This is a genomic window from Pseudomonas sp. NY15356 (assembly GCF_048068175.1).
Lineage (GTDB): Bacteria > Pseudomonadota > Gammaproteobacteria > Pseudomonadales > Pseudomonadaceae > Aquipseudomonas > Aquipseudomonas putida_K.
Window position 1 is genome coordinate 1 of sequence record NZ_JBLUPW010000015.1, and the last position, 56,450, is coordinate 56,450.

At 63.0% G+C, this 56,450-nt stretch carries 54 protein-coding genes and 1 other RNA gene (1 of these 55 running past the window's edge); 39 read left to right on the forward strand and 16 right to left on the reverse strand.

All coding sequences use genetic code 11. From position 1 onward, the window contains the following. Positions 1-1,752: RHS repeat-associated core domain-containing protein (locus tag ACNFCI_RS13640; RefSeq protein WP_416768018.1), on the forward strand; the 1,752-nt coding region annotated here is incomplete at its 5' end. Positions 1,753-1,803: 51 nt separating this feature from the next. Here the strand turns inward: ACNFCI_RS13640 and yaaA are convergent. Next, the gene (yaaA, locus tag ACNFCI_RS13645) at positions 1,804-2,583 is read right to left on the reverse strand and encodes a peroxide stress protein YaaA (RefSeq protein ID WP_368829353.1); all 780 of its coding nucleotides are present in this window, start codon (positions 2,581-2,583) and stop codon (positions 1,804-1,806) included. Between the two features lie 136 nt (positions 2,584-2,719). Here yaaA and ACNFCI_RS13650 point away from each other — a divergent pair, with 136 nt between their 5' ends. From ACNFCI_RS13650 to ACNFCI_RS13675, 6 genes are all read left to right on the forward strand, one after another. Further along, positions 2,720-3,847 (forward strand): polysaccharide deacetylase family protein, encoded by a 1,128-nt coding sequence (locus ACNFCI_RS13650; protein WP_368829352.1) that lies wholly within the window; start codon positions 2,720-2,722, stop codon positions 3,845-3,847. 321 nt (positions 3,848-4,168) lie between these two features. Beyond that, entirely contained in the window at positions 4,169-5,563 is a 1,395-nt protein-coding gene (locus ACNFCI_RS13655; protein WP_084857192.1) for a PhoH family protein, read from the forward strand. A 145-nt stretch (positions 5,564-5,708) separates the two neighbouring features. After that, a complete protein-coding gene (gene moaC, locus ACNFCI_RS13660) occupies positions 5,709-6,179 on the forward strand; it encodes a cyclic pyranopterin monophosphate synthase MoaC (RefSeq protein ID WP_084857194.1) in 471 nt (156 codons plus the stop codon). Beyond that, positions 6,179-6,424, forward strand: a complete 246-nt coding sequence (locus tag ACNFCI_RS13665; RefSeq protein ID WP_084857196.1) for a MoaD/ThiS family protein — start codon at positions 6,179-6,181, stop codon at positions 6,422-6,424. The genes moaC and ACNFCI_RS13665 overlap by 1 nt, the downstream gene beginning before the upstream one ends. A 2-nt stretch (positions 6,425-6,426) precedes the next feature. After that, entirely contained in the window at positions 6,427-6,873 is a 447-nt protein-coding gene (moaE, locus tag ACNFCI_RS13670) for a molybdopterin synthase catalytic subunit MoaE (protein ID WP_084857199.1), read from the forward strand. A gap of 184 nt (positions 6,874-7,057) precedes the next feature. Further along, a complete protein-coding gene (locus tag ACNFCI_RS13675; RefSeq protein WP_368829351.1) occupies positions 7,058-7,834 on the forward strand; it encodes an ABC transporter substrate-binding protein in 777 nt (258 codons plus the stop codon). A gap of 115 nt (positions 7,835-7,949) precedes the next feature. On the opposite strand, the gene ACNFCI_RS13680 is transcribed toward ACNFCI_RS13675, so the two are convergent. From ACNFCI_RS13680 to ACNFCI_RS13700, 5 genes are all read right to left on the reverse strand, one after another. Further along, the gene (locus ACNFCI_RS13680) at positions 7,950-8,576 is read right to left on the reverse strand and encodes a helix-turn-helix transcriptional regulator (protein ID WP_084857203.1); all 627 of its coding nucleotides are present in this window, start codon (positions 8,574-8,576) and stop codon (positions 7,950-7,952) included. A 73-nt stretch (positions 8,577-8,649) separates the two neighbouring features. Then, positions 8,650-9,780 carry an NAD(P)/FAD-dependent oxidoreductase gene (locus ACNFCI_RS13685; RefSeq protein ID WP_416768019.1) on the reverse strand — a complete coding sequence of 377 codons (1,131 nt, stop codon included), beginning with the start codon at positions 9,778-9,780 and terminating at the stop codon, positions 8,650-8,652. A 10-nt stretch (positions 9,781-9,790) separates the two neighbouring features. After that, entirely contained in the window at positions 9,791-10,741 is a 951-nt protein-coding gene (locus ACNFCI_RS13690; RefSeq protein WP_253249340.1) for an ornithine cyclodeaminase family protein, read from the reverse strand. A gap of 235 nt (positions 10,742-10,976) precedes the next feature. Continuing rightward, positions 10,977-12,413, reverse strand: a complete 1,437-nt coding sequence (gene rhlB, locus ACNFCI_RS13695; RefSeq protein ID WP_084857210.1) for an ATP-dependent RNA helicase RhlB — start codon at positions 12,411-12,413, stop codon at positions 10,977-10,979. Between the two features lie 101 nt (positions 12,414-12,514). Further along, on the reverse strand, positions 12,515-13,171 hold the full coding sequence (locus ACNFCI_RS13700) for an alpha/beta hydrolase (protein WP_084857211.1): 657 nt from the start codon (positions 13,169-13,171) through the stop codon (positions 12,515-12,517). A 336-nt stretch (positions 13,172-13,507) separates the two neighbouring features. Between ACNFCI_RS13700 and ACNFCI_RS13705 the strand changes: the two genes are divergently transcribed. The 4 genes from ACNFCI_RS13705 to ACNFCI_RS13720 all read left to right on the forward strand — a co-directional run bounded on the left by ACNFCI_RS13705 (position 13,508) and on the right by ACNFCI_RS13720 (position 17,664). Then, positions 13,508-14,536, forward strand: a complete 1,029-nt coding sequence (locus ACNFCI_RS13705) for an amino acid ABC transporter substrate-binding protein (RefSeq protein WP_084857213.1) — start codon at positions 13,508-13,510, stop codon at positions 14,534-14,536. A gap of 66 nt (positions 14,537-14,602) precedes the next feature. Further along, positions 14,603-15,781: an amino acid ABC transporter permease gene (locus ACNFCI_RS13710; RefSeq protein ID WP_416768020.1), complete on the forward strand. Its 1,179-nt coding sequence runs from the start codon at positions 14,603-14,605 to the stop codon at positions 15,779-15,781. Between the two features lie 10 nt (positions 15,782-15,791). Further along, positions 15,792-16,889: an amino acid ABC transporter permease gene (locus tag ACNFCI_RS13715; RefSeq protein WP_084857217.1), complete on the forward strand. Its 1,098-nt coding sequence runs from the start codon at positions 15,792-15,794 to the stop codon at positions 16,887-16,889. 10 nt (positions 16,890-16,899) lie between these two features. Then, on the forward strand, positions 16,900-17,664 hold the full coding sequence (locus ACNFCI_RS13720) for an amino acid ABC transporter ATP-binding protein (RefSeq protein WP_084857219.1): 765 nt from the start codon (positions 16,900-16,902) through the stop codon (positions 17,662-17,664). A gap of 115 nt (positions 17,665-17,779) precedes the next feature. Here ACNFCI_RS13720 and algW read toward each other — a convergent pair whose 3' ends face one another. Next, entirely contained in the window at positions 17,780-18,940 is a 1,161-nt protein-coding gene (gene algW, locus ACNFCI_RS13725; RefSeq protein WP_084857221.1) for a Do family serine endopeptidase AlgW, read from the reverse strand. Positions 18,941-19,197: 257 nt separating this feature from the next. On the opposite strand from algW, the gene ACNFCI_RS13730 reads away from it, so the two are divergent. The 4 genes from ACNFCI_RS13730 (at position 19,198) to ACNFCI_RS13745 (ending at position 23,576) form a co-directional block, all read left to right on the forward strand. After that, a complete protein-coding gene (locus ACNFCI_RS13730) occupies positions 19,198-19,956 on the forward strand; it encodes a Nif3-like dinuclear metal center hexameric protein (protein WP_084857223.1) in 759 nt (252 codons plus the stop codon). Positions 19,957-20,208: 252 nt separating this feature from the next. Next, a complete protein-coding gene (gene cysD / locus ACNFCI_RS13735) occupies positions 20,209-21,126 on the forward strand; it encodes a sulfate adenylyltransferase subunit CysD (RefSeq protein ID WP_084857225.1) in 918 nt (305 codons plus the stop codon). 16 nt (positions 21,127-21,142) lie between these two features. Further along, positions 21,143-23,044 carry a sulfate adenylyltransferase subunit CysN gene (gene cysN / locus ACNFCI_RS13740; RefSeq protein WP_368829347.1) on the forward strand — a complete coding sequence of 634 codons (1,902 nt, stop codon included), beginning with the start codon at positions 21,143-21,145 and terminating at the stop codon, positions 23,042-23,044. Between the two features lie 154 nt (positions 23,045-23,198). Then, the gene (locus tag ACNFCI_RS13745) at positions 23,199-23,576 is read left to right on the forward strand and encodes a tail fiber domain-containing protein (RefSeq protein WP_084857229.1); all 378 of its coding nucleotides are present in this window, start codon (positions 23,199-23,201) and stop codon (positions 23,574-23,576) included. 1,069 nt (positions 23,577-24,645) lie between these two features. On the opposite strand, the gene ACNFCI_RS13750 is transcribed toward ACNFCI_RS13745, so the two are convergent. Next, on the reverse strand, positions 24,646-25,125 hold the full coding sequence (locus ACNFCI_RS13750) for an Lrp/AsnC family transcriptional regulator (protein ID WP_084857231.1): 480 nt from the start codon (positions 25,123-25,125) through the stop codon (positions 24,646-24,648). A gap of 127 nt (positions 25,126-25,252) precedes the next feature. Between ACNFCI_RS13750 and ACNFCI_RS13755 the strand changes: the two genes are divergently transcribed. Both ACNFCI_RS13755 and mdeB read left to right on the forward strand, forming a co-directional pair. Then, positions 25,253-26,464 carry a methionine gamma-lyase gene (locus tag ACNFCI_RS13755; protein WP_368829345.1) on the forward strand — a complete coding sequence of 404 codons (1,212 nt, stop codon included), beginning with the start codon at positions 25,253-25,255 and terminating at the stop codon, positions 26,462-26,464. A gap of 142 nt (positions 26,465-26,606) precedes the next feature. Then, complete coding sequence (gene mdeB, locus ACNFCI_RS13760) at positions 26,607-29,303, forward strand: alpha-ketoglutarate dehydrogenase (RefSeq protein WP_416768021.1); 2,697 nt, start codon at positions 26,607-26,609, stop codon at positions 29,301-29,303. Positions 29,304-29,367: 64 nt separating this feature from the next. On the opposite strand, the gene ACNFCI_RS13765 is transcribed toward mdeB, so the two are convergent. Then, positions 29,368-29,805, reverse strand: a complete 438-nt coding sequence (locus ACNFCI_RS13765; RefSeq protein ID WP_084857237.1) for a YhcB family protein — start codon at positions 29,803-29,805, stop codon at positions 29,368-29,370. 135 nt (positions 29,806-29,940) lie between these two features. Here ACNFCI_RS13765 and ACNFCI_RS13770 point away from each other — a divergent pair, with 135 nt between their 5' ends. The 3 genes from ACNFCI_RS13770 (at position 29,941) to zapE (ending at position 33,130) form a co-directional block, all read left to right on the forward strand. After that, positions 29,941-30,576 carry an alpha/beta hydrolase gene (locus ACNFCI_RS13770; RefSeq protein ID WP_084857239.1) on the forward strand — a complete coding sequence of 212 codons (636 nt, stop codon included), beginning with the start codon at positions 29,941-29,943 and terminating at the stop codon, positions 30,574-30,576. Positions 30,577-30,601: 25 nt separating this feature from the next. Beyond that, positions 30,602-31,951, forward strand: a complete 1,350-nt coding sequence (locus ACNFCI_RS13775) for a tryptophan--tRNA ligase (RefSeq protein WP_084857242.1) — start codon at positions 30,602-30,604, stop codon at positions 31,949-31,951. 84 nt (positions 31,952-32,035) lie between these two features. Continuing rightward, a complete protein-coding gene (gene zapE / locus ACNFCI_RS13780; protein WP_084857244.1) occupies positions 32,036-33,130 on the forward strand; it encodes a cell division protein ZapE in 1,095 nt (364 codons plus the stop codon). Positions 33,131-33,249: 119 nt separating this feature from the next. Here zapE and ACNFCI_RS13785 read toward each other — a convergent pair whose 3' ends face one another. Continuing rightward, positions 33,250-34,146, reverse strand: coding sequence for a GlxA family transcriptional regulator (locus tag ACNFCI_RS13785; RefSeq protein ID WP_172403018.1), 897 nt, complete (start codon positions 34,144-34,146; stop codon positions 33,250-33,252). Between the two features lie 298 nt (positions 34,147-34,444). Then, the gene (locus ACNFCI_RS13790; RefSeq protein WP_084857246.1) at positions 34,445-35,485 is read right to left on the reverse strand and encodes an NADP(H)-dependent aldo-keto reductase; all 1,041 of its coding nucleotides are present in this window, start codon (positions 35,483-35,485) and stop codon (positions 34,445-34,447) included. Between the two features lie 257 nt (positions 35,486-35,742). On the opposite strand from ACNFCI_RS13790, the gene rplM reads away from it, so the two are divergent. The 7 genes from rplM to ACNFCI_RS13825 all read left to right on the forward strand — a co-directional run bounded on the left by rplM (position 35,743) and on the right by ACNFCI_RS13825 (position 40,608). Then, positions 35,743-36,171, forward strand: coding sequence for a 50S ribosomal protein L13 (gene rplM, locus ACNFCI_RS13795; protein WP_043207468.1), 429 nt, complete (start codon positions 35,743-35,745; stop codon positions 36,169-36,171). A 14-nt stretch (positions 36,172-36,185) separates the two neighbouring features. Continuing rightward, a complete protein-coding gene (gene rpsI / locus ACNFCI_RS13800) occupies positions 36,186-36,578 on the forward strand; it encodes a 30S ribosomal protein S9 (RefSeq protein ID WP_054893989.1) in 393 nt (130 codons plus the stop codon). A 267-nt stretch (positions 36,579-36,845) separates the two neighbouring features. Beyond that, positions 36,846-37,439, forward strand: coding sequence for a ubiquinol-cytochrome c reductase iron-sulfur subunit (gene petA, locus ACNFCI_RS13805; RefSeq protein ID WP_084857248.1), 594 nt, complete (start codon positions 36,846-36,848; stop codon positions 37,437-37,439). Further along, positions 37,439-38,650 (forward strand): cytochrome b, encoded by a 1,212-nt coding sequence (locus ACNFCI_RS13810; protein WP_084857251.1) that lies wholly within the window; start codon positions 37,439-37,441, stop codon positions 38,648-38,650. Before petA ends, ACNFCI_RS13810 begins: the two co-directional genes overlap by 1 nt. Then, positions 38,650-39,432: a cytochrome c1 gene (locus tag ACNFCI_RS13815; RefSeq protein WP_084857253.1), complete on the forward strand. Its 783-nt coding sequence runs from the start codon at positions 38,650-38,652 to the stop codon at positions 39,430-39,432. Before ACNFCI_RS13810 ends, ACNFCI_RS13815 begins: the two co-directional genes overlap by 1 nt. A 122-nt stretch (positions 39,433-39,554) precedes the next feature. Then, positions 39,555-40,178, forward strand: a complete 624-nt coding sequence (locus ACNFCI_RS13820) for a glutathione S-transferase N-terminal domain-containing protein (RefSeq protein WP_084857255.1) — start codon at positions 39,555-39,557, stop codon at positions 40,176-40,178. Positions 40,179-40,188: 10 nt separating this feature from the next. Beyond that, positions 40,189-40,608, forward strand: coding sequence for a ClpXP protease specificity-enhancing factor (locus ACNFCI_RS13825; RefSeq protein ID WP_084857257.1), 420 nt, complete (start codon positions 40,189-40,191; stop codon positions 40,606-40,608). Between the two features lie 52 nt (positions 40,609-40,660). Here ACNFCI_RS13825 and ACNFCI_RS13830 read toward each other — a convergent pair whose 3' ends face one another. The 5 genes from ACNFCI_RS13830 to ACNFCI_RS13850 all read right to left on the reverse strand — a co-directional run bounded on the left by ACNFCI_RS13830 (position 40,661) and on the right by ACNFCI_RS13850 (position 44,406). Further along, positions 40,661-40,879, reverse strand: a complete 219-nt coding sequence (locus tag ACNFCI_RS13830) for a YgdI/YgdR family lipoprotein (RefSeq protein ID WP_084857259.1) — start codon at positions 40,877-40,879, stop codon at positions 40,661-40,663. A gap of 81 nt (positions 40,880-40,960) precedes the next feature. Next, complete coding sequence (locus ACNFCI_RS13835) at positions 40,961-41,539, reverse strand: BON domain-containing protein (RefSeq protein WP_084857260.1); 579 nt, start codon at positions 41,537-41,539, stop codon at positions 40,961-40,963. Then, positions 41,536-42,129, reverse strand: a complete 594-nt coding sequence (locus tag ACNFCI_RS13840; protein WP_043207486.1) for a phosphoheptose isomerase — start codon at positions 42,127-42,129, stop codon at positions 41,536-41,538. The genes ACNFCI_RS13835 and ACNFCI_RS13840 overlap by 4 nt, the downstream gene beginning before the upstream one ends. 88 nt (positions 42,130-42,217) lie before the next feature. After that, complete coding sequence (locus ACNFCI_RS13845; protein WP_084857262.1) at positions 42,218-42,589, reverse strand: YraN family protein; 372 nt, start codon at positions 42,587-42,589, stop codon at positions 42,218-42,220. Next, positions 42,589-44,406, reverse strand: a complete 1,818-nt coding sequence (locus ACNFCI_RS13850; RefSeq protein ID WP_368829344.1) for a penicillin-binding protein activator — start codon at positions 44,404-44,406, stop codon at positions 42,589-42,591. The genes ACNFCI_RS13845 and ACNFCI_RS13850 overlap by 1 nt, the downstream gene beginning before the upstream one ends. Before the next feature lie 187 nt (positions 44,407-44,593). Between ACNFCI_RS13850 and rsmI the strand changes: the two genes are divergently transcribed. The 12 genes from rsmI to murG form a co-directional block, all read left to right on the forward strand. Further along, positions 44,594-45,469 carry a 16S rRNA (cytidine(1402)-2'-O)-methyltransferase gene (gene rsmI / locus ACNFCI_RS13855; RefSeq protein WP_368829343.1) on the forward strand — a complete coding sequence of 292 codons (876 nt, stop codon included), beginning with the start codon at positions 44,594-44,596 and terminating at the stop codon, positions 45,467-45,469. 67 nt (positions 45,470-45,536) lie between these two features. Continuing rightward, positions 45,537-45,896: RNase P RNA component class A (gene rnpB, locus ACNFCI_RS13860), an RNA gene on the forward strand. Positions 45,897-46,206: 310 nt separating this feature from the next. Continuing rightward, positions 46,207-46,662: a division/cell wall cluster transcriptional repressor MraZ gene (gene mraZ, locus ACNFCI_RS13865; RefSeq protein ID WP_011535546.1), complete on the forward strand. Its 456-nt coding sequence runs from the start codon at positions 46,207-46,209 to the stop codon at positions 46,660-46,662. Beyond that, positions 46,659-47,606, forward strand: a complete 948-nt coding sequence (gene rsmH, locus ACNFCI_RS13870) for a 16S rRNA (cytosine(1402)-N(4))-methyltransferase RsmH (RefSeq protein WP_084857267.1) — start codon at positions 46,659-46,661, stop codon at positions 47,604-47,606. The genes mraZ and rsmH overlap by 4 nt, the downstream gene beginning before the upstream one ends. Further along, the gene (gene ftsL / locus ACNFCI_RS13875) at positions 47,603-47,896 is read left to right on the forward strand and encodes a cell division protein FtsL (RefSeq protein WP_070092339.1); all 294 of its coding nucleotides are present in this window, start codon (positions 47,603-47,605) and stop codon (positions 47,894-47,896) included. The genes rsmH and ftsL overlap by 4 nt, the downstream gene beginning before the upstream one ends. Continuing rightward, positions 47,896-49,650: a peptidoglycan D,D-transpeptidase FtsI family protein gene (locus tag ACNFCI_RS13880; protein WP_368829390.1), complete on the forward strand. Its 1,755-nt coding sequence runs from the start codon at positions 47,896-47,898 to the stop codon at positions 49,648-49,650. Before ftsL ends, ACNFCI_RS13880 begins: the two co-directional genes overlap by 1 nt. Beyond that, a complete protein-coding gene (locus ACNFCI_RS13885; RefSeq protein ID WP_084857271.1) occupies positions 49,650-51,137 on the forward strand; it encodes a UDP-N-acetylmuramoyl-L-alanyl-D-glutamate--2,6-diaminopimelate ligase in 1,488 nt (495 codons plus the stop codon). The genes ACNFCI_RS13880 and ACNFCI_RS13885 overlap by 1 nt, the downstream gene beginning before the upstream one ends. Continuing rightward, on the forward strand, positions 51,130-52,497 hold the full coding sequence (locus ACNFCI_RS13890) for a UDP-N-acetylmuramoyl-tripeptide--D-alanyl-D-alanine ligase (protein ID WP_084857273.1): 1,368 nt from the start codon (positions 51,130-51,132) through the stop codon (positions 52,495-52,497). The genes ACNFCI_RS13885 and ACNFCI_RS13890 overlap by 8 nt, the downstream gene beginning before the upstream one ends. Continuing rightward, positions 52,497-53,579 (forward strand): phospho-N-acetylmuramoyl-pentapeptide-transferase, encoded by a 1,083-nt coding sequence (mraY, locus tag ACNFCI_RS13895; RefSeq protein ID WP_084857275.1) that lies wholly within the window; start codon positions 52,497-52,499, stop codon positions 53,577-53,579. Before ACNFCI_RS13890 ends, mraY begins: the two co-directional genes overlap by 1 nt. Positions 53,580-53,585: 6 nt before the next feature. Continuing rightward, on the forward strand, positions 53,586-54,932 hold the full coding sequence (murD, locus tag ACNFCI_RS13900) for a UDP-N-acetylmuramoyl-L-alanine--D-glutamate ligase (protein WP_084857277.1): 1,347 nt from the start codon (positions 53,586-53,588) through the stop codon (positions 54,930-54,932). Further along, positions 54,929-56,143 carry a putative lipid II flippase FtsW gene (ftsW, locus tag ACNFCI_RS13905; RefSeq protein ID WP_084857279.1) on the forward strand — a complete coding sequence of 405 codons (1,215 nt, stop codon included), beginning with the start codon at positions 54,929-54,931 and terminating at the stop codon, positions 56,141-56,143. The genes murD and ftsW overlap by 4 nt, the downstream gene beginning before the upstream one ends. Continuing rightward, positions 56,133-56,450, forward strand: partial view of an undecaprenyldiphospho-muramoylpentapeptide beta-N-acetylglucosaminyltransferase gene (murG, locus tag ACNFCI_RS13910; RefSeq protein ID WP_084857281.1) — the 5' end (the start) only. 762 nt of this gene lie beyond the right edge of the window; only the first 318 of its 1,080 coding nucleotides appear in the window; it begins with the start codon at positions 56,133-56,135; its stop codon lies off the right edge, out of view. The genes ftsW and murG overlap by 11 nt, the downstream gene beginning before the upstream one ends.

Consider the following 56,450-nt stretch of genomic DNA (forward strand, 5'->3'; position numbering starts at 1 on the left):
CCGGTGGCCCGCTACTACGGCGCCGAGGCCTCGTCGGGCAGCGCCTGGGCGCCTTACAGCGAGCACTACACCTACGACGACGGCAACAACCTGACGACGATCCGCCACGTCAGTGTCGCGGGCAACCGCACCCGGGAGCTACAGATTTCCGAGGGCAGCAACCGGGCGATGGTGAAAGGCCACAGCCTGACACCGGAGACGGGCTTCCTGGCGGGAGGTCTGCAGAAGCAACTGGCCGACGGCAGGGCGCTGCAGTGGCTGGCCGACAACCAGCTCGGCAAGGTCACGCCTGTCAGCCGCGTTGATGGCGATGACGACAGCGAGCGCTATCACTACGCCGACGGCGGCACCCGCACTCGTAAGGTCCATACAGCGCAGGCCAGTGCAGGTATGCAGACCACGATCACGACCTATGCAGGCGGGTGCGAGGTTCGCCAGCGATGGCTGGCAGGGCAGGATGCGCCGCAGAAGCACATCGTCATCACCGAAGCGGGCGGCGTACGGGTCGTGGAGAATCGGCTCACAGGCACGGTCCATCTGCGCTATCGCTTCACCGATCATTTGACCAGCGTGGGAGGGGAGACAGACGAGTCGGGCACACTCATTTCCCGAGAGGAATACGCGCCCTATGGCGGTACGGTGGGACGTGACGAGGCCGCCGAGGAAGTGAGTAATCTGACCCAACGGACGATGCGCTATTCAGGCAAGGAGCAGGATGCGACGGGGTTGTATTACTACGGCTGGCGCTATTACCAGCCAAAATTGGGGCGCTGGCTGAGTGCGGATCCCGGGGGGCTGGTGGACAGTATCAATTTGTTCAGGATGTGTAGGAACAACCCACTGTCATTCATTGATGAGCAAGGCCTCGAGCCGGTCATTCCGCCCGTCAGCGTGTTCGTGAACGATATATTTACCGGTCTCACGAGCCTGGACAGCGGCTTTTTCCTGTACCGCGAGGGCGATGCCATACCGGGGGATGGTTTGGCCATCGCCATCTGGAATGGCAATATTTATGCAAGCACAGCAAATCGGCATTTGAGTATACGTCCCGCAGAAAATGGGTTTCCTCATTTTGTCGGCGTTCTGTACCCTGATCAGAAAGTGACCAACGAGACCGGTCATTATAAGACGCCCGGGGGCCATGAAGGTGCCATTCCGCACAACTTCAAATATGAGCAAAAAGACCTCTCCCCGTCCATACCGCCCATGCCGCCCATGCCGCCCATGCCGCCCATGCCGCCCATGCCGCCCATGCTGCGTATGACGATGTTGTCGTCGCCGGAAGATTATGTGAAAGAAGTCCGTAGGTTTCACGAGATAAAGGACCCTACCGAGCGGGCTCAGAGCGTGCTGGAATTCCTGGGCAAACATGGCCTGCGCGGAAAGGTCGAGGCGCAGGGGCGGGCCTATGAAGAATATATATTCTCACGTTTGCTGAGAGATGCTGGAGAAGACCTTGAGCTCAGCATCGACGAACACCTAACCAATTTGAAGGCTGCATACAGTAAGGCAGGCAGCGAGAGGAATAAGGAAATCGATAAACTTGAAGCGCTTCGGACTCATTATGGTGAGGTTGTAGGAAAGAAAGGTATCTCGCAAGTGCGAGATTTAACTTTGAAAATGCGAGAGGCACAACGAGACGCCAGACCCAAACGTATTGCAGCGGAGGGCAACAGGGCGGAGGTTGCGACTTCGGTCCCTGGCAGACGAAACGGTTTCAAATCGCTTCTTCGCAGTTGTATCGGAAGGTAGGCAATACCCTGACGGAACCAGGGGCGGGTGTTCAATCCGCCCCTGCATATTTCAGTCGGAGGGATGATCCCGCAGGAACACCAAATGATCCGGCTTCGACTGCTCGGCACTGTAGTAATACCCCTGCACATCGAACCGCTTGAGCTGCTCGGGGGTGTCGATCCGTTCCTGGATCACGAAGCGGCTCATCATCCCGCGGGCCTTCTTGGCATAGAAGCTGATGATCTTGTACTGGCCGTTTTTCAGGTCCTTGAAGTCGACATCGACCACCCGCGCCTTCAATGCGCTGCGCTTGACTGCGCTGAAGTACTCGTTGCTCGCCAGGTTCAGCAGCACGTCATCGCCTTGGTCGGCCAAGGCCTGGTTCAACCATTCGCTGATACGCGTGCCCCAGAAGGCGTAGAGGTCCTTGCCGCGGGCGTTGGCCAGCTTGGTGCCCATCTCCAGGCGGTAAGGCTGCATCAGGTCCAGTGGTCGCAACAGGCCGTACAGGCCCGAGAGCATGCGCAGATGGTCCTGGGCGTAGGTGAAATCGTCTTCGCCGAGGCTTTCGGCATCGAGCCCCGTGTACACGTCACCTTTGAAGGCCAGCAGGGCCTGCTTGGCATTGGCGGGCGTGAAATCCGGCGTCCAGCTGCCGAAGCGGGCGGCGTTGAGGCCGGCGAGCTTGTCGGACAGATGCATCAGTTCAGCGATCTGGGCGGGCGTGAATTCGCGCAGCTGGGTAATCAGCTCCTGGGAGTCGTCCAGGTACTGGGGCAGGGTGAAGCGCTGGGTCACCGGCGGGGTGTCGTAGTCGAGGGTCTTGGCGGGGGAAATCACCGTCAGCATCGGGTCGGCTCCTGGAATCGTCGGCGCCGATTCTACGGGTTGGCGAGAGCGAGGCCAAACTATAGCGCCGATAGTCGCGGACCATCGACGGGCGCCACGTTATAGTGCGCGTGATGATGCTGCGGAGAGTCCGATCGTGCGTATTGCCTTCGTCCTGTTGACGGCCCTGCTGAGCCTGGCTGCCCAGGCCGCCCCGTTACCTATGGCCAGCCTGGACCGCAGCTCGTGGCCGGAGCAGCTGGACAGCCCGGCGCTGTTCGATGTCGCCTCCCGTGCCGAGATCCTGTCATTCGCCCAAGTGCTGCAGGAAAGCGAGTTGCTTGACGAGCCGGGCCTGGCGGCGCGTTTGCAGCTGCGTCAGGTCAACCTGGCGTCGGTGCGTGCGGTGCGTGCGCGCATGTGGCAGAGGCTGTGGGAAAACTACCAACAGGCCCAGCGAAGCTGTGAACAGGATGCTTCGTTTTGCTACCCCCTGGACTCGATGGCCGAGTTGCGCACCCTGGCTGCCAATTTCGCCGCCGACGTGGGGGAGTTCTATGTGCCATGGATCGAGCCCAGCCGGCAGTTCCATAGTCGTTACCTGGACGAACAGCTGCGCAAGGCGGCTGTGTCGCCCCAGACCAGCAGCGAGATAGACCGCGTTTCCAGTCGCGAGCGCAATGGCGACGAGCTCAACGACCGGATGTTCCTGCTGACCTTCGTCGGTGGCCCTGGCCCGGCAGGCGGCAGTACCGACGTGTTGGCCGACTACCTGCGCCGGCAGAAGCTTGGCGGCCTGTTCTTCGTCATCGGCAACCGCCTGCAACAGCGACGCGACGCTGGTGCGGCCGGCTCGCTCGGCACACTCTATGACGGCCAATGCGTGGGTATCCAGGGCTGGGAATACCGCTCCCATGCCCAGTGGCAGGATTGGCAGGACTCGCTGCGCCGAGCCCAGGCGCGGGTCCAGGCAGACCTGCCGGAGCAGTACGTGCCGCTGTTCCGACCGCCCTATGGGCAGCGCAGGGCCGATGGCGAGGCGTTCATGAGGCGTCAGAAACTGCAAGTATCGTTATGGGACATCGATGCCCAGGATGACAGCGCCTTGAGCGCCCAGGCCTCGGCCCAGCGGGTGCTGACCTTGATGTTGTTGTGGCGCAAGGGCGTGATCCAGCTGCACGACAGCCAACCCAAGGCGCAGCCGGCAGTGGAGTGGTTGTTGCGCAATACGGCGCAGAGCGGCATCGGCTGGGAGGATTGCCTGGAATACGGGCGGCGCGAGTAAGAGGGCCACTGTAGGCACGGTGTATATCGCGCACTGACGCCGTGCTTGATCTTTGACTCTAGACCCGTCCCGGCCTCAAGCCAAGCCCCGAACATCAATCGGAAAAATAAACTTCAACTGAACGTAAAAAGACTTTTTCTGGTCATCATTTATGCGGTATGTAGGAACCAGACAGCCGAATCCTGCAGCACAGGTGGCGTCATCCAGGCCCTCCTTGCCAGGTGCGCTCCCCGCCCGTAACGACGCGGATACGGGGAGAACGGCGGTCACTCTGCGGCGCAGCATTACGCGCCGTGTGGCTTTCACATAAGGTGACCGAGTATGGATGACCAAGGACGCAACCCTTCCTCCACCCAGCCAATCCTGTATGTGCTCGATACCAATGTCCTGATTCACGATCCAAACGCATTGCTCAACTTCGAGGAGCACCATGTCGCCATTCCGATGACGGTGCTGGAGGAACTCGACAAACTCAAGACCGGCAAGCACACCATCGCCGCCGAATGCCGCCAGGCCATCCGCCTGATCGACCAGACCCTCGGTGATGCCTCGCCCAGCGATGTCGAACAGGGCGTGCCGATCCAGCGTGGCAAGGGCGGGCCGAAAGGCTTCCTGTCGATCCTGATGAGCCCGCGCAACGAACCGAACCGGCTGCTGCCGGAAAACCTCAACGACAACATCATCATCAACCAGCTCCTGGAACTGCGCAGCCGGCGTGCCGACCTTGACGTCGTGCTGGTAACCAAGGACATCAACATGCGCCTGAAGGCGCGTGCCTGTGGCATCGCTGCCGAGGACTACAGCACCGACCAACTGGTCGATGACGTGTCCTTGCTGTCCAAGGGCTACCACTCGGTGACGGGTTCGTTCTGGGACCGGGTCAGCAAGGTCGAGACCCGCCAGGAGCGCGGCCGTACCTGGCATCGGGTGCAGCTGACCGACAACCTGCCGGCGGTGCACGTCAACGAGTTCATCATCGATGAACAGGGCTTCGTCGGCTGGATCAAGGGCATTCGTGAAGACGAGCTGCTGTTGCTTGACCTGCACCAAGAGCCTTTGCTGCACCAGGAAGCCTGGGGCCTGAAACCGCGCGACATCCACCAGAGCCTGGCATTGTTCGCACTGCTCGACCCGGATATCCACCTGGTCAACCTCACCGGCGCCGCAGGCTCCGGCAAGACCATCCTGGCACTCGCTGCAGCCATCGAACAGACCATGGTCAGCAAGCGCTACCGACGCATCATCGCCACGCGCAGCGTGCAGGGGCTGGACCAGGAAATCGGCTTCCTGCCGGGCACCGAGGCCGAGAAGATGGAACCCTGGCTGGGCGCCATCACCGACAACCTCGAAGCCCTGCACATGGATGACGAGAGCACCCACGGCAGCGTGGAATACATCCTCGAGCGGGTACCGCTGCAGTTCAAGTCACTGAACTACATTCGCGGCCGCAGCTTCCAGCAGAGCCTGATCCTGATCGACGAGTGCCAGAACCTTACCCCGCACCAGATGAAAACCATCATCACCCGTGCCGGGGCCGGGTCGAAGGTGGTCTGCCTGGGCAACCTGGCGCAGATCGACACCCCTTATCTGTCGGCCACCAGCTCTGGCCTTACGTACCTCACCGAACGCTTCAAGGACTTCCCCCACGGCGTTCACATCACCCTGCAGGGCGTGCCACGCTCGGTGCTGGCCGAGTACGCCGAGTCGCATCTGTAACCCCACCGCCGGGCGGTTCGCCGCCCGGCCTTTGCCTGTTCATTGTGTGCTCCTATAGGTGCCAAGCGTACTGGCCCGACACATTCCCCTGCTCAAACCTGACCTACAGGTTTACACTCTTTGTTCCCTTCACAGGAGCAGAGCAGTGCTGACTCATCTCGATTCCCAGGGGCGCGCCAACATGGTCGACGTCACTGAAAAAGCCGTGACGGCGCGCGAGGCCGTGGCCGAGGCGCGGGTGCGCATGTTGCCGCAGACCTTGCAGATGATCGTCGATGGCGAACACCCCAAGGGCGACGTGTTCGCCGTGGCGCGCATCGCCGGTATCCAGGCGGCGAAGAAGACCAGCGACCTGATCCCGCTGTGCCATCCCTTGATGCTCACCAGTGTCAAGGTCGAGCTCACCGCCGAAGGCGCTGATGCGGTGCGCATCGTTGCCCGTTGCAAGCTGGCCGGGCAGACCGGTGTGGAAATGGAAGCGCTGACCGCCGCCAGCGTTGCGGCGCTGACGATCTATGACATGTGCAAGGCCGTGGACAAAGGCATGGTGATCGAGCAGGTACGCCTGCTGGAGAAGCTCGGCGGCAAGAGCGGCCATTACCAGGTGGAGGCGTGATGAAGGTCCAGGTGGTGTATTTCGCCCGTTATCGTGAATTGCTGGGGGTCGATGGCGAGCCGCTCGAAGGGGCCTTCGCGACCCTTGACGACGTGCGCCAGGCCTTGGTGGCCAAGGGCGGGCAATACGAGTTGCTGGCCGAGCAGAACCTGATGTGTGCACGCAACCAGGATCTGTGCAAGCTGGCCGAGCCGGTGGAGGAGGGTGACGAAGTGGCGTTCTTCCCGCCGGTCACGGGAGGTTGAGCATGGGCGTTCGAGTACAGGAGCAGGCCTTCGATCCGGGCCTTGAGGTCAATGCGATGCACGCGGCCAACGTCGGTGTGGGCGCGGTGGTGGGGTTTGTCGGCTATGTGCGGGATTTCAACGACGGCCGGGAAGTGGCGGGGATGTTCCTCGAGCATTACCCAGGCATGACCGAGAAAGCGTTGGCCAAGATCGTCGTCGAGGCCGAGCAGCGCTGGCCGCTGCTCAAGGTCGAGGTGCTGCACCGCATCGGTGCGCTGGAGCCGGGTGAACCGATCGTCTTTGTCGGCGTGGCCAGCGCCCACCGTCAGGCGGCGTTTGATGCCTGCAATTTCATCATGGACTACCTCAAGACCCGGGCGCCGTTCTGGAAGAAAGAGAGCACCCAGGATGGGCCGCGTTGGGTCGAAGGTCGACAAAGCGATCAGGACGCCGCCGGCCGCTGGTAAACCTGCCGAGGCCTGGGCGGGCCGGATGCGTTCGCCCTCGCCGCACGTTGTGGTGGTAGTTGAGTTTCTATACAAAAAAGTCCAGTATGGAATCATAAGTACAAAATGATTCCAGGCAGCCTTGCGCCTGTCACCTTTCCTCTGTCTTGCACCACACCTCCAATAACGAGCGAGAGAGATCCCCATGAGAAAGCTCACCCTGATCACTGGTCTGGCCTTGGGCCTGTTGGCCGGCAGCAACCTGTACGCTGCCGAGAACGTCCTGCGTATCGGTATCGAGGCCGCCTACCCGCCATTTGCTTCGAAAAACGACAAGGGCGAAATCGTGGGCTTCGACTACGAGATCGGCAATGCCCTGTGCACGCAGATGAAGGTCAAGTGTGTCTGGCACGAAGTCGAGTTCGATGGGCTGATCCCCTCGTTGAAGGTCAGGAAGATCGATGCGGCCTTGTCGTCGATGACCATCACCAAAGAGCGCAAGCAATCGGTGGACTTCACCCACAAGTACTACTTCACGTCATCGCGTCTGGTGATGAAGAAGGGGGCGGTCGTCGATGACCAATACCAGAGCCTCAAGGGCAAGACCATTGGCGTGCAGCGTGCCACCACCACCGATCGCTACGCCACCGAAGTGCTCGAGCCGATGGGGGTGAAGGTCAACCGCTACAGCAACAACGAGGAGATCTACATGGACCTGGCGTCCGGGCGTGTGGATGCCATTTTTGCCGATACCATTCCCCTGGAGGACTTCCTGTCGATGCCTCGTGGCGCCGACTTTGCCTTCGTAGGGCCGGAGCTGAAGGACCCCAAGTACGTCGGTGAAGGTGCTGGGATCGCGGTGCGCAAAGGCAACACCGAATTGGTGAGCCAGCTCAATAGCGCCATCGATGCCATTCGTGCCAACGGCGAATACCAGAAGATCCAAGCCAAGTATTTCAAATCGGATATCTACGGCGACTGAAACAGTGCGTAGGGGGTAATGCCAGTCAGTTAAGCCTTATCGGCTGCATTCGGGGCCTTAACTGACAGGCATTCGCGTAGGGGCTTCGGCAATCGTCAAGGGACGCCTGAACCGCTCAGGCCTTGAGTTCCTTCAGGTGCTTGTACACCGTCGCCCGTCCCATTCCCAGCACGTTGGCCACGTAGTTGGCCGCGCTCTTGCCCTTGAAGGCGCCCTCGGCATGCAGGGCCAGGACCAGCTCGCGCTTGTGATCGCGGGTCAGCAGGTTGAGGCTCAACTGACGTTGGCGCAGCCAGCCGTTGAGGAAGGTGTTGATGCGTTCCTGCCAGTCGTCGCGAAACAGCGCGTCGGGCTGGGGAATCAATCGGCTGGGCGAAAGGAACAGGTCCAACGCCGCCTTGGCGTTCTCGAACAACGAGATATTCAGGTTGATGCACAGCATTGCCAGGGGCGTGCCTGTGGCATCGCGCAATACGGTGCTCAACGAGCGGATCTTCTGCCCGTCCCAGTTGAGTTTTTCGTAGGGGCCGATGTTGGTTTCATCGGTGCCGTGTTCGAGCATGTCTTCCAGGGCCGCATCGTCGCCAATCTCGCGCTTGGACAGGTTGTTGGCGATGTAATCGATCTTCTGTGTGCGCAGGTCGTGCAGCACCACTTCGGCATGGGGGAAGAACAGAGTGGCGATGGCATCGGCGATGGCACGGTAGTTGTCCAGGGCCGGGTCAGGGCGAGGGGATGGCATTGAGGCAGGCTCCAGGTTGTGTCAGCGCCCTGCGGCCAGGGCGCTGCGAGTGTGCCGCAATCGCGGCGGCGCGTCATCCCGACAGGCGCGCCGGGGACAGCATGGCGGTCGTCAGGCCAAAGCCATGCAGGTGTTCCGGTAGCGCCTCGCCACGCACCAGAGCGGCGCTGGCCTGGCCCATGGCGGGTGAGGTCTGGATGCCGTAGCCGCCCTGGCCCGCGACCCAGAACAGCCCAGGTACCTGCGGGTCGAAACCGGCGACCAAATCGCCGTCGGCAACGAAACTGCGCAGCCCGGCCCAGGTGCGGGTAGGGCGGCGGATGCGCAGGGTGGTGGCTTCCTCGATCTGGTAGATGCCCAGGGCGATGTCGAGCTCTTCGGGCTGTACATCGTGCGGTTCCACCGGGTCGGCATTGGCGGGAGAGCCAAGGAGCATGCCGGCATCCGGCTTCATGTAGAAGGACTCATCGAGGCTGACCAGCATCGGCCAGTGGTGGCAGTCGACGCCCTCGGGGGCGGCGAAGATGAAGGCAGCGCGGCGCTTGGGTTGCAGGCCGAGGGGGCGAGCGCCGGCCAACATCCCGATGTGATCCGCCCAGGCGCCCGCGGCGTTGATCAGCACGGGCGCGCTGAAATTGCCGTGGTTGGTATGCACCTGCCACAGCCCTTGGGCGTCACGCTCTACACGTCGTACCTCGCAATCGCTGCGCACCTCGCCCTGCTGCCGGCGAATGCCCCGCAGGTAGCCTTGGTGCAGGGCATCGGTGTCGATGTCGCTGGCGCTCGGGTCGTAGAGGGCGCCATGGATCCTGTCCCGACGCAGCACTGGCAGACGGGCGCAGGCCTGGTCGGCATCGAGCAGCTCGAACTCGGGCACGCAGGCCTTGGCGCTGAGGTACTGGCGTTGCAGTTCGGTGGGGTCGCCGTTGAAGTCCACGGTCATCTCACCGCGCGGGGTGAGCAGTGGGTGCTCGGCGAAGCCACTGGGCGGATGATCGAAGAAGGCGCGGCTGGCGAGGGTCAGGGCACGTACCTGCGGCGTGCCATAGGCGGCAGTGTAGAGCGCTGCCGAACGGCCGGTGGAGTGATAGCCGGGCTGGGATTCGCGCTCGAGCACAAGCACGCGGCCATGGGCCGCGAGCCAGTAGCCGGTGGAGGCACCGGCGATACCCGCGCCCACGATGATGTAGTCGGCAGTCTGCATGCTGTTCTCCTCAGGCTTCGCGCAGCAGCTGGTACAGGGCATTGGCCAGGGCAATGTCCTCCAGGCCCAGTCCGATGGAGCGGAAGAAGGCATGGCGTTGGTAGGCGGGCACGGCGGCCTTGCCACTGAGCAGTTGCGGCAGGTCGCCGACGATCGCGTCTGCCTGCCACCCCAACTGCTCGGCGGCGATGCGCATTTCGCCCGCGCTGGCGGGGGTGGTTACCCGGTAATCGCAGTAGATATCCATCTCGGCCAGGCAGGCTGGCGGGATTTCATGGGCGCGCACGGCATTGGTGCTGATCGAGGTGATCAGCGCAGGTTTGCTCAGCGTGCGTGGGTCGATGACTGGCACGGCCGAGGAGGTGCAGAGCATGATCACGTCGGCATCGTCCAGGGCCTGCTCCAGGTTTTCCATCAGTTGCAGGCGGCTGTCGAGGCCGGCCAGTTGTTCGCGTTGCCCCGCGCTCTGCTGGCGCAGGCTGGGGGAATACAGGCGAATGTCCTGCCAGTCGCGCAGGCCGCGTACGTAGTGCAGGTGAGCGCGGGCGATCGGGCCGCTGCCGATTACCGTCAGGCGACGGGCATGGCCTGGGGCCAGCGCGTCGATGGCCACGGCAGTGGTGGCGGCAGTGCGTGCGGTGGTCAGTTCACCGGCGTCGCAGAGCATCAGAGGTTGACCGTTGTCCATGGACATCAGCAGGGTCCAGGCGGTGACCAGGGGGCCTTGGTCACGGACGATGTAGGGCGAGGTTTTTACTCCATAGACCCCCTCGGTGGCCAACACGCCGCCATAGTTGATGAAGTCGCCCCGGCCAGCCGGAAACTCCACCAGTTGTTGGGGTGGCTGTACCGCCTGGCCGCTGGCCAGGTCTCGGAACAGGTTACGCAGGATGTGCGGGACATCCACCTGGGCGAGCAACTGGCGGGCGTGTTGTTGATCGACGACGAGGGGCGCGGTCATGCGAAGCTCCAGATAAACTATTTTTTCCATTATGGACTTTTTGTTTATTTGGACAATATCGCGGGCGCAAAAAGGTTGGGATGCAGCGCAGCACCAGAAAGGGAGGGGCAAAAGAGGAGGGGCGAGGCGTTGCCCAGAGAACAGGCACTGCGGCTCGGCGCAGTGCCTGTGGGAGCGGTCTTGCCGGGGGGGCGGACCGTTCGGGAAGGGGCACAAGGTGCCCCAAGGTATGGCATCAGTGATGCTTGCGCGGTACCGCCTTCAGCAGCTCGTCCGGCGGCATTTCGCACTTGATCTTGCGCCCCAGCAGCTCCTCGATGGCCGGCAGCTGGTAGGCGTCGTCCTCGCCCGCGAAACTGATCGACACGCCATTGGTGCCGGCCCGGCCCGTGCGGCCGATGCGGTGCACGTAGTCGTCCGGGTCTTCCGGCAGGGTGAAGTTGATCACGTGGCTGATGCCATCGATGTGAATGCCGCGGCCGGCCACGTCGGTGGCCACCAGCACGGCGATGCGGCCTTCACGGAAGCTTTCCAGGGTGCGGATGCGCTTGTGCTGCGGCACGTCGCCTGACAGCTGGGCGGCGTTGATGCCGTCGCGCACCAGGCGCTCCTCGACCCGCCGCACTTCGTCCTTGCGGTTGGCGAAGACCATCACCCGTTCCCACTTGTTCTGGGTCACCAGGTTGTACAGCAGCTTGTACTTGTCACTCGAGGCCACGGCATAGACGTGTTGCTCGACCGTTTCGCTGGCCACGTTCTCCGGCTCGATCTCGACGATGGCCGGATTGGTGGTCCACTGCTTGGCCAGGTTCATTACATCATCGGTGAAGGTGGCCGAAAACAGCAGCGTCTGGCGTTCGCTCTTGGGTGGGGTCTGGCGGATGATCTGGCGCACCTGCGGGATGAAGCCCATGTCGAGCATGCGGTCGGCTTCGTCCAGCACCAGTACCTCGACCATGTCCAGGTGCACCTCGCCGCGCTGGTGGAAGTCCAGCAGGCGGCCCGGGGTGGCCACCAGGATGTCGCAATGGCGCGCTTCCAGTGCCTTGAGCTGCTTGTCGAAGTCCATGCCGCCCACGAACGTCATCACGTTCAGGCCGCTGTACTTGGTCAAGGCCATGGCGTCCTTGGCGATCTGCACCACCAGCTCTCGGGTCGGCGCGATGATCAGCGCACGCGGCTCACCCATGTAGCGCTCTTTGGGCGGTGGGGTCTGCTGCAGCTGAGAGATGATCGAGATCAGGAACGCCGCGGTCTTGCCGGTGCCTGTCTGGGCCCGGCCGATAGCGTCCTTGCCACGCAGGGTATGGCCCAGTACCTGGGCCTGGATCGGTGTGCAGTAGGGGAAGCCCAGGTCGTGGATGGCATGCATCAGCTCGTTGGACAGCTTGAAGTCATGGAAGCGGGTCTTGCCTTCCTGGGGCTCGACCACGAAGTCTTCCGGCTTCCACAGGCTGGCCTGGGGCTTTGGCTTGCGCTCGCGGCGCGGCTTGTCCTTGGCTGCGGGTTTGTCTGCGCGCGGGGCGGCTGCCGGTGCTGGCGTTTCGACAGGTTGCACGGCCGCTGTCGGCGGCTCTGCCGCGGGCGGAGGGGTAATCACGTTGGCAACGGGCGCGACGGCCTGCGGGGCAGCGTCGGGCTTGCCGAATATTTTCTTGAGTGCCTTGAGCACGATCGTCTCGTCAACTGGTTAAGGAGTGTACGCCGGGCAGTGTAATGCAAGAACCGGGCGCGGCGTAGTGGAGTGCGCTGACAACTACAGGCGAACCCTGCTTATTGCAGCTGCTTGCCCAGCCAGTCGTGGATATCGCCGAGTTCCTCGACCACCACTTCGTGTTCCATCGGGTATTCATGCCAGCGGGCGGCGACACCCCAGCTGTTCAGGTATTCGAAGGCGGTACGGCCCATGGAGGGGATCACCACCGGGTCGTGCACACCATGCAGGCACAGGGCTGGGGTACGTTGCTGGCAGGCGCTCAGCTGGTGGGTGTCACTGAAGGTCGGGGCGTAGGTAGACAGCGCGATCACGCCACCCAGCGCCTCTTGCCACTTTATATAGGCTGTGTGCAGGACCACGGCGCCGCCTTGGGAAAAACCGGCCAGGAAGATTCGGGTCAGGTCGATGCCCTTGGCCCGTTCCGCTTCGATCAGGCCGATGATCTGCTCGGCCGACTCCTCCAGTTGCACCTCGTCGATCGCGCGTGCCGGGGTCATGGCCTTGATGTCGTACCAACTGGGCATGGCGTAGCCGCCATTGATGGTCACCGGCCGGGTGGGTGCCTGGGGCATGACGAAGCGGGTGCTGAGCAGGCGCTCCTGCATGAATTCGGCCACAGGTAGGAAGTCGTAACGATCGGCCCCCAGGCCGTGCAACCAGATCACACAGGCGTCGGCGGTGTTCTGGGGTTCGAGGATCAACGGGTTGGTCATGGCTGCTCCGAAAGTGTGCGCACGCGCAGGTTCTTGTGCGTGAAAAGAAGGCGTGCATGGGTAATGCCACAAGAAGATGTCGCAACTCTACAACTTTTCCGGCTTGACGACCGCTTAAACGCTTAAGCGCGCGACTGTGGTACGCCCTTTGCTACGGATCAACCGATGCGAGGGGAGAGGCCGGCGACGGTAACACCCCTGTGCGGAGAGTAAGGCTGTCATCAGAACAGCTCATTGCGCCATTGACCCAATAACAAGCCAACCAGGGTCGGATGCGCCTCATAAGGGTGCGGTGCAATTCCGGCTCGCTACAACAAGAGCGATTGGAGGTTGTGAATGAAGATGTTGAAAACCACCCTGGCAGTCCTGACCGCTGCCGCTGCGCTGGGCGCCACCAGTTTCGCCCAGGCCGGCGCCACCCTCGATGCGGTCAAGAAGAAGGGCTTCGTCCAGTGTGGCGTGAGTGACGGCCTCCCGGGCTTCTCGGTACCGGATAGCACCGGCAAGATCGTCGGTATCGACGCCGATGTATGCCGCGCTGTGGCGGCGGCGGTGTTCGGTGACGCCACCAAGGTCAAGTTCAGCCAGCTCAACGCCAAGGAACGCTTCACCGCGCTGCAGTCGGGCGAAGTCGACGTGCTGTCGCGCAACACCACCTGGACCAGTTCGCGCGATGCCGGCATGGGCCTGGTGTTCGCCGGTGTCACCTACTACGACGGCGTCGGTTTCCTGGTCAACAAGAAACTGGGCGTCTCCAGTGCCAAGGAGCTCGATGGCGCGACCATCTGCATCCAGGCCGGTACCACCACCGAGCTGAACGTCTCGGACTTCTTCCGCGCCAATGGCCTGAAGTACACCCCCATCACCTTCGACACCTCCGACGAAAGCGCCAAGTCGCTGGAATCCGGCCGTTGCGACGTGCTGACCTCGGACAAGTCGCAGCTGTTCGCCCAGCGCTCGAAGCTGGCCGCACCGAGCGAATACGTGGTCCTGCCGGAAACCATCTCCAAGGAGCCGCTGGGCCCGGTGGTGCGCAAGGGCGACGAGGAGTGGTTCAGCATCGTCAAGTGGACGCTCTTCGCCATGCTCAACGCCGAGGAGGCGGGCATTACCTCGAAGAACGTCGAAGCCGAGGCCAAGTCCACCAAGAACCCTGACGTCGCCCGCCTGCTGGGCACCGACGGCGAATACGGCAAGGACCTGAAGCTGCCCAAAGACTGGGTGGTGCAGATCGTCAAGCAGGTAGGCAACTATGGCGAAGTGTTCGAGAAGAACCTGGGCCAGAGCACCGACCTGAAGATCGACCGTGGCATGAACGCCCTGTGGAACAACGGCGGCATCCAGTACGCGCCTCCAGTGCGCTGATGGCTGCACCCTGCGGCGGCATCCCGCCGCCGCAGGTTGTTCGATCCCATCCTTGCGGGGCATTTCATGCAAAATCGAATCGGCGCGCAGAAGGGGCTTTCCCTGAGCGATCCACGTGTGCGCGCGTGGCTGTTCCAGGTGGTCACGGTGGTGTTCGTGGTCGGCCTGGGCTGGTACCTGTTCCATAACACCCAGGCCAACCTGCAACACCGGGGCATCACCTCGGGCTTCGACTTCCTCGAGCGCAGTGCGGGCTTCGGCATCGCCCAGCACCTGATTCCCTATGTGGAGTCGGACAGCTATGCCCGGGTATTCGTCATCGGCCTGCTCAACACCCTGCTGGTGACCTTCATCGGCATCATCCTGGCCACGGTGCTGGGCTTCGTCATCGGCGTGGCGCGGCTGTCGCCGAACTGGATGATCAGCAAGCTGGCGACCGTGTACGTGGAAATCTTCCGCAACATCCCGCCGCTGCTGCAGATCCTGTTCTGGTATTTCGCCGTGTTCCTCACCCTGCCGGGGCCGCGGGGCAGCATCAACCTCGACGACACCTTCTTCATCAGCAACCGTGGCCTGAACATGCCCGGTGCGACCTTGGCCGAAGGCTTCTGGCCGTTCGTGCTGGCGCTGGTGCTGGCGGTGCTCGCCATCGTGCTCATGGTGCGCCTGGCCAACAAGCGGTTCGACGAGACTGGCGAGCCGTTCCACAAGTTCTGGGTGGGGCTTTTGATGTTCATCGGCATCCCTGGGATCTGCGTGCTGCTGTTCGGCAGCCCGGTGCACTGGGAGGTGCCACAGCTCAAAGGCTTCAATTTCGTCGGCGGCTGGGTGCTGATCCCCGAGCTGCTGGCATTGACCCTGGCGCTGACCATCTACACCGCAGCGTTCATCGCCGAGATCGTGCGCTCGGGCATCCGCTCGGTCAGCCATGGCCAGACCGAGGCCGCGCGTTCGCTGGGCCTGCGCGAGGGGCCGACCCTGCGCAAGGTGATCATCCCCCAGGCCTTGCGGGTGATCGTGCCGCCGCTGACCAGCCAGTACCTGAACCTGGCGAAGAACTCATCCCTGGCGGCCGGCATCGGCTACCCGGAGATGGTCTCGCTGTTCGCCGGTACCGTGCTCAACCAGACCGGCCAGGCCATCGAGGTGATCGCCATCACCATGAGTGTCTATCTCGCCATCAGCCTCAGCATTTCGCTGCTGATGAACTGGTACAACAAGCGCATCGCGCTGATCGAGCGGTGAGGGTACGCCTGTGACAGCCCATGTTTTCAAACCCGACATGCCGCCACCGGTGAAGACCGTCGGCGCGCTCGCATGGATGCGTGCCAACCTGTTCTCCAACTGGCTCAACACCTTGTTGACCCTGTTCGCCCTGTACCTGGTCTGGCTCATCGTGCCACCGCTGGTGCAGTGGGCGTTCATCGATGCCAACTGGGTCGGTACCACCCGTGCCGACTGCACCCAGGAGGGCGCCTGCTGGGTGTTCATCCAGCAGCGCTTCGGCCAGTTCATGTATGGCTACTACCCGGTGGAGCTGCGCTGGCGGGTCGATCTGACCGTCTGGCTCGCCGTGCTCGGCGCCGCGCCGCTGTTCATCAAGCGCTTCCCGCGCAAGGTGGCCTACGGCCTGGGCTTCTTGGTGTCGTACCCGGTGCTGGCCTACACATTGCTGCATGGTGGTTACCTGGGCCTTGCCACAGTCTCCACCAGCCAATGGGGTGGCCTGATGCTGACCCTGGTGATCGCCACCGTCGGTATCGTCGGTGCCTTGCCGCTGGGCATCCTGCTGGCGCTGGGGCGGCGCTCCAACCTGCCGGCGGTGAAGGTGGTGTGCGTGACCTTCATCGAGTTCTGGCGTGGTGTGCCGCTGATCACCGTGCTGTTCATGTCTTCGGTGATGCTGCCGTTGTTCCTGCCCGAGGGCATGAGCTTCGACAAGCTGCTGCGGGCGATGATCGGGGTGATCCTGTTCCAGTCGGCCTACATCGCCGAGGTGGTTCGCGGTGGCCTGCAGGCCATTCCCAAGGGCCAGTACGAGGCGGCTGCGGCCATGGGCCTGGGTTACTGGCGGGCGATGGGGCTGGTGATCCTGCCCCAGGCGCTGAAGCTGGTGATCCCCGGCATCGTCAACACCTTCATCGCCCTGTTCAAGGACACCAGCCTGGTGATCATCATCGGCCTGTTCGACCTGCTCAACAGCGTCAAGCAGGCCGCCGCCGACCCGGCCTGGCTGGGCATGGCCACCGAGGGCTACGTGTTCGCTGCCCTGGTGTTCTGGGTTTTCTGTTTCGGTATGTCCCGCTACTCCATGCACCTGGAGCGCAAGCTGGACACTGGCCACAAGCGTTAGGAGTTTCGAAATGAGTGAAGCGAGCAAGCAGCCTGTCGGCCCCGAAGGCATCATCCAGATGCAGGGTGTGAACAAGTGGTATGGGCAGTTCCACGTGCTCAAGGACATCAACCTGAACGTGCGCCAGGGTGAACGTATCGTGCTGTGCGGGCCGTCGGGCTCGGGTAAGTCGACCACCATCCGCTGCCTCAACCGCCTGGAAGAGCACCAGCAGGGCCGTATCGTGGTCGATGGCGTGGAGCTGACCAATGACCTCAAGCAGATCGAGGCGATCCGCCGTGAGGTGGGCATGGTGTTCCAGCACTTCAACCTGTTCCCGCACCTGAGCATCCTGGAGAACTGCACCCTGGCGCCGATGTGGGTACGCAAGATGCCCCGGCGCAAGGCCGAGGAAATCGCCATGCACTACCTGGAGCGGGTGCGCATTCCCGAACAGGCGCACAAGTATCCGGGGCAGTTGTCCGGTGGCCAGCAACAGCGCGTGGCGATCGCCCGGGCGCTGTGCATGAAGCCCAAGATCATGCTGTTCGATGAACCGACCTCGGCCCTGGATCCGGAGATGGTCAAAGAGGTGCTCGATACCATGGTGGGCCTGGCCGAGGACGGCATGACCATGCTCTGTGTGACCCACGAGATGGGCTTTGCCCGGACGGTGGCGAACCGGGTGATCTTCATGGACAAGGGCGAGATCGTGGAACAGGCGGCGCCGGATGACTTCTTCGACCGGCCGCGCAGTGACCGGACCAAGTTGTTCCTCAGCCAGATCCTGCATTGATGTGTTGGGGCCGCGTTGCGGCCCTTTCGCGGCACAAGGCCGCTCCTACGGGAGACACGCGATTTCCTGTAGGCGCGGCCTTGTGCCGCGAAAGGGCTGCAAAGCAGCCCCTGGTTTACTTCTGTTCCTGCGCCGCAACCGGCGCCGGTGGCGGCCGCAACCCCACTTCGGCGATCAGCTTGAGCTGTTCGCCATTGCGCATCACTTCGATGGAAATCTTCTCGTTGGGCTTGATCCGCGCCACCTGGTTCATCGACTTGCGTCCGTCGCCGGCCGGTTCGCCGTTGATGCTCAGGATCACGTCACCCAGCTGCAGGCCTGCACGTTGCGCCGGGCCGTCGCGGAAGATGCCTGCCACCACGATGCCCGGGCGGTCCTTCATGCCATAGGACTCGGCCAGTTCCTGGCTCAGCGGCTGCACCTCGATGCCCAGCCAGCCACGGATCACCTGGCCATGTTCGACGATCGACTTCATGACCTCCAACGCCAGCTTGACCGGGATGGCGAAACCGATGCCTTGGGAACCACCGGACTTGGAGAAGATCGCAGTGTTGATGCCGATCAGGTTGCCGTTGGCATCGATCAGCGCCCCGCCCGAGTTGCCCGGGTTGATCGCCGCGTCCGTCTGGATGAAGTCTTCGTAGTTGTTCAGGCCCAGCTGGTTGCGGCCGGTGGCGCTGATGATGCCCATGGTCACGGTCTGGCCGACGCCGAAGGGGTTGCCGATAGCCAGGGATACATCGCCGATGTGGATGGTGTCGGAGCGGCCGATGGTGATGGCCGGCAGTTTCTTCAGGTCGATCTTCAAGACCGCGAGGTCGGTTTCCGGGTCGCTGCCGATCACCCGCGCAAGGGTTTCACGGCCGTCCTTGAGCGCCACCACGATCTGGTCGGCGCCGCTGGTCACGTGGTTGTTGGTCAGCAGGTAGCCTTCGGGGCTCATGATCACCGCCGAACCCAGGCTCGACTCCCAGCGCCGTTGCTTGGGCAGGTTGTCGCCGAAGAAGCGGCGGAACTGCGGGTCTTCGAACAGCGGGTGCGAACTCTTGTTCACCACCTTGGTGGTGTACAGGTTGGCCACGGCCGGGGCGGCCAGGGTCACGGCGTCGGCATAGGACACCGGCCCCTGCACGATGCGCGAGGTCTGGGGGGCCTGCTGCAGGTTGACGTCCTGGCTGGGCAGGCCGACCCATTCGGGAAAACGCTGGATGATCAGCATGGCGATCAGCACGCCGGTAAGCAGGGGCCATCCAAAAAAACGCAAAGCCTTGAGCATCGAATGAATCCTGGGAGTAGGGCAGGGGCCGGTGGCTACGCAGCGGGGAGCGAGCGCGCGCGATCATACACTGGTAGCAGCGCTCCTACACGGGGTGTATCGACCCTGTGGGAGCGGATTTACCCGCGACTGACGATGCCACGCACGGATCCCCAGCCGATTGCAGCCGGTTTCCCCGAAGCCGGCGACGGCCCATAATGGCGGCCATTATACGGGCGTTGCGCCCACCGAACGTGCAGATTTCGAGGAGATTTTCCATGGCCGTCGCCCTGAGCACCCTGGTGGAGGAAGCCGAGCGCTACCTGGCCAGCGCCAAGATCCAGGATTACTGCCCCAACGGCCTGCAGGTCGAGGGCCGGCCGCAGGTCAGCCGCATCGTCAGTGGTGTCACCGCCAGCCAGGCCTTGCTCGACGCCGCGGTCGAGGCCGAGGCCGACCTGGTGCTGGTGCATCACGGTTACTTCTGGAAAGGCGAGAATCCCTGCATCACCGGCATGAAGCAGCGCCGCCTCAAGACCCTGCTCAAGCATGACATCAGCCTGCTGGCCTATCACCTGCCGCTGGACCTGCACCCGGAGGTGGGCAACAACGTGCAGCTGGCTCGCCAGCTGGATATCACTGTCGAGGGGCTGCTGGACCCGGACAACCCCAAGGTGGTCGGCCTGGTGGGGTCGCTCGCCGAGCCGGTGTCGGCGCGTGATTTCGCTCGGCGGGTGCAGGAGGTCATGGGGCGCGAACCGCTGGTGATCGAGGGCGAGCAGATGATCCGTCGGGTGGGCTGGTGCACCGGCGGTGGGCAGGGGTACATCGACACCGCCATTGCTGCAGGGGTCGACCTGTTCTTGAGCGGCGAGGCGTCCGAGCAGACCTTCCACAGCGCCCGCGAGAACGGCATCAGCTTCATCGCCGCTGGCCACCACGCGACCGAGCGTTATGGCGTCCAGGCGCTGGGCGACTACCTGGCTCGGCGCTTTGCGCTGGAGCACCTGTTCATCGACTGCCCGAACCCGATCTGATTTCATCGGCCAATCGCCGGCAAGCCGGCTTCCACTGCTATGGCGATGTCTCTGGAACAGCGCAGGCCGGTGGGAGCCGGCTTGCTGGCGATTGGGCTGCGCAGCTGCCCTCGATTCACCCCAAACCCCCAGTCATATCGTTAGATTCTTTCGGTCTAGCCAGCCTCCTAAATAGAATCAAGTGCTGTGATACAGTGCCAGCCTCGAACACGGCCCGCTGGCCGTCCATAAGATCGTTTTTCGTGAGTAGCCATGGTCGACAAACTGACGCACTTGAAACAGCTGGAGGCGGAGAGCATCCACATCATCCGCGAGGTGGCCGCCGAGTTCGACAACCCGGTGATGCTGTACTCGATCGGCAAGGACTCCGCCGTGATGCTGCACCTGGCGCGCAAGGCCTTCTTCCCGGGCAAGCTGCCGTTCCCGGTGATGCACGTCGACACCCAGTGGAAATTCCAGGAGATGTACCGCTTCCGCGACAAGATGGTCGAGGAGATGGGCCTGGAACTGATCACTCACGTCAACCCCGAAGGCGTGGCCCAGGGCATCAACCCGTTCACTCATGGCAGCTCCAAGCACACCGACATCATGAAGACCCAGGGCCTGAAGCAGGCGCTGGACAAGTACGGCTTCGATGCCGCGTTCGGCGGCGCCCGCCGCGACGAGGAGAAGTCCCGGGCCAAGGAGCGCGTGTACTCCTTCCGCGACAGCAAGCACCGCTGGGACCCTAAGAACCAGCGCCCGGAGCTGTGGAACATCTACAACGGCAAGGTCAACAAGGGCGAGTCGATCCGCGTCTTCCCGCTGTCGAACTGGACCGAGCTGGACATCTGGCAGTACATCTATCTCGAAGGCATCCCGATCGTGCCGCTGTACTTCGCCGCCGAGCGCGAGGTCATCGAGAAGAACGGCACCCTGATCATGATCGACGACGAGCGCATCCTCGAGCACCTTACCGATGAGGAGAAGGCACGTATCGTCAAGAAGAAGGTGCGTTTCCGTACCCTCGGCTGCTACCCGTTGACGGGCGCGGTGGAGTCGGAGGCCGACAGCCTCACCGACATCATTCAGGAAATGCTCCTGACGCGCACTTCCGAGCGCCAGGGCCGTGTCATCGACCACGATGGCGCAGGCTCCATGGAAGACAAGAAACGTCAGGGCTATTTCTAATTCTCAGGGTTACTCCATGTCGCACCAATCCGATTTGATCAGCGAAGACATCGTCGCTTATCTGGCTCAGCACGAGCGCAAAGAACTGCTGCGTTTCCTCACCTGCGGCAACGTGGATGACGGCAAGAGCACCCTGATCGGGCGCCTGCTGCACGACTCCAAGATGATCTACGAGGACCACCTCGAGGCCATCACCCGCGACTCCAAGAAAGTCGGCACCACCGGCGAGGACGTGGACCTGGCGCTGCTGGTCGATGGCCTTCAGGCCGAGCGCGAGCAGGGCATCACCATCGATGTCGCCTACCGCTATTTCTCCACCGCCAAGCGCAAGTTCATCATCGCCGACACCCCGGGCCACGAGCAGTACACCCGCAACATGGCCACCGGCGCCTCGACCTGCGACCTGGCGATCATCCTGGTCGATGCCCGCTACGGCGTGCAGACCCAGACCCGCCGGCACAGCTTCATCGCCTCGTTGCTGGGCATCAAGCATATCGTGGTCGCGGTCAACAAGATGGACCTGAAAAACTTCGACGAGCAGGTCTTCGAGTCGATTAAAGCCGACTACCTGAAGTTCGCCGAGGGCATCAACCTCAAGCCATCGAGCCTGCACTTCGTGCCGATGTCGGCGCTCAAGGGCGACAACGTGGTCAACCGCAGCGAGCGTTCGCCGTGGTACACCGGCCCTGCGCTGATGGAAATCCTCGAGACCGTGGAAGTGGCGGCCGATCGCAACTTCACCGACCTGCGCTTCCCGGTGCAGTACGTCAACCGTCCGAACCTGAACTTCCGCGGTTTCGCCGGCACCATCGCCAGCGGCATCGTGCACAAGGGTGACGAAGTGGTCGTGCTGCCGTCGGGCAAGAGCAGCCGGGTCAAGTCCATCGTTACCTTCGAAGGCGAGCTGGAAAACGCAGGGCCAGGCCAGGCCGTGACCCTGACCATGGAAGACGAGATCGACATTTCCCGTGGCGACCTGCTGGTGCATGCTGACAACGTCCCACCGGTGACCGACCAGTTCGACGCCATGCTGGTGTGGATGGCCGAGGAGCCGATGCTGCCGGGCAAGAAGTACGACATCAAGCGCGCCACCAGCTACGTGCCGGGCTCTATCGCCAGCATCACCCACAAGGTGGATGTGAATACCCTGGAGCAGGGCGCTGCCAGTGCGCTGCAACTGAACGAGATCGGCCGCGTCAAGGTCAGCCTGGACGCCGCTATCGCCCTGGACGGTTACGACAGCAACCGCACCACCGGCGCGTTCATCGTCATCGACCGCCTGACCAACGGCACCGTCGGCGCCGGCATGATCATCGCGCCGCCCGTATTGCCGCACGGCAGCACCGGCCACCATGGCAAGCTGGCTCACGTCTCCACCGAGGAACGTGCCCTGCGCTTCGGCCAGCAGCCGGCCACCGTGCTGTTCAGCGGCCTGTCCGGCGCGGGCAAGAGCACCCTGGCCTATGCCGTCGAACGCAAGTTGTTCGACATGGGCCGTGCAGTATACGTGCTCGACGGCCAGAACCTGCGCCATGACCTGAACAAGGGCCTGCCGCAGGACCGCGCCGGCCGTACCGAGAACTGGCGTCGTGCCGCCCATGTGGCGCGCCAGTTCAACGAAGCCGGCATGCTGACCCTGGCCGCCTTCGTGGCGCCGGACGCCGAAGGCCGCGAGCAGGCCAAGGCACTGATCGGCAAGGAGCGCCTGGTCACCGTCTACGTGCAGGCATCGCCGATCGCCTGCCGTGAGCGCGACCCGCAAGGCCTCTATGCTGCTGGTGGCGACAACATCCCGGGCGAAAGCTTCCCGTACGATGTGCCGCTGGACGCGGACCTGGTGATCGACACCCAGGTCACCAGCGTCGAAGAAGGCGTCAAGCAGGTGCTGGATGTGCTGCGCAAACGCGGCGTGATCTGATCTGCGATGCGTCAATGGAAAACCCCGCTTCGGCGGGGTTTTCTTTTTTGCATTTGGCTGTTTTCCCCAGGGTGCTGTTGAAAAGCCAGCTTTTGCGCGTTGCCTCGCTGCGACATCGTTGCGCGGCAAATAAACAATCCGTGTAGGAAAATTCATGTCCCTCAAGAAAGTCGTCTCCATTGCGCTACTCGCTCTTTCCGGTACCGTTGCAAGCACTGCCTACGCCGACCTCGGCGCCAAGTGCTGCCCGTTCAGCGATGAGCGCTTGAAGACCAATGTCGAGACCCTGCTGGACTCGACCAACACCTTGACCAAGATCCATGGTGTGCGCTTCAAGTGGAAGGCGTCGGGGCGCGAGGACATCGGTGTCGTTGCGCAGAATGTGAAAGAGGTCTACCCCGAGCTGGTGCATGAGAAGGATGGCCTGCTGACGGTCGATTACGAGAAGCTGGTGGGCCCGCTGATCGAGTCGGTACGTGAGCTGAACCAGCGTATCGAAGTGCTGGAAAAGGCCCAGGCCGCTCATCATTGACGTCCCGCGAGCCGGGCTGCGCTGTTAGAGCAGGCGCGTAGCGCCGATCCTGTGGGAGCAGCTTGCCCTGCGATTGCGGCTGCCTAGACAACGCAGCACCGGCCTCCGGCTCACAAACCAATCCAGGAATCGCTGCATGCTGCATCCCGGTCGCTACCACCCGGCATGCTACCCAAGCTGGCAACGCCGCCAGCTTTTGCACAAGGAGCATGACCATGAAAGCAGCAATTCAGCAGGGCATTATCGACCTCCGCCGTGGTGGCGATGACGAGGGCGGCCACACCTGGCGTAAGCCGTGAGTCGGGTTTAAACGGGCAATGATCCTGTTGTTCCGCACATGCATAGCAACCCCGCCAAGGGGCTGCTATGCAGCCCATCGACAGGACCACACAATCCTCAAGGTGAACGAGCCCCTTGTAGGAGCGGGCTTGTCCCGTGATGGGAGGCGTAGCGGCCCAACTGCTTGAATGTGCGCCCTTGAGCCACGGCGGGTGTTCTTTTCTTATGGGCTGAATTTCAGCCACCTTTCTGCTTTCCAGGCCGTGTTACCCGCTTCAAGCTGTAGGGTCTTTTATCCATCGAAAATGCTCTTGATAATCCATCTGCCGCTCGCAGCCTTGCTTGTAGGGGTCCATATCGCACTGGAAATGGATATCTTGCTTGTCTGGGAGAATCATGGGCATTTCGCCGCTGCATCCACATAGCAAGAACATGGTCATCACTGCTAATTGCTTCATGGGGAGCCCGTAATCTATTTTTTTTGACTGGCCGTTTGTGCTCGATGAATTATTGTCGATTAAGGGCGCCCAGATCTGATTATTCTATGTGGGAAAAATCCTTCTGTGATGTAGGACGTTTTTCATTGATTAGGGCGGAAATTGACTCGGTTTTCAGGAGGGTGAGGCATGTAAGAGATGTAGAAGGATAAAGATATACCCAGAAATTTACCCTCCTGTCCCTAAGCCGCTCATTAATATACCGCATGACTTTCCATGACCAACAAATGATGGCCATGTGGCGTAGCCCCCAAGCTATAAGCTCTTTGTAGCTTGGCGGTCGTTATAGGGCATTAGATATGGGCTTCCGACACCGGTATGACCCGCTTTTCCTTCACCGCCTTGTACGAAAAACTCGAATAGATCTCCTTCACCCCTGGCAACCGCTGCAACACTTCCCGGGTGAACTCCCCAAACGACTCCAAGTCCCGCGCCAATATCTCCAGCAGAAAGTCATACCGCCCGGAAATGTTGTGGCAAGACACGATCTCCGGGATCTCCAGCAATCGCTTTTCGAATGCCAGGGCCATTTCCTTGGTGTGCGAATCCATCATGATGCTGACGAAGGCCGTGACGCCGAAGCCCAGTGACTTGGGCGAAAGGATGGCCTGGTAGCCGGTGATATAGCCGTTGTCCTCGAGCAACTTGACGCGCCGCCAGCAGGGCGAGGTGGTCAGGGAAACCTGGTCGGCCAGTTCGGCGACGGTGAGGCGGGCATTGTCTTGCAGGGCCGCGAGCAGGGCGCGGTCGGTGCGGTCCAGGGTCGAAGGCATTTCTTGCCCTCCCGATGTCATGATTGTTGTTTTTATTCCAGAAAACCTGCAGCTGAGTGGGCGATTTTGGAAAAATACCCGCTGCCTGGTGGCATAAGCTTATAACAAACCACCAGAGGCTGTTGCCATGCGCGACTGCGATAACAAGACCGGTTTTTCCACGCGGGCCATCCACCATGGTTACGACCCACTGTCCCATGGCGGCGCACTGGTGCCGCCGGTATACCAGACCGCGACCTACGCCTTCCCGACTGTCGAGTACGGTGCTGCCTGTTTCGCCGGGGAGGAGAGCGGGCATTTCTACAGCCGCATCTCCAACCCGACCCTGGCCCTGCTCGAGCAGCGCATGGCGTCGCTGGAAGGCGGCGAGGCGGGCTTGGCGCTGGCGTCGGGGATGGGCGCCATCACCTCGACGCTATGGACCTTGCTGCGTCCGGGCGACGAGCTGATTGTCGGGCGCACCTTGTATGGCTGCACCTTCGCCTACCTGCACCACGGCATCGGCGAGTTCGGCGTGAAGATCCGCCACGTCGACCTCAACGACGAAAACTCCCTGAAGGCGGCCATCACGGCGAAAACCCGGATGATCTATTTCGAAAGCCCGGCCAACCCCAACATGCAGTTGTTCGATATCGCGGCCGTGGCCGACGCGGTGCGCGGGCATGACATCCACATCGTGGTCGACAACACCTATTGCACGCCCTACCTGCAACGCCCGCTGGAGCTCGGCGCCGATCTGGTGGTGCATTCGGCCACCAAGTACCTGAGCGGCCATGGCGATATCACGGCAGGCCTGGTGGTGGGGCGCAAGGCGTTGATCGACCGAATCCGGCTGGAAGGGCTCAAGGACATGACCGGTGCGGTGCTCTCACCCCATGATGCCTCGCTGCTGATGCGTGGCATGAAGACCCTGACCCTGCGCATGGAGCGCCATTGCAGCAATGCCCAGCAACTGGCCGAGTACCTGGCGCGCCAGCCCCAGGTGGAACTGATCCACTATCCAGGCTTGCCCAGCTTCCCTCAGCATGCGCTGGCCCAGCGGCAGATGCGCCTGCCCGGTGGGATGATCGCCTTCGAACTCAAAGGCGGCATCGAGGCGGGGCGGCGGTTCATGAATGCGCTGCAACTGTTCAGCCGCGCCGTGAGCCTGGGCGACGCCGAGTCGTTGGCCCAGCACCCGGCGAGCATGACCCATTCCAGCTATACGCCGCAGGAGCGTGCCCACCATGGCATTTCCGAGGGCCTGGTGCGCCTGTCGGTGGGCCTGGAGGACATCGAGGACCTGGTCGCCGATATCGCCCAGGCGTTGAAGGCCTGTGCTTTCTCGGGGCAACGCTGAACGCTGTGGGAGCGGGCTTGCCCCGCGATTGGGCCGGTCTTGCCATCGCGGTTGCCTGGCAAGGGCTTCGCGGGACAAGCCCGCTCCTACAGGGACCGCGAAATCAGACAGTGATGCGTTTGTTCTGCGAAGGGGACACCCGATGGTGGCAATGATCAACCCGAACGAGCCATCCTCGGCTCAAGATGTCGACCTGGACAGCGACCCGGCCGAAACGGCTGAATGGTGCGATGCACTCGAATCCACGCTGGCCCATTGCGGCCCGGCGCGGGCACGCTACCTGTTGCAGCGCCTGCAGAGCCATGCCCTGGCGCTGGGCCTGGCGCGCGATGCCCTGCCGTTTTCCGCCTACCGCAACACCTTGCCGGTGGAGCAGCAGGGCGCCTATCCCGGTGATCTGGAACTGGACGAACGCATCACCGGCATCCTGCGCTGGAACGCCCTGGCCATGGTGGTGCGAGCCAACCACGCCTATGGTGACCTGGGCGGGCATATCGCCAGCTACGCTTCGGCTGCGGAGATCTTCGAGGTCGGCTTCCAGCATTTCTTCCGCGGCGAAGGCGGTGGAGAACAGCGCACCGGCGATCTGGTGTTCTTCCAGCCCCATTCGGCACCGGGCATCTATGCGCGTGCCTTTCTCGAAGGGCGCCTGAGCGAGGCGCAACTGGCCAACTATCGCCAGGAGGTCACTGGCAATGGCCTGTGCTCCTATCCACACCCCTGGCTGATGCCCGATTTCTGGCAATTTCCCACCGGCTCCATGGGCATCGGCCCGCTCAATGCAATCTACCAGGCGCGCTTCATGCGCTACCTGCAGCATCGCGGCCTGGCCGACACAGACTCGCGGCATGTCTGGGGCGTGTTCGGAGACGGCGAGATGGACGAGCCGGAATCCATCGCCGGCTTGACCCTGGCGGTGCGGGAGGGGCTGGACAACCTGACCTTCATCGTCAACTGCAACCTGCAGCGGCTGGATGGCCCGGTACGCGGCAACGGCCAGATCATCCAGGAACTCGAGGCACTGTTCAGTGGCGCCGGCTGGAATGTGATCAAGGTGCTCTGGGGCTCGGAATGGGACCCGCTGTTCGCCCGCGACCATGAGCACGTGCTGCTGCGCCAGCTGGCCGCGACGCCGGATGGGCAGTATCAGACCCTCGGCGCCAAGGACGGCACCTACAACCTCGAGCACTTCTTCAACCAGCACCCGGCCCTGCAGCGGCTGGTGGCGCACATGAGCGCCGAGCAGATCAACGCCCTCAAACGGGGTGGCCACGATTTTCGCAAGTTGCATGCGGCCTACGCTGCGGCCAAGGCCTGCAAGGGCCGGCCAACGGTGATCCTGGCCAAGACCAAGAAGGGCTACGGCATGAGCAGTGCCGGCGAATCAAGGATGACCGCGCACCAGGCCAAGAAGCTGGATGTCCAGGCGCTGCTGGCGTTTCGGGATCGCTTCCACCTGCCGTTATCGGACGAAGCGGTGGCGCAGTTGCGCTTCTATCGCCCGGCAGACGACAGCCCGGAAATGCTGTACCTGCACCAGCGTCGTGCGGCTCTCGGTGGGCCTTTGCCTGTACGGCGCAGCGATTGCCCCCGACTGCCGGTGCCTGACCTGGCAACCTTCGGCGACTTCGCCCTGCAGGCCCAGGGCAAGGAGATGTCCACCACCATGGCGGCGGTGCGCCTGCTTGGGCATTGGCTGAAGGCGCCAGGGTTGGGGCCGCGGGTAGTGCCCATCGTCGCGGACGAGGCGCGTACCTTCGGCATGGCCAGTCTGTTCCGGCAGATCGGCATCTACTCGTCCTGCGGGCAACGTTATGAGCCGGAGGATGCAGGTTCTCTGCTGACCTACCGGGAAGCCAGGGACGGTCAGTTGTTGGAGGAGGGCATCACCGAAGCTGGGGCGATTTCCTCGTGGGTGGCTGCGGCAACGTCCTATGCGGTGCATGGTGAGCCCATGCTGCCGGTGTACATCTACTATTCGATGTTCGGCTTCCAGCGGGTCGGCGACCTGATCTGGGCGGCCGCGGACCAGCGTGCTCGCGGCCTGTTGCTGGGCGCCACGGCCGGGCGTACCACCTTGGGTGGCGAAGGGCTGCAGCACCAAGACGGTTCGAGCCTGGTGATGGCGGCGCTGGTCCCCAATTGCAGAGCCTGGGACCCCTGCTTTGCCGGTGAGCTGGCGGTGATCCTCGACCATGCCGCCCGGCGCATGCTGGTGGAACAGCAGGACGAGTTCCATTACGTGGCGGTGATGAACGAAAACTACCCACAGCCTTCGCTCCCCGAGGGCAAGCATGCGGATGTGTTGCGCGGCATGTACCTGTTCGCCAGCCAGCACGCGCTGCAGTCGCGTGGCACGGTGCGGCTGCTGGGCTCGGGTGCAATCCTGCGCGAGGTCGTCGCCGCCAGTGAGCTGTTGGCCACCGAATGGCAGGTCGACAGCGAGGTGTTCAGCGTGACCAGCTACAGCGAACTGGCCCGCGAGGCGCGGGATGCGCAGCGTGCGTCGGTACGTGGGCACGGCGGTGGGCAGGAAAGCCATGTAAGCCGTTGCCTAGCCGGTGATGCGCCCGTGGTCGCGGCCAGCGACTATGCGCGGGCCTGGCCGCAGTTGATTGCCGAATATGTACAGGCGCCCTATATGACCCTCGGCACCGACGGCTTCGGGCGTAGCGACACCCGCCCGCAATTGCGGCGCTTCTTCGAGGTGGACCAGTACAGCGTGGTGATGGGAGCGTTGTACAGCCTGGTCGGGCAGGGGCGGTTGAGTGAGGAGGTGCTGGCGCAGGCGAGGGAGCGGTATGGGGTGGGCGAGCGTATGGCTCCCTGGTATTGCTGAGGCGAGGGCGTAGCCCGCCCGGCGGCATCAATGAAAAAGGCCTCTTGCGAGGCCTTTTCGATGTTCAGCGCTTGAGCCCGTAGCTCTCGTCGAGCATGCCCGGCGAGTTCGGTGCCTTGGGCGCGTAGTCGCGTGGTACCTCGGCGGTGTCCTTCGGCGGGGTCAGGCGGTCACGTGGGCCCTGCGCGGCTTCAGAGTGCAGCGCGGCCAGCAGGCGCTGGCGGGTCAGGTCATCCAGGGCCAGGCGGTTGGCACCGTCGGCCAGGTGGTCCTGTACGTCCTGGTAGCTCTGGGTCAGTTTCTTGACCAGGGCTGCAGTGCTGTTGAAATGGGTGACCACTTCATTCTGGTAATTGTCGAAACGCTGCTGGATATCATCCAGCTGGCGCTGGGTATTGCTGGGCGCTGCGTTGGGCAGCAGGCGGGCCACGACGAAGCCGACCACCACGCCGACGACGAGGGCCAGGGTCGGCAACAACCAAACAAGGAGCGAGAGTTCCACGAGTCCTTCCTCTATAAACGGCTTTGCTTTACGTTAACGGCTCAGACCTGCGCTGTATACCGCGAGCGATCGCAAATCAGAACAGAATTCTTCAGCTAGACGAGTCGACCCTTCCCGAGGTCACGGAGTTGTGCCTTGCTTATCCGCGAAACCCCCTTGTTCATCGATGGTCCCTGCGGCCAGCTGGAAGCCTTGTACCTGGATGTGGCCGATGCCCGCGGTGCGGTGCTGATCTGCCACCCGAACCCGGTGCAGGGCGGTACCATGCTCAACAAGGTGGTCTCGACCCTGCAGCGCACTGCCCGCGATGCCGGCTACATCACCTTGCGCTTCAACTACCGTGGCGTGGGCCAGAGTGCTGGCAGCCATGACATGGGCGCCGGCGAAGTCGCCGATGCCGAGGCCGCCGCCACCTGGTTGCGTGCCAAGCATCCTGGCCTGCCGCTGGTGCTGATGGGCTTCTCGTTCGGCGGTTTCGTCGCCGCCAGCCTGGCCGGTCGCCTGGAGGTCGATGCCGTCGAGCTGCAGCATCTGTTCATGATTGCCCCGGCCGTGATGCGCCTGAGCGAGCAGTTCCCGCTGCCCCAGCGTTGCCCGCTGACCGTGGTGCAGCCGGAAACCGACGAAGTCGTCGACCCACAGCTGGTATACGACTGGTCCGACAAGCTGCCGCGCCCCCATGAGCTGCTGAAAGTGGCAGAATGCGGACACTTCTTCCATGGCAAGCTGACCGATCTGAAGGATCTGGTGCTGCCGCGTCTTTCGAACTGAGCCAAGCCTGATCAAGCGATAACCCATGACTACGCGCATCCTCACCGGTATCACCACCACCGGCACCCCGCACCTGGGCAACTACGCCGGCGCCATCCGCCCGGCGATCCTCGCCAGCCAGCAGCCCGGCGCCGACTCGTTCTACTTCCTGGCCGACTACCACGCCCTGATCAAGTGCGACGACCCGCTGCGTATCCAGCGCTCGCGCCTGGAAATCGCCGCCACCTGGCTGGCCGGCGGCCTGGACCCAGCCAAGGTCACCTTCTACCGTCAGTCCGATATCCCCGAGATCCCCGAGCTGACCTGGCTCCTGACCTGCGTGGCCGCCAAGGGCCTGCTCAACCGCGCCCATGCCTACAAGGCCTCCGTGGACAAGAACGTCGAGGCCGGCGAAGACCCGGACGCCGGCGTGACCATGGGGCTGTTCAGCTACCCGGTGCTGATGGCCGCCGACATCCTGATGTTCAATGCCCACAAGGTGCCGGTTGGCCGCGACCAGATTCAGCACGTGGAGATGGCCCGCGACATCGGCCAGCGCTTCAACCACCTGTTCGGCCAGGGCAAGGACTTCTTCGCCCTGCCGGAGGCTGTGATCGAGGAAAGCGTGGCCACCCTGCCGGGCCTGGATGGCCGCAAGATGTCCAAAAGCTATGACAACACCATCCCGTTGTTCACCAGCGCCAAGGACATGAAGGATGCCATCTCCCGCATCGTCACCGATTCCCGTGCCCCGGGCGAGCCGAAGGATCCGGACACCTCCCACCTGTTCACCCTATTCCAGGCCTTCTCCACCCCGGCGCAGTCGGCCGAGTTCCGCGAAGAGCTGCTGCAGGGCCTGGGTTGGGGCGAGGCCAAGCAGCGCCTGTTCCAGTTGCTCGACGGCCAGCTGGCCGGGCCTCGCGAGCAGTACCACCAGCTGATCGCTCGCCCTTCGGACCTGGAAGACATTCTCCTGGCTGGTGCCGCCAAGGCCCGCAAGATCGCCACGCCGTTCCTCGAGCAGCTGCGCGAAGCTGTTGGCCTGCGTTCCTTCCGCACCGCCGTGCAGGTGTCCACCGAAGTGAAGAAGAAGGCTGCCAAGAGCGCCCGCTTCGTCAGCTTCCGTGATGAAGACGGCAGCTTCCGCTTCCGCCTGCTGGCCGCCGATGGCGAGCAATTGCTGCTTTCGCGCCGCTTCGCCGATGGCAAGAGCGCCGGCGCCGTGAGCAAGCAGCTGCAGCAGGGCGGTGACGCTGATGTGCGCGTCGAAGGCCTGGGTTTCTCGCTCTGGCTGAACGGCGAGCAGGTTGCCGACGGGCCGCAGTTCGATAGCGTCGAGGCCCGTGATTCGGCCATCCAGAGCCTGCACGAGGCCTTGGCGCCGCAGCAGGGCTGAGGCAATTCGCCGCAACGCCAATTGCCATTATGCGGGCCTGTCGCTACAGTGACGGCCCGTTTTTTGTTGCCTCGCTAACGAATCATGACGCCCCTCGAACGATATCAAGCAGATCTGAAACGTCCCGACTTCTTCCATGATGCGGCGCAGGAAACTGCGGTGCGTCACCTGCAGCGCCTGTACGACGACCTGCTGGCGGCGCAGAACAACAAGCCGGGCGTGTTCGGCAAGCTGTTCGGCAGGAAGGAACAGGCGCCGGTCAAGGGCCTGTACTTCTGGGGTGGGGTAGGGCGAGGCAAGACCTACCTGGTCGACACCTTCTTCGAGGCGTTGCCCTTCAAGCAGAAGATGCGTACGCACTTCCACCGCTTCATGAAGCGTGTGCACGAAGAAATGAAGACTCTCAAGGGCGAGAAGAACCCGCTGACCATTATCGCCAAGCGCTTCTCCGAGGAAGCCAAGGTGATCTGCTTCGACGAGTTCTTCGTTTCCGACATCACCGATGCCATGATCCTCGGCACCTTGATGGAAGAGCTGTTCAAGAACGGCGTGACCCTGGTGGCGACGTCCAACATCGTCCCCGATGGCCTGTACAAGGACGGCCTGCAACGCGCGCGCTTCCTGCCGGCCATCGCCCTGATCAAGCAGAACACCGAAGTGGTCAACGTCGACAGCGGCGTCGACTATCGCTTGCGCCACCTGGAGCAGGCCGAGCTGTATCACTACCCGCTCGACGATGCCGCTCACGAGAGCCTGCGCCAGAGCTTCCGGGCATTGACACCCGAGTGCACCCAGGCGGTCGAGAACGACGTGCTGGTGATCGAGAACCGCGAGATCCAGGCCATCCGCACCTGCGACGACGTTGCCTGGTTCGACTTCCGCGCCCTGTGCGACGGCCCGCGCAGCCAGAACGACTACATCGAGCTGGGCAAGATCTTCCATGCCGTGCTGCTGAGCAACGTCGAGCAGATGGGTGTGACCACCGACGATATCGCCCGCCGTTTCATCAACATGGTCGACGAGTTCTACGACCGGAACGTGAAGCTGATCATCTCGGCAGAGGTGGAGCTCAAGGACCTGTACACGGGCGGGCGTCTGAGCTTCGAGTTCCAGCGCACCTTGAGCCGCCTGCTGGAGATGCAGTCCCACGAGTTCCTGTCCCGCGCGCACAAGCCTTGATTGGGTGAAAAGGGGTCGCTTCGCGGCCAATCGCCGGCCAGCCGGCTCCCACAAGTTCTGCGCTGGACTTGTGCGAGCCGGCTGGCCGGCGATTGGGGGGCGAAGCGGCCTTTTTTGTTTCAGGCTTCCTGCATGAACTGCTGCCGATACTGGTTCGGCGACAGTTCGGTATGCTGGCGGAACAACCGCGCAAAGAAGCTGGCATCGTCATAGCCCACTTCGTAGCTGATGGTCTTGATGCTCTTGCGGGTGCTCGAGAGCAAGCCCTTGGCCGTCTCGATGCGCAGGCGCTGCAGGTAGTGCAGGGGCTTGTCACCGGTGGCGCTCTGGAAGCGACGCATGAAGTTGCGAATGCTCATGCCGTGGTTGCGCGCCACGTCCTCGAACCGGAACTTGTCGGCGAAGTGCTCCTCCAGCCAGTGCTGGATCTGCAGGATGATCAGGTCCTGGTGCAGCTTCTGCCCGCCGAAACCCATGCGCCCCGGGGTATAGCTGCGCTGGACCTCGTAGAGAATGTCCCGTGCCACGGCGCGGGCGACGTTGGCGCCGCAGAAACGCTCGATCAGGTAGATGTACAGATCGCACGCCGAGGTGGAGCCGCCTGCGCAGTAAAGGTTGTCGGCATCGGTCAGGTGCTTGTCCTGGTTCAGGCGCACGTTCGGGAAGCGCTCGGCGAAGCTGTTGAAGAAGCGCCAGTAGGTGGTCGCCTCCTTGCCGTCGAGCAGGCCGGCCTCGGCGAGCCAGAACACGCCACTGGCCTCGCCACACAGCACGGCGCCGCGGGCGTGCTGTTCGCGCAACCACGGCAGGACCTGCGGGTAGCGTTGCTGCAAGATGTCGAAGTCTTCCCAGAACGCCGGGAGAATGATCACGTCGGCATCACCCAGGCCACCATCGACCGGCACCTGCACGTTGCTGAAACTGTCCACGGGTTTGGCGTCCGGGCTCACCAGGCTGATGTCGAACATCGGTTGCAGGCCCAGGCCCAATTGCTTGCTGTAGCGCAGGCTGGCCAGGTGGAAGAAGTCCTTGGCCTGCATGAGGGTCGAAGCGAACACCTTGTCGATGGCCAGGATGCTGACGCGCCGCAGCGACGCGGAGGGTTGGGTGAACATCATTGTCATTGTTCTTATAGGGTAGAGTGGTCAATCACCGGCTGGATCGTCTTATTTTTTGGCGGTTGTGTCTACCCTGGCATACCGCGCGGGTTCCTTGGCGGATATACCCGCTCCCACAAGTGCTCGACAGGCCAGAAGGGCAGCGAGGCCCAGTGGGAGCGGGTTTACCCGCGAAGAGGGCGGTACGGGGCTGCGCTCAAGGCGCCGGGTTGGGCTGCTCCTGATGGATCGCCTCGATGGCCGCGAGCAGTTCGTCGCTCAGGGTCAGGGCCAGGCTGTCCAGGTTGCTCTGCAATTGCTCCACGCTGGTGGCGCCGAGGATATTGCTGGTCACGAACGGTTGGCGGGTCACGAACGCCAAGGCCATCTGCGCCGGGTCCAGGCCATGGGCCCGGGCCAGTTGTACGTAGCGGCTGCAGGCCGCCACGGTCTGCGGGTTGGAGTAGCGGGCGAAGCGGCTGAACAGGGTCAGACGCGCACGCTCCGGCCGGGCACCGTCTTCGTACTTGCCCGAGAGCATGCCGAACGCCAGAGGCGAATAGGCCAACAGCCCGCACTGTTCACGTATCGCCACTTCCGCAAGGCCCACCTCGAAGCTGCGGTTGAGCAGGTTGTAGGGGTTCTGGATCGACACTGCTCGCGGCCACCCGCGGGTTTCGGCCAGGTGCAGGAACTTCATCGTGCCCCAGGGCGTTTCATTGGACAGGCCGATGTGGCGTATCTTGCCCGCGCGCACCTGCTCGTCGAGCACTTCCAAGGTTTCTTCCAACGGCGTGAAATGATCGTGCGGCAAGTGCTGGTAGCCCAGCTTGCCGAAGAAGTTGGTGCTGCGCTCGGGCCAGTGCAGCTGGTACAGGTCGATGCGGTCGGTGTGCAGGCGGCGCAGGCTTTCGTCCAGGGCGGCGACGATGTGCTGGCGGTTGTGCTTGAGCTGGCCATCGCGGATGTGGCTGATGCCGTTGCCGGGGCCGGCCACCTTGCTGGCCAGGACCCAGTCGTCGCGATCGCCATGGCGGCGGAACCAGTTGCCGATGATGCGCTCGGTGGCAGCGTAGGTTTCCGGGCGCGGGGGCACCGGGTACATCTCGGCGGTATCGATGAAATTGACCCCACTGGCCTTGGCCAGGGCGATCTGGGCGAAGGCTTCGGCCTCGTCGTTCTGCTCGCCCCAGGTCATGGTCCCCAGGCACAGGGCGCTGACGTTGAGGTCGGTACGGCCGAGCTGGCGGTATTCCATCAGGTATCGTCTCCTTGCAAATGAAGCCATCAAATCAGGTTGAAATTTTTTGCGCAATCTGGATAATTCTGCCCCTCTCCGTGTGGCGGAAGTGATGCACCACCATGCAGGAGGAACCCTTGTCGAACATTGGACGCGCCGACCCGAGCCCCCAATAGCGTCCGTGTGCGGCTGCGCGCTTGCCCTTGGCAAGCTGTGCACTATCCAGTAAGATTCGCCGTCTATTTTTCGCTGGGCGGCCTCTGAGGCTTTAGAGAATGAAAACTTTTACTGCTAAACCGGAAACAGTAAAGCGCGACTGGTACGTAGTTGACGCCGCTGGTCAGACCCTGGGTCGTCTGGCTACCGAAATCGCTCGTCGCCTGCGTGGCAAGCACAAGCCAGAATACACCCCTCACGTTGACACCGGCGACTACATCGTCGTCATCAACGCCGAGCAGGTACGTGTCACTGGTGCCAAGACTTCGGACAAGATGTACTACTCCCACTCCGGTTTCCCAGGCGGCATCAAGGAAATCAGCTTCGAGAAGCTGATCGACAAAGCCCCTGAGCGTGTTATCGAAACTGCGGTCAAAGGCATGCTGCCGAAGAACCCGCTGGGTCGCGACATGTACCGCAAGCTGAAAGTGTACGCGGGTGCTGCTCACCCTCACACTGCTCAGCAGCCTCAAGAACTGAAGATCTAACGGGATAGTTCATTATGTCGGCGACTCAAAATTACGGCACTGGCCGTCGCAAGACCGCAACCGCTCGCGTTTTCCTGCGTCCGGGTACTGGTAACATCTCCATCAACAACCGTCCTCTGGACACCTTCTTCGGCCGCGAAACCGCTCGCATGGTTGTTCGCCAGCCGCTGGAGCTGACCGAGACCGTCGAGAAGTTCGACATCTACGTCACCGTCGCCGGTGGTGGTGTCAGCGGTCAGGCCGGTGCGATCCGTCACGGTATCACCCGTGCGCTGATGGAATACGACGAAACCCTGCGTGGCGCCCTGCGTCGTGCTGGCTACGTCACCCGCGACGCTCGTGAAGTCGAGCGTAAGAAAGTGGGTCTGCGTAAAGCGCGTAAGCGTCCTCAGTACTCCAAGCGTTAATACCGCTTCGGCAGTCGAAAAAAAGCCCGGTTCCATATTTGGAACCGGGCTTTTTTTATGTCTTGAACTAACCTGTCAGCATGTCAGTGACGACTTGCCGCATAGACACAGATCAAGCAAAGCGAGGGTTGCAGCCCGACCGGGGGGTAATCACCTTGTCAGTGTGTGGACTTGTTCCTTACCATTGCGGCCAATTTTTAGTGCCACAGACATTACTAAGTAGATGCCTGATCCAACAGGCCAAAGCAGCTGATGGGAGAGGACTGAATGAGCAATGACGGCGTCAACGCAGGCCGGCGCCGCTTCCTCGTAGCCGCCACATCCGTGGTAGGCGCAGCGGGGGCAGTGGGGGCTGCGGTACCGTTCGTGGGGTCATGGTTCCCCAGTGCCAAGGCGAAAGCCGCAGGTGCACCGGTGAAGGTCAATATCGCCAAGGTCGAGCCGGGTCAGCAGATGGTGGCTGAGTGGCGGGGGCAACCTGTTTTCATTGTGCGACGAACCGAGGAGATCCTCGGCAACCTGAAGAAGATCACCGGGGATTTGTCCGACCCCGAGTCCAAGTCGTCGGTGCAGCCGACCTATGTCGATCCGCAGAACCGCGCCATCAAACCCGAGATCCTCGTGCTGGTCGGTCTATGCACCCACCTGGGCTGCTCGCCCACGTTCCGTCCTGAAGTGGCGCCCGCCGACCTGGGGCCGAAATGGGTGGGGGGCTACTTCTGCCCTTGCCACGGTTCGCACTACGATCTGGCTGGTCGCGTCTACAAGGCGCAGCCGGCACCTCTCAACCTGCCAGTGCCTCCGCACTCGTACGAGTCGGATGACATCATCGTCATCGGCGTCGATCAGGAGAACGCATGATGAGCAAGTTCATGGACTGGATTGATGCTCGCTTCCCCGCTACCAAGATGTGGGAAGACCACCTGAGCAAGTATTACGCGCCCAAGAACTTCAACTTCTTCTACTTCTTCGGCTCCCTGGCCTTGTTGGTGCTGGTCAACCAGATCGTCACTGGCGTCTGGCTGACCATGAGTTTCACGCCGTCGGCCGAAGAGGCGTTCGCCTCGGTCGAATACATCATGCGCGACGTGGAGTACGGCTGGATCCTGCGCTACCTGCATTCCACCGGTGCTTCGGCGTTCTTCATCGTGGTGTACCTGCACATGTTCCGCGGGCTGCTCTATGGCTCGTACCAGAAGCCGCGCGAGCTGGTCTGGCTGTTCGGCATGCTGATCTACCTGGCACTGATGGCCGAGGCGTTCATGGGCTACCTGCTGCCCTGGGGCCAGATGTCCTACTGGGGCGCACAGGTGATCATCTCGCTGTTCGGTGCCATTCCGGTGATCGGCGACGACCTGACCCAGTGGATCCGTGGTGACTACCTGATCTCGGGCATCACCCTGAACCGCTTCTTCGCCCTGCACGTGATCGCCTTGCCGATCGTCATCCTGGGCCTGGTGGTGCTGCACATCCTGGCGCTGCATGAGGTGGGTTCCAACAACCCCGATGGCGTCGACATCAAGAAGAACAAGGACGAGAACGGCGTGCCGCTCGATGGCATTCCTTTCCACCCGTACTACACCGTGAAGGATATCGTCGGGGTGGTGGTGTTCCTGTTCGTGTTCTGCGCCGTGGTGTTCTTCTTCCCTGAAATGGGTGGCTACTTCCTGGAGAAACCGAATTTCGAGCAGGCGAACGCGTTCAAGACCCCCGAGCACATCGCGCCGGTATGGTACTTCACGCCGTTCTACGCGATCCTGCGTGCCGTCCCTGACAAGCTGTTCGGCGTCATCGCCATGGGCGCCGCCATTGCCGTACTGTTCGTGTTGCCCTGGCTTGACCGCAGCCCCGTGCGCTCCATGCGCTACAAGGGCTGGCTGAGCAAGATCTTCCTGCTCGTGTTCTGCGTGGCCTTCATGATCCTGGGTGTGCTGGGCGTACTGGCGCCGACGCCGGGTCGGACCTTGCTGTCGCAGGTCTGCACCGTGCTGTATTTCGCCTACTTCCTCCTGATGCCGTTCTACACCAGGCTCGAGAAGACCAAACCGGTTCCGGAAAGGGTGACTGGCTGATGAAAAAGCTAATAGCAGTATTGTTCCTGGCAGTGATGCCCGCCTTGTCCTTTGCCGCCAGCGAGCACGGCCCGGTGCTGGACAAGGTCGATATCGACCTCACCGACAAGGCCGCCATGCAGGACGGTGCGCGTACCTTCGCCAACTATTGCATGGGGTGCCATAGCGCCAAGTTCCAGCGTTACGAGCGGGTCGCCGACGACCTGGACATCCCGCACGAGCTGATGCTCGAGAAGCTGGTGTTCACCGGGGCCAAGATTGGCGACCACATGAAGATCGGCATGCAGCCCGACGATGCCAAGACCTGGTTCGGTGCGGCGCCGCCGGACCTCACCCTGGTCGCCCGCGTGCGCGGCACCGACTGGCTGTACACCTACCTGCGCAGCTTCTATGAGGACAAGTCGCGTCCTTATGGGGTGAACAACAAGGTGTTCCCGAACGTCGGCATGCCTAACGTGCTGGTGGGCTTGCAAGGCAACCAGGTGATCGGCTGCAAGCAAGTGCAGACTGTGGTCGACGGCAAGAAGCAATTCGACCCGCTGACCGGCAGCCCATTGACCCATGAAGCCTGTGACCAGCTGACCATCGAGCCGAATTCCGGTACCCTGACGACCGAGCAGTTCGACGAGAAGGTCAAGAACCTGGTGACCTTCCTGGCCTATTCGGCCAACCCGGTCAAACTGGAAAGCCAGCGCATCGGTACCTATGTGTTGCTGTACCTGGCTTTCTTCTTCGTGTTCGCCTACTTGCTCAAGCGCGAATACTGGAAGGACGTGCACTGATCACGCAGTAGTTTCTGGTAGTTGAACGCGCCCTGGGGCGCCCCTTCGCGATTGCGTCGGGGTCCTCCAGGGCGCGTTTGCATTTGGAGTTTCACAAGCATCCCCATGCGAGGAGGCGCTACATGGGCGCAACCAACAGGTTAGCCTGCTATTCCGACCCCGCTGATCATTATTCTCATCGGGTACGCCTTGTTCTCGCCGAGAAGGGCGTCAGTGTACAGATTGTCGACGTCGACCCCGGTCGTCTGCCGCCCAAGCTGGTCGAAGTGAACCCTTACGGCAGTGTGCCGACGCTGGTCGATCGTGACCTGGCGCTCTACGAGCCCAGCGTGGTGATGGAGTACCTCGAGGAACGTTACCCGCACCCGCCCTTGATGCCGGTCTACCCGGTGGCCCGGGGCAACAGCCGCTTGCTGATGCATCGCATCCAGCGCGACTGGTGCGTGTTGGCGGACACCATCCTCGACCCGCGCAGCACGGATGCGGCGCGTGCCGAGGCGCGCAAGGCGCTGCGCGAAAGCCTGACAGGCGTGTCGCCGTTGTTCGGCGAGTTCTCCTGCTTCATGAGTGAGGAGCAAAGCCTGGTCGATTGTTGTCTATTACCCATATTGTGGCGGTTGCCGGTCATGGGTATCGAATTGCCGCGGCAGGCCAAGCCGCTATTGGATTACATGGAGCGGCAGTTTGCCCGCGAGCCTTTCCAGGCGAGCCTGTCCGCTGCAGAACGTGAAATGCGCAAGCTTTAAGGAGCCGTTGATGAACTCCAGTCGCCCCTATCTGGTTCGAGCGCTGTACGAGTGGATCGTCGACAACGATTGCACCCCCCACATGCTGGTCAACGCTGAATATCCGGCTGTCCAGGTTCCCCAGGGATTCGCCAGTGACGGCCAGATCGTCCTGAACATCTCCCCCAATGCCGTGCGCAGCCTGCACATGGATAACGACGCCGTGAGCTTCGAAGGTCGCTTCAGTGGTGTGGCCCATTCGCTGTTCGTGCCGGTGGGCGCGATCCTGGGCATCTATGCCCGGGAGAATGGCCAGGGCATGGTGTTCGAGCTGGAGCCGCCGTTGATGGGCGGCGACGATCTGGACGACGAAAGCGTCGAGCCGGATGACGATGGCCCGCCCGAGCCACCGCGCCCGAGTGGCCGGCCCAGCCTCAAAGTGGTCAAGTAAACAAAAAAGGCGATCCGGATGGATCGCCTTTTTTGTGTCGCGGGGCCTGTGATTACAGATCCTTGATGCTGCGCACCTGGTCCTTGTTGACGCGGGTGCGTTTGCCGTCCAGTTGCTCGAACTCGTAGAAGCCCGAATCGGCGTCGTATTCTGGGGCGTCGGTGGTCTGGAATTCGCGGCCGTCGTTGAGGGTGATCTGGCTCGGGGTGGAGCAGCCGGCCAGGGCGGCGAAGGCGCCGATTGCAAGGACGGACAGCAGGGACTTCTTCATGGGTACTTCCTGGGTTTTGGTTGAACGCTGTTGTTGCCAGTCATGGCCTCATCGCCGGCAAGCCGGCGATGCAGTTGGGTATCAATCGATGTATTCGAACAGCTTGACGATCTTCTGCACGCCCGACACACCCTGGACCACGTTGGTGGCGGCGTTGGCTTCCTGTTGGGTCACCAGGCCCAGCAGGTAGACGATGCCGTTCTCGGTGATCACCTTGATGCGCGTGCTTGGTACGTTGGCATCGCCAAGCATTTGTGCCTTGATCTTGGTGGTCAGCCAGGCGTCATTGTTGCGCGCCAGGATCGAAGAGGGCTGCATGACCTGCAGTTCGTTGTGCACCTTCTTGACCCGCTGTACCTGGCCTGCGGTTTGTTCGGCCAGGCTCTTGAGGTCGGCGCGCGGGGTCTGGCCGGCCAGCAGGACGATGCCGTTGTAGCTGCTGACGACAATGTGCGAGCCTTTGTCGAGGTCCGCGTTGGCCTTGGCGATATTCACCGAGACCTTGGTTTCGATCAGCGAGTCGTCGATCTTGCTGCCGATGGTGCGGGTGCCGCGATCATCCTCGATGGGCGAATTGCGAGCCGAGGTCAGTACCGAGCTGCAGCCGGAGATGCTCAGGCACAGGGTCAGGGCCATCAGGCCAAGGCGCTTGGGGATCATTCTTCACTCCCGAACAGTTGGCTGTCGATCAGGTCGCACAGGCAGTGGATCGCCAGCAGGTGGACTTCCTGGATTCGCGCGGTGACGTTCGACGGCACGCGGATCTCCACATCTTCAGGCAGCAACAGCGAGGCCATGCCGCCGCCGTCACGCCCAGTCAGTGCCACGACGATCATTTCACGGTCGTGCGCGGCCTGAATCGCTTGTATCACGTTGGCGGAATTGCCGCTGGTAGAGATCGCCAGCAGCACGTCGCCCGGTTGGCCCAGGGCACGGATCTGCTTGGAGAAGACTTCGTTGTAGCTGTAGTCGTTGGCGATCGAGGTCAGGGTCGAGCTGTCGGTGGTCAGGGCAATGGCCGGCAAGCTGGGGCGCTCGCGCTCGAAGCGGTTGAGCAGCTCCGAGGAGAAGTGCTGCGCGTCGCCGGCCGAGCCGCCGTTGCCGCAGGCAAGCATCTTGCCCTCGTTGAGCAGCGCATTGACCATGACCAGGCTGGCCTGCTCGATGTGGGGTGCCAGGATGTCCATCGCCTGTTGCTTGGTATCGATGCTGGCCTGGAACAGCCGGCGAATTCGGGATTGCATGTCCATCTGGTGTGACCTTAAGTGGGGCGGTGGCCGACGCGACGCGCGACAGGAACCAGCCCGCGAAACATAGAGCTAAAAAATCGGAATGGGTTCAGCATTCGAAGGCGTTTTTCAGCCATTGCAGCGGCTGGCCCGCGTGGTGGCTGCCCTGCAGGGCGACAACGTCGAAGCGGCAGGGTTGGTTGGCCCAGCGCGGCTCCTTCTGCAGGAACAGGTTGGCGGCTAGCGCCAGTCGCTTCTGCTTGCGTCTGTCGATGCTGCCGACGGCGCCGCCGAAGGCCGCATGCAACCGGTAGCGGACTTCGACGAATACTACTGTATCGGCGTCGAGCATGACCAGATCGAGCTCACCGCCCTTGCATCGCCAATTGCGCGCCAGTAGTCGCAGGCCATGTCCTCGAAGGTATTCGAGGGCATGGTTTTCCGCGGCAAGACCTGCGCTGGAAGGCGATGCGTCGGGCATCAGCGTGGGGTGTCCGGCAGGCGCTTGACCTGGCCACCGGAGAACTCGGCCCAGGGCAGTTGGCGCTCGACGCGCTGGCTGGGGCTCATGGTCAGGCTGCCGGAGAGACCTTCGATGCGGTTGTCCGGCAGGGCCTTCAGCTGGCCCAGGCGAGGGGCCAGGCTGTAGGCGTCCACGCCCATGGCGTAGAGGCGGCCGAGGCTGCCGGCCGCCTGGGGCCACTGCTGGACCACCTGCTGGCGCAGGCTGTTGCTGCTGTCGAGCAGCCAGGGGGTCTCGCAGAAGCGGATGCCGTTCATGTCGTTGTACTGGTTCACGTCACCGCTGGCGCTGTAGAGGTTGGAGGTGGCGTAGACCGGCACATCGCCTGCGTACTGGAAGTTCAGGGTCGGCTTGATCTGCTGGGCCTGCTGTGGGGTGGAGGCGAGGAAGATGAAGTCGATGTCCTGGCGACGCGACGGTTGCGCGGCGATATTGCCGCCAACGGTGCTCTGCAGGCTCTTGGCACGACCTTCGCTCTGGCGCAGTTGGAACAGCTCGGCAATCTGCTGGGCCAGGGCGACCGGCTGGGCGATGCGTTCGGCGGCCAGCAGTGTGCCGCCATGGCCTTCCCAATCCTGGCGGAAGGCGGCGAGCACGCGATCGCCCCACTCACCGCTCGGTACCAGGGCTACGGCGCGGACCAGGCCATCGGCGCGGGCACGTCGCGAGACTTCGCGGGCTTCGTCCTCGGCGGCAAGGCCGAACTGGAACAGCTGGGGTGGTGCTTTCTGGCCGGCATCGGCGTAGTTCAGTGCCAGGGTGGTGATCGACAGTTGCGGGTTGGCCGCGAGCTTCTTCACCAGTGGTTTTTCCAGCGGGCCGACCACCAGCTGCACGCCGGCGGCCTGGGCCTGGCGGTAGAAATCGTCCAGCGAGGTCAGGCGCGAGCTGTCGAACACCTGTACGGCAGGAGCCGGCTGACCGGATTGCTGGGCCTGGAAGTGGGCCGCCATGAAGCCGTCGCGCAGGGCGCGGGCGACGCCGGCCAGCGGGCCTTCCTGGGGCAGCAGCAGGGCGATCTTGGTCAGCGGCTGGCTGGCCAGCTCCTTGAGCTTGACCAGGGCCAGGGGCAGTTGCTTGGCGGCAGGGTGTTCCGGGTGCTGGTTGCGCCAGGTGTCGATGGCGGCCTGTTGCTGCTCCAGGGTGCCGGCGCTCTTCACCGCCAGGGCCAGGCTGGTCCAGCCGGCCAGGGTTTCGTTGGCGGCGGGCTGTTGCAGCTGTTCGGCCGGCAGCGAGGCGACCAATGCCCAGATCGAGTCGTTGTTGGCGGCAGCAGCCTGGTCGCTGAGCAGAGGCGCGAGCAACACGCGCTGTTGGGCGGCGGCCAGTGCCTGACCATCGGCCTCGAGGGCGGCGGCATGGACGCTGTAGGTGCGTGCCTGCTGCTCCTGCGGCAGTTCGCCCAGGCGCTGCAGGCTCGGGTGGGCGAGGGCGGTCAGGGCGGCCTTGGGCTGGTTGCGGCTCATGGCGAGCTCGGCAGCGAGGGTGCTGGCGAACACCTGCTGGGCAGGCTTGAGCGAGTCCAGCGGGACCTGCTCGAGAATGCGTGCGGCGCGTGGGTAGTCCTTCTGCTTGTAGGCCAGGTCGGCGGCGCTCAGGCGCAGCAGGGCGGCATCTTCAGCGGACTTGCTGGTGGCGGCCTTGTCGAGCAGTTGCTCGATGCTGGCATCCGGGGTGCGTGGCAGTTCGCCCAGGCTGGATGAGGGCGAGCTGGCGCAGGCTGCCAGCAGGGCAGCCAGGCAGAGGGCTGTGAACAGCCGCAGGCAAGCGATCATGTAAAAGTCCTATTACTCGATCAAGTTGGCCGGCAATTGTACCCAAGCGTCGGCCGGGGTGCGATGTCGCTGACGTTGATCCTTCAATATAGGTCGCCTTGCGGGGCTTGCCGGTGAAGTTCTTTGCGCGTTGTTGCGGGCGCTCGGGCTACAATGGCGCCTTTGATCCACATGACAGGTATGCGCAGTGACTGATGGTGCAGGGGCTTCGAAATCCACGGTGGGCACGCTTTACGTGGTCGCCACGCCAATCGGCAACCTCGACGACATGAGTGCCCGGGCCCTCAAGGTGCTGGCCAACGTGGCGCTGATCGCCGCCGAGGACACCCGTCACTCGGTGCGCCTGCTCCAGCACTTCGGCATCGATACGCCTCTGGCCGCCTGCCATGAGCACAACGAGCGCGACGAGGGTGGGCGCTTCATCACTCGCCTGCTGGCCGGTGATGACGTGGCCCTGGTGTCCGACGCGGGCACGCCGTTGATTTCAGACCCCGGCTACCATCTGGTGCGCCAGGCGCGCGCCGCCGGGGTGCAGGTGGTGCCGGTGCCGGGCGCTTGCGCCTTGATCGCCGCGTTGTCTGCGGCCGGCCTGCCGTCGGACCGGTTCATCTTCGAAGGTTTCCTGCCCGCCAAGGCGGCTGGCCGTCGCGCGCGCCTGGAGCAGGTCAAGGAGGAGCCGCGTACCTTGATCTTCTACGAGGCGCCGCACCGTATCCTCGAGTGCCTGGAGGACATGGAAGCGGTATTCGGCGCGCAGCGCCCGGCGGTGCTGGGCCGTGAGCTGACCAAGGCCTTCGAGACGCTCAAGGGGTTGCCGTTGGGTGAGTTGCGAGCCTTCGTCGCAGGCGACAGCAACCAACAGCGTGGTGAGTGCGTGGTTCTGGTGGGCGGCTGGAGTGCTCCCGAGGACGAGCAGGCCATCGGCAGCGAAGCGCAGCGCGTGCTGGACCTGTTGCTGGCGGAGCTGCCACTCAAGCGTGCGGCTGCACTGGCGGCGGAAATCACCGGTGTGCGCAAGAATCTGCTCTACCAAGTGGCATTGGAAAAACAAAAAACGCAGTAGTGGCAAAGTGACATAGTTCATCGTGTCACTTGTTCTTGGGCGCTTGTGCCGTTAACCTTGTCGGCGGAGAGTCGATTGGACAGTCGCTGCCTTCTTTTGTTCCGCAAAAGAGGGGGGAGGAAAGTCCGGGCTCCATAGGGCAGAGTGCCAGGTAATGCCTGGGGGGCGCGAGCCTACGGAAAGTGCCACAGAAAACAACCGCCTAAGCACTTCGGTGCCGGTAAGGGTGAAAAGGTGCGGTAAGAGCGCACCGCGCGACTGGTAACAGTTCGTGGCTAGGTAAACCCCACTCGGAGCAAGACCAAATAGGGTTCCATACGGCGTGGCCCGCGTCGGAACCGGGTAGGTTGCTAAAGGCGTCCAGTGATGGCCGTCGTAGAGGAATGACTGTCCTCGACAGAACCCGGCTTACAGATCGACTCTCCACCTCCTTCCTTCCCTGCTTGAATCGTCAGCAGATACGTCCCGGTAATACCAAAAAAATCTTACTCTTAATAAATCACTTTAAGTTCTCACTCTATCCGCTTGAGTGAACTTGATTTTTCTCGCCAGTTTTTCCTTCCGGTAATGCTTCCTCCTTCCTTTGTTGCGCTAAATCTCCGTCCTGTAAGGGATTTCCTTCTGAACGTGCCTTGACGGTGTGCCGGACGGATTCCTATAGTGTGCGCAAGTGGCAGAAAGTGGGATGAAGTGGGTTTTCTGACACAAAAAAGCTAACATTGTGGGGAATCGCAGCCGTGTTCCGCGGAGCTAACGCCGTCAGCCTCGATGCAAAGGGCCGACTCGCCATGCCGAGTCGGTACCGTGACGAGCTCGATTCGCGTTGCAATGGTCAATTGATCGTGACCATCGACGCGGTGGACCCCTGCTTGTGTGTTTATCCCCTCGATGAGTGGGAACAGATAGAAGCCAAGTTGCGTGCCTTGCCGTCGCTGCGTGAGGAAAACCGCCGTTTGCAGCGTTTGCTGATCGGTAATGCGGTGGACCTGGAGCTCGATGGCAGTGGCCGTTTCCTGGTACCGCCCCGCCTGCGCGAATACGCCAAGCTCGACAAGAAGGCGATGCTGGTGGGGCAGCTGAACAAATTCCAGCTGTGGGATGAGGATGCCTGGAACGCGGTTTCGGCAGCTGATCTTGCAGCTATCCAACAACCGGGCGCCATGCCCGACGATTTGCGTGACCTGATCCTGTGACGATAGATAGCGGCTTCAACCACATCACCGTGCTGCTCGACGAGGCTGTCGAGGCATTGGCCCTGCGCGCCGACGGTTGCTATCTGGACGGCACGTTCGGCCGGGGCGGGCATAGCCGCCTGATCCTCAGCAAGCTCGGGCCGCAAGGGCGGCTGCTGGGCTTCGACAAAGATCCACAAGCGATTGCCACGGGGCAAGCGCTGGCGGCCGAAGACGGCCGCTTTGTCATTGTGCAGCGCAGCTTTGCCGAGATGGGCGATGAAGTCGCCCAGCGTGGCTTGGACGGCAAGGTCAGCGGCGTACTGCTCGACCTGGGCGTGTCGTCGCCGCAGCTGGACGACCCAGAGCGCGGCTTCAGCTTCCTCAATGATGGCCCTTTGGATATGCGCATGAACCCGGACCAGGGCATCAGCGCTGCCGAGTTCATCGCCACCGCACCCGAAGAAGAAATCGCCCGTGTCTTCAAGGAGTACGGCGAAGAGCGTTTCGCCAAGCGCATGGCGCGCGCCGTGGTGCAGCGCCGCGAGCAGCAGCCGTTCACCCGCACGGCCGACCTGGCCGAAGTCCTCAAGGTCGCCAACCCGGCCTGGGAGAAGGGCAAGAACCCGGCGACCCGCGCCTTCCAGGGCCTGCGCATCCATGTCAACAACGAACTGGGCGACCTGGAGGCGGGCCTGGAGGCTGCTATCGAGGCGCTGGAGGTCGGTGGCCGCCTGGCGGTGATCAGCTTCCACTCGCTCGAAGATCGCATCGTCAAGCTGTTCATGCGCAAACTGGCCAAGGGCGAGGCGGACAACCTGCCGCGCAACCTGCCGGTGCAGCACAAGGTGTTCGAGCCGAAGATCCGCCTGATCGGCAAAGCACAGTTCGCCTCTGAAGCCGAACTCAAGGCCAACCCGCGGGCGCGCAGCGCCGTCATGCGGGTGGCGGAGAAATTGCGGTGAGCCGGCTGTTCGCCAAGCCCCTGCCAGGCGGAAGCTTCCTGATGCTTCTGCTGTTCGTCGGCGTCCTGGTTTCGGCCATTGCCGTGTCCTACAGCGCCCACTGGAACCGCCAACTGCTCAACACGCTGTACGGTGAACTGAACGAGCGTGACAAGGCCCAGGCCGAATGGGGCCGGCTGATCCTCGAGCAAAGCACATGGACGGCTCACAGCCGTATCGAGAACCTGGCCTCCGAGCAATTGAAGATGCGCGTGCCGGCCGCCGACGAAGTGCGGATGGTGGCGCCATGATGAAGCTTGAAGGCGCACTCTACCCCTGGCGCTTCCGGGTGGTGATCGCATTGCTGGCGTTGATGGTCGGCGCGATCGCCTGGCGCATCATCGACCTGCAGGTGGTCGACCGCGACTTCCTCAAGGGCCAGGGCGATGCCCGCAGCCTGCGCCATATTCCCATTCCCGCGCACCGTGGCCTGATCACCGACCGCAACGGCGAGCCGTTGGCAGTCAGTACGCCGGTCACCACCTTGTGGGCCAACCCCAAGGAAATGCAGGCCTCCCGCGAGCGCTGGCCACAACTGGCCGCCGCACTCGGGCAGAACCCGCAGCAGCTGGCCGACCGCCTGACCCAGCAGGCCGGCAAGGAATTCATCTACCTGGTGCGAGGCCTGACCCCGGAGCAGGGGCAGCAGGTGCTTGACCTCAAGGTGCCGGGTGTCTACGGCATGGAGGAATTCCGGCGCTTCTATCCGGCCGGTGATGTCACCGCGCACATGGTCGGTTTCACCGACCTGGACGACCACGGTCGCGAAGGGGTGGAGCTGGCCTATGACGAATGGCTCGCCGGGGTGCCCGGCAAGCGGCAGGTGATCAAGGACCGGCGCGGCCGGTTGATCAAGGACATCCAGGTGACCAAGAACGCCAAGGCCGGCAAGACCTTGGCGTTGTCGATCGACCTGCGCCTGCAATACCTGGCCACCCGCGAGCTGCGCAACGCCATCGCCGAGCAGGAAGCCAAGGCCGGCAGCCTGGTGATCATGGACGTCAAGACCGGCGAGGTCCTGGCCATGGTCAACCAGCCGACCTACAACCCGAACAACCGCCGCAGCATGTTCCCCGCGGCCATGCGCAACCGGGCGATCATCGACGTGTTCGAGCCAGGCTCCACGGTCAAGCCGATCTCCATGAGTGCCGCCCTGCAGAGCGGTCGCTGGAAACCTACCGACAAGGTCGAGGTCTACCCCGGCAGCCTGCAGATCGGCCGCTACACCATCAAGGACGTGTCCCGCAGCGAGGGGCCGATCCTCGACCTGACCGGCATCCTGATCAACTCCAGTAACGTGGGCATGAGCAAGATCGCCTTCGACATCGGCGGCGAGGCGATCTACCGGGTCATGTCGCAACTGGGGCTTGGCCAATACACCGGCTTGGGTTTCCCGGGCGAGCGCGTTGGCAACCTGCCTAACCATCGTGAGTGGCGCAAGGCTGAAACCGCCACCTTGTCCTATGGCTATGGCGTTTCGGTGACCGCTTTGCAACTGGTGCATGCCTACGCGGCCTTGGCCAACGACGGCAAGATGGTGCCGTTGTCCATCGTCAAGGTCGACAAGGCTCCTGATGCTGTGCAGGCGATCCCGAAAGATACGGCTGAGACCGTCCAAGCGATGTTGCAACAGGTGATCGAGGCGCCGCGGGGCGTGTTCCGTGCGCAGGTGCCGTTCTATCACGTGGGCGGCAAGTCGGGTACGGCGCGTAAGGTTTCCGTGGGCGCCAAGGGCTACCGGGAAAACGCCTACCGCTCGTTGTTCGCGGGCTTCGGCCCGATGAGCGACCCGCGCTACGCCATCGTCGTGGTCATCGACGAGCCGAGCAAGGGTGGCTATTTCGGCGGTCTGGTATCGGCCCCGGTATTCAGCAAGGTGATGTCGGGCACCCTGCGCCTGATGAACGTGCCGCCGGACAACCTGCCACCGCCACCGCCCCCTTCGGCGACCCAGCCCCAGACCCAGCAGGCCAGCGCAGTACCCGCCAATGGAGGGCGTGGTTGATGACAATGCCATTGAGCAAGCTTTTCGCCCATGCCAGCCGCGATCCGTTGATCCGCGAGCTGACCCTCGACAGCCGGCTGGTCCGGCCGGGTGACCTGTTCCTGGCGGTGCCCGGTGCCAAGGTCGACGGCCGTGCGCACATTGCCGATGCACTGGCTCGCGGCGCTGCCGCCGTAGCCTACGAAGAGCAGGGCGCCAGCGTCCTGCCGCTCACCGAGGCGCCCTTGATCCCGGTGCGTGGCCTGATCGGCCAGTTGTCGGAGATCGCCGGGCGCTTCTACGGCGAGCCCAGCCGCCAGCTCGACCTGGTGGGTGTCACCGGTACCAACGGCAAGACCAGCGTCACCCAACTGGTGGCCCAGGCCCTCGATGCGTTGGGCCAGCGCTGCGGGCTGATCGGCACGCTGGGTACCGGTTTCTATGGCGAGCTGCGCAGCGGCCGCCTGACCACCCCAGACCCTATCGCTGTGCAGGCGACCCTGAACGACCTCAAGAAAGGTGGCGCCAAGGCCGTGGCCATGGAAGTTTCCTCCCATGCCCTGGAACAGGGCCGGGTCGCCGCCCTGGCCTTCGATATCGCGGTGATGACCAACCTGTCCCGCGATCACCTGGACTACCACGGCAGCATGGAGGCCTACGAGGCCGCCAAGGCCAAGCTGTTCGCCTGGCCGAACCTGCGTTGCCAGGTGGTCAACCTGGACGATGAGTTCGGGCGTCGCCTGGCTGAAGACTTTGCCCGGCGTCCGAGCCCCGAGCATGTCGAAACCCGGCTGCTCAGCTACAGCCTGGAAAACCCGGACGCCTCGCTGTTCTGCCGCGAAGCCCATTTCGATGACGATGGCGTGCGCGCCATCCTCGTCACCGCCCAGGGTGAACATACCCTGCGCAGCCAGTTGCTGGGCCGCTTCAACCTGAGCAATATGCTCGCCGCGGTCGCCACGCTGTTGGCGCTGGACTACCCGCTGGACGAAATCCTCAAGGTCACCCCGCAGCTGCAAGGCCCAGTCGGTCGCATGCAGCGTCTGGGAGGCGGCGACAAGCCGCTGGTGGTGGTCGACTACGCCCACACCCCGGACGCCCTGGAAAAAGTACTGGAAGCCTTGCGCCCCCACGCCCACGGCCGCCTGCTGTGCCTGTTCGGCTGTGGTGGCGACCGCGATCGCGGCAAGCGTCCGCTGATGGCCGAAGTGGCCGAACGCCTGGCCGATCGCGTGCTGGTCACCGATGACAACCCGCGCACCGAAGACCCCCTGCGGATCTTCGATGACATCCGCCCCGGCTTTGCCAGGCCCGCCGAGGTCGAGTTCGTCGCCGGCCGTGGCGAGGCCATCGGCCACCTGATCGCCACGGCTGCGGCTGACGATGTGATCGTGCTGGCCGGCAAAGGGCATGAGGACTATCAGGAGATCGACGGCCAGCGCCATGACTTCTCCGACTTGATCGAAGCCGAAAAGGCACTTGCAGCCTGGGAGGCGACCGATGCTTAAGCCCATGACACTCAGCCAGCTGGCCGCGCCGCTGCAGGCGCGTGTGGTCGGTGCCGATGCCCGCTTCACCGGCGTGAGCATCGACAGCCGGACCGTGGCCGCCGGCCAGCTGTTCGTCGCCCTGGCCGGGCCGCGTTTCGATGGCCACGATTACCTGGCCGATGTGAAGGCAAAGGGCGCCGTCGCCGCCCTGGTCGAGCGCGAAGTCGCCGATGTCGACCTGCCGCAGCTGCTGGTCGCAGACTGCCGCGTCGCCCTGGGCCAGCTCGGCGCCCTGAACCGTGCCGCGTTCGACAAGCCGGTGGTGGCCATCACCGGCTCCAGCGGCAAGACCACGGTCAAGGAAATGCTGGCCAGCATCCTGCGTACCCGTGGCCCGGTGCTGGCGACCCGTGGCAACCTGAACAACGACCTCGGCGCGCCGCTGACCTTGTTGGAGATCGCGCCTGAACACAGCGCCGCGGTGATCGAGCTGGGGGCCTCGCGTATCGGCGAGATCCGCTACACCGTCGGCCTGACCCAACCCCAGGTGGTCATCATCAACAATGCCGGCACTGCCCATGTGGGCGAGTTCGGTGGCCCCGAGAAGATCGTCGAGGCCAAGGGCGAGATCCTCGAAGGCCTGAGCGAGGGGGGGACCGCCATCCTCAACCTGGCCGACAAGGCCTTCGATACCTGGCGCAGGCGTGCGGGCGAGCACCGCGTCCTGAGTTTCGCCCTGGACAACCCGCAGGCCGACTTCCACGCCAGCGACATCGGTCGCGACGCCCGGGGCTGCCCGTCGTTCACCTTGCATGGCCCGGACGGCAGCGTCCCGGTGCAACTGAACCTGCTGGGCATCCATAACGTCAGCAACGCCTTGGCTGCCGCAGCCGCCGCCCATGCCGTCGGTCTGGGCCTGAGCGGTATCGCCGCAGGCCTTGGCGCTGTGCAACCGGTCAAGGGCCGTACCGTGGCGCAGATCGCGCCCAATGGCGTGCGAGTGATCGACGACAGCTACAACGCAAATCCCACCTCGATGTGCGCCGCCATTGATATACTCGCCGGCTTTTCCGGCCGCACCGTCCTGGTGCTCGGGGATATCGGCGAACTGGGGCAATGGGCGCAGGAAGGCCACCGTCAGGTGGGCGACTATGCACGCGGCAAGGTCGACGCCCTGTACGCAGTGGGTACCAACATGGCCCATGCGGTTGCGGCGTACGGTGCCAATGGCCGTCATTTCGCTACTCAGGCTGAGCTTATCGATGCCGTTCGCGCCGAGACTGCCAGCGACACCACTATCTTGATCAAGGGCTCGCGCAGCGCTGCGATGGAAAACGTCGTGGCGGCCTTGTGCGGTGCCAGCGGGGAGAAACATTAATGCTGCTGCTGTTGGCTGAGTATCTGCAACAGTTCCACAAGGGCTTCGCGGTCTTCCAGTACCTGTCCCTGCGCGGGATCCTGGGCGTGTTGACCGCATTGTCCCTGGCGCTGTGGCTGGGGCCGTGGATGATCCGTACCCTGCAGATTCGCCAGATCGGTCAGGCCGTGCGCAACGACGGCCCGCAATCGCACCTGTCCAAGTCCGGCACCCCGACCATGGGCGGTGCGCTGATCCTGTCCGCCATCGGCATCAGCACCTTGCTGTGGGCCGACCTGACCAACCGTTACGTCTGGGTCGTGCTGATCGTGACCCTGCTGTTCGGCGCCATCGGCTGGGTCGATGACTACCGCAAGGTGATCGAGAAGAACTCCCGCGGGCTGCCAAGCCGCTGGAAGTACTTCTGGCAGTCGGTGTTCGGTCTGGGCGCCGCAGTGTTCCTCTACATGACTGCGCCGACCAGCGTGGAGACCACCCTGATCGTGCCGATGCTCAAGGATGTGACCATTCCGCTGGGCATCGGCTTCGTCGTGCTGACCTATTTCGTCATCGTCGGCTCGAGCAACGCGGTCAACCTGACCGACGGCCTCGATGGCCTGGCGATCATGCCGACGGTGATGGTCGGCGGTGCCCTGGGCATCTTCTGCTACCTGTCGGGCAACGTGAAGTTCGCCGAATACCTGCTGATTCCCTACGTGCCGGGCGCCGGCGAGCTGATCGTGTTCTGCGGCGCGCTGATCGGTGCCGGGCTGGGCTTCTTGTGGTTCAACACCTATCCGGCACAGGTCTTCATGGGCGACGTCGGCGCATTGGCGCTGGGCGCGGCCCTGGGCACCATCGCGGTCATCGTTCGCCAGGAGATCGTGCTGTTCATCATGGGCGGCGTGTTCGTCATGGAGACCCTTTCGGTGGTGATCCAGGTGGCCTCCTTCAAGCTGACCGGCAAGCGCGTGTTCCGCATGGCGCCGATTCACCACCACTTTGAACTCAAGGGTTGGCCCGAGCCGCGGGTGATCGTCCGATTCTGGATCATCACCGTGATTCTGGTGCTGATCGGCCTTGCCACCCTGAAACTGAGGTAGACGAGCGTGTCACTGATCGCTTCCGACCAATTCCGCATCGTTGTCGGCCTCGGCAAGAGCGGCATGTCCCTGGTTCGCTTCCTGGCGAACCGGGGCATCGCCTTTGCGGTCGCCGACACCCGCGAGCAGCCGCCGGAACTGGACACCCTGCGCCGTGAATACCCGCAGGTGGAAGTGCGCTGTGGCGAATTGGACGTGGACTTCCTGTGCCGCGCCAGCGAACTCTATGTCAGCCCTGGCCTGGCCCTGGCCACCCCGGCGCTGCAGCAGGCTGCCGCACGTGGCGTGAAGCTGTCCGGCGACATCGAGCTGTTCGCACGTTTCGCCAAGGCGCCGATCGTCGCCATCAGCGGTTCCAATGCCAAGAGCACCGTGACCACCCTGGTCGGCGAGATGGCGGCCAAGGCCGGCAAGCGCGTGGCCGTGGGCGGCAACTTGGGCACTCCAGCGCTGGACCTGCTGGACGACGCCGTGGAGCTGTACGTTCTTGAGCTGTCCAGCTTCCAGCTGGAGACCACCGACCAGCTCAACGCCGAAGTGGCCACCGTGCTGAACATCAGTGAAGACCACATGGACCGCTACAGCGGTCTGCCGGCCTATCACCTGGCCAAGCACCGGATCTTCCGTGGCGCGCGTCAGGTGGTGGTCAACCGCCAGGACGCCCTGAGCCGGCCTTTGCCGGTCGAAGGCCGCCCATGCTGGACCTTCGGTCTCAATACTCCGGACTTCAAGGCCTTCGGCTTGCGTGAAGTGAACGGCGAGAAGCACCTGGCCTTCGAGTTCCAGGCATTGATGCCGGTGCGCGAGCTGAAGATCCGTGGTGCCCACAACCAGAGCAACGCCCTGGCCGCCCTGGCCCTGGGCCATGCCGTGGGCCTGCCGTTCGCCCCGATGCTCGAGGCCCTGCGCGAATTCGCCGGGCTCGCCCACCGCTGCCAATGGGTGCGCGAGCGCAATGGCGTCAACTGGTACGACGACTCCAAGGCCACCAATGTCGGTGCCGCCCTGGCGGCGATCGAAGGCCTGGGCGCGGATATCGACGGCAAGCTGGTGTTGATCGCCGGTGGCGATGGCAAGGGCGCAGATTTCTCTGCCCTGCGCGAACCAGTGGCGCGTTTCTGCCGCGCGGTGGTGCTGCTCGGCCGTGACGCTGAACGCCTGGCCGAGTCGCTGGGCGAGGGCGTGCGCCAGGTCAGGGTCAAGACCCTGGACGAAGCGGTGCAGCAGTGCGCCGAGCTGGCCCAGCCAGGGGACGCCGTGCTGCTGTCGCCGGCCTGCGCCAGCCTGGACATGTTCAAGAATTTCGAAGAACGCGGGCGCCTGTTCGCCCAGGCGGCGGGAGGGCTGGCATGATCTTCGGCATCCTCAAGCCCTACCCATCGCCACTGATCAGCGGTCGCGGCATCGACCTGGACTTCGCCTTCCTCGCCGGTTGCCTGGCGCTGCTCGGCCTGGGCCTGGTGATGATCACCTCGGCGTCGTCGGAAGTCGCCGCGGTACAGTCGGGCAACCCGCTGTACCACATGTTCCGGCACTTGGTGTATGTAGCCCTGGGCCTGGTCGCCTGCGGCGCCACCCTGCTGGTCCCGATCGCCACCTGGCAACGCATGGGCTTCACCATGCTGGTTGGCGCCTTCGGCCTGCTGGTACTGGTGCTGGTGCCGGGCATCGGCCGGGAAGTGAACGGCTCGATGCGCTGGATCGGCTTCAGCTTCTTCAACGTCCAGCCTTCGGAGATCGCCAAGGTCTTCGTGGTCATTTACCTGGCTGGCTACCTGGTTCGCCGGCAACAGGAAGTGCGCGAAAGCTGGATGGGCTTCTTCAAGCCGTTCATCGTCCTGCTGCCGATGGCGGGCCTGCTGCTGATGGAGCCGGACTTCGGGGCCACCGTGGTCATGATGGGCGCCGCGGCGGCCATGCTGTTCCTCGGCGGGGTGGGTCTGTTCCGCTTCAGCCTGATGGTGGCGCTGGCGGTGGTGGCGGTGTTCGTCCTGGTCCAGGCGCAACCCTACCGGATGGCGCGCCTGATCACCTTCACCGACCCGTGGGCCGACCAGTTCGGTTCCGGCTACCAGCTGACCCAGGCGCTGATCGCCTTCGGTCGCGGCGAATGGCTGGGCGTGGGCCTGGGCAACAGTGTGCAGAAGCAGTTCTACTTGCCCGAGGCGCACACCGACTTCGTGTTCTCGGTACTGGCCGAGGAGCTGGGTGTGGTCGGCTCGCTGTGCACCGTGGCGCTGTTCGTCTTCGTCACCGTGCGTGCCCTGTACATCGGCCTATGGGCCGAGAAGGCCAAGCAGTTCTTCGCCGCCTACATGGCATTCGGCCTGGCTTTCCTGTGGATCGGCCAGTTCCTGATCAACATCGGGGTGAACGTCGGCCTGCTGCCTACCAAGGGCCTGACCTTGCCGTTCCTCAGCTACGGCGGCAGTTCCCTGGTGATCTGCTGTGCCTGTGTGGGCTTGTTGCTGCGCATCGAATGGGAGAGCCGCACGCACCTGGGCAGCGAGGAGCACGAATTCAAGGAAAGCGATTTTGCCGAGGAGACCTATCATGGCCGCTGACGGCAAGAACGTCCTGATCATGGCTGGCGGCACCGGAGGGCATGTGTTCCCGGCCCTGGCCTGTGCCCGCGAATTCCAGGCCCGCGGCTACAGCGTGCACTGGCTGGGTACCCCGCGTGGCATCGAGAACGAACTGGTGCCCCAGGCGGGCCTGCCGCTGCACCTGATCCAGGTTAGCGGCCTGCGCGGCAAGGGCAAGCTGTCGCTGCTCAAGGCGCCGTTCACCTTGGTCAAGGCTGTGCTCCAGGCGCGGCGTGTCATTCGTCAGCTCAAGCCGGTATGCGTGCTGGGCTTCGGCGGTTATGTG

Coding starts and splice junctions, on each gene's coding strand:
- yaaA (WP_368829353.1), bottom strand. CDS start 2,583: ATGCTGACGGTGATTTCCCCCGCCAAGACCCTCGACTACGACACCCCG.
- ACNFCI_RS13655 (WP_084857192.1), top strand. CDS start 4,169: ATGGATGACCAAGGACGCAACCCTTCCTCCACCCAGCCAATCCTGTAT.
- ACNFCI_RS13665 (WP_084857196.1), top strand. CDS start 6,179: ATGAAGGTCCAGGTGGTGTATTTCGCCCGTTATCGTGAATTGCTGGGG.
- moaE (WP_084857199.1), top strand. CDS start 6,427: ATGGGCGTTCGAGTACAGGAGCAGGCCTTCGATCCGGGCCTTGAGGTC.
- ACNFCI_RS13675 (WP_368829351.1), top strand. CDS start 7,058: ATGAGAAAGCTCACCCTGATCACTGGTCTGGCCTTGGGCCTGTTGGCC.
- ACNFCI_RS13680 (WP_084857203.1), bottom strand. CDS start 8,576: ATGCCATCCCCTCGCCCTGACCCGGCCCTGGACAACTACCGTGCCATC.
- ACNFCI_RS13685 (WP_416768019.1), bottom strand. CDS start 9,780: ATGCAGACTGCCGACTACATCATCGTGGGCGCGGGTATCGCCGGTGCC.
- ACNFCI_RS13690 (WP_253249340.1), bottom strand. CDS start 10,741: ATGACCGCGCCCCTCGTCGTCGATCAACAACACGCCCGCCAGTTGCTC.
- ACNFCI_RS13700 (WP_084857211.1), bottom strand. CDS start 13,171: ATGACCAACCCGTTGATCCTCGAACCCCAGAACACCGCCGACGCCTGT.
- ACNFCI_RS13705 (WP_084857213.1), top strand. CDS start 13,508: ATGAAGATGTTGAAAACCACCCTGGCAGTCCTGACCGCTGCCGCTGCG.
- ACNFCI_RS13710 (WP_416768020.1), top strand. CDS start 14,603: ATGCAAAATCGAATCGGCGCGCAGAAGGGGCTTTCCCTGAGCGATCCA.
- ACNFCI_RS13720 (WP_084857219.1), top strand. CDS start 16,900: ATGAGTGAAGCGAGCAAGCAGCCTGTCGGCCCCGAAGGCATCATCCAG.
- algW (WP_084857221.1), bottom strand. CDS start 18,940: ATGCTCAAGGCTTTGCGTTTTTTTGGATGGCCCCTGCTTACCGGCGTG.
- ACNFCI_RS13730 (WP_084857223.1), top strand. CDS start 19,198: ATGGCCGTCGCCCTGAGCACCCTGGTGGAGGAAGCCGAGCGCTACCTG.
- cysD (WP_084857225.1), top strand. CDS start 20,209: ATGGTCGACAAACTGACGCACTTGAAACAGCTGGAGGCGGAGAGCATC.
- cysN (WP_368829347.1), top strand. CDS start 21,143: ATGTCGCACCAATCCGATTTGATCAGCGAAGACATCGTCGCTTATCTG.
- ACNFCI_RS13745 (WP_084857229.1), top strand. CDS start 23,199: ATGTCCCTCAAGAAAGTCGTCTCCATTGCGCTACTCGCTCTTTCCGGT.
- ACNFCI_RS13750 (WP_084857231.1), bottom strand. CDS start 25,125: ATGCCTTCGACCCTGGACCGCACCGACCGCGCCCTGCTCGCGGCCCTG.
- ACNFCI_RS13755 (WP_368829345.1), top strand. CDS start 25,253: ATGCGCGACTGCGATAACAAGACCGGTTTTTCCACGCGGGCCATCCAC.
- mdeB (WP_416768021.1), top strand. CDS start 26,607: ATGGTGGCAATGATCAACCCGAACGAGCCATCCTCGGCTCAAGATGTC.
- ACNFCI_RS13775 (WP_084857242.1), top strand. CDS start 30,602: ATGACTACGCGCATCCTCACCGGTATCACCACCACCGGCACCCCGCAC.
- zapE (WP_084857244.1), top strand. CDS start 32,036: ATGACGCCCCTCGAACGATATCAAGCAGATCTGAAACGTCCCGACTTC.
- ACNFCI_RS13790 (WP_084857246.1), bottom strand. CDS start 35,485: ATGGAATACCGCCAGCTCGGCCGTACCGACCTCAACGTCAGCGCCCTG.
- rplM (WP_043207468.1), top strand. CDS start 35,743: ATGAAAACTTTTACTGCTAAACCGGAAACAGTAAAGCGCGACTGGTAC.
- rpsI (WP_054893989.1), top strand. CDS start 36,186: ATGTCGGCGACTCAAAATTACGGCACTGGCCGTCGCAAGACCGCAACC.
- petA (WP_084857248.1), top strand. CDS start 36,846: ATGAGCAATGACGGCGTCAACGCAGGCCGGCGCCGCTTCCTCGTAGCC.
- ACNFCI_RS13810 (WP_084857251.1), top strand. CDS start 37,439: ATGAGCAAGTTCATGGACTGGATTGATGCTCGCTTCCCCGCTACCAAG.
- ACNFCI_RS13815 (WP_084857253.1), top strand. CDS start 38,650: ATGAAAAAGCTAATAGCAGTATTGTTCCTGGCAGTGATGCCCGCCTTG.
- ACNFCI_RS13820 (WP_084857255.1), top strand. CDS start 39,555: ATGGGCGCAACCAACAGGTTAGCCTGCTATTCCGACCCCGCTGATCAT.
- ACNFCI_RS13825 (WP_084857257.1), top strand. CDS start 40,189: ATGAACTCCAGTCGCCCCTATCTGGTTCGAGCGCTGTACGAGTGGATC.
- ACNFCI_RS13830 (WP_084857259.1), bottom strand. CDS start 40,879: ATGAAGAAGTCCCTGCTGTCCGTCCTTGCAATCGGCGCCTTCGCCGCC.
- ACNFCI_RS13835 (WP_084857260.1), bottom strand. CDS start 41,539: ATGATCCCCAAGCGCCTTGGCCTGATGGCCCTGACCCTGTGCCTGAGC.
- ACNFCI_RS13840 (WP_043207486.1), bottom strand. CDS start 42,129: ATGGACATGCAATCCCGAATTCGCCGGCTGTTCCAGGCCAGCATCGAT.
- ACNFCI_RS13845 (WP_084857262.1), bottom strand. CDS start 42,589: ATGCCCGACGCATCGCCTTCCAGCGCAGGTCTTGCCGCGGAAAACCAT.
- ACNFCI_RS13850 (WP_368829344.1), bottom strand. CDS start 44,406: ATGATCGCTTGCCTGCGGCTGTTCACAGCCCTCTGCCTGGCTGCCCTG.
- ACNFCI_RS13880 (WP_368829390.1), top strand. CDS start 47,896: ATGAAGCTTGAAGGCGCACTCTACCCCTGGCGCTTCCGGGTGGTGATC.
- ACNFCI_RS13885 (WP_084857271.1), top strand. CDS start 49,650: ATGACAATGCCATTGAGCAAGCTTTTCGCCCATGCCAGCCGCGATCCG.
- ACNFCI_RS13890 (WP_084857273.1), top strand. CDS start 51,130: ATGCTTAAGCCCATGACACTCAGCCAGCTGGCCGCGCCGCTGCAGGCG.
- mraY (WP_084857275.1), top strand. CDS start 52,497: ATGCTGCTGCTGTTGGCTGAGTATCTGCAACAGTTCCACAAGGGCTTC.
- ftsW (WP_084857279.1), top strand. CDS start 54,929: ATGATCTTCGGCATCCTCAAGCCCTACCCATCGCCACTGATCAGCGGT.